This window comes from Mesorhizobium sp. M1B.F.Ca.ET.045.04.1.1 (assembly GCF_003952465.1).
Taxonomy (GTDB): Bacteria; Pseudomonadota; Alphaproteobacteria; order Rhizobiales; family Rhizobiaceae; genus Mesorhizobium; species Mesorhizobium shonense.
Genome location: NZ_CP034448.1, coordinates 6,975,995 through 7,033,665, shown reverse-complemented (window position 1 = coordinate 7,033,665; position 57,671 = coordinate 6,975,995). Strand labels below are relative to the sequence as shown.

Genomic DNA, 57,671 nt, shown 5'->3' with positions numbered 1-57,671 from the left:
CCTGCCGCATTTCGAGCCTTGGAACATGCAGAACTGGCAAGAGCTCATGCGGGCGATCGCCGCCGCCGGCAATGTCCGGCACATTTTTCACGGCCATGTGCACGTTGATGTTGGCGGCACCTGGAGCGGCATTCCCTTCAGCGCCATCCGCGGCGTTGCGCATCAAATCATTCCGCACTTCGCGCGCAGGGACGCAGACTTTGTCGAGGATGCGCCGGCTTTTGACGTCGCGCTGATCGACGACGATGGCGTGCTCGTGCACCGTTTCGAGGTCAGCGACAGGAATGTGGTTGAAATCTCGCCCGCAGGTCCTTTCCCGGGGGTGACCAATGAAGCAGCAGAAATCTCATGAACTGGTCATTTTCGATTGTGACGGCGTCGTCGCATCGACGCCGAGGAACTGACCCGTATTGGCTCGTTGACCTTGGCTCCCGAACTGCCTGGAGTTGGCAGAGATAGCTGCGGAAACAGCTAAACCGATTTGATTGGTTCTGACGATGAATGTCGGCGCGTCATCTTCTCGCAATCGCGAATTTACTCTTCGCACCTGCACAAAAATGTGCCAAACGCGGCACCCATAGTTGGTAACGTTGGGGAAGGAGCCCTTGTTGAGTGCGGTTGCTAACACCAAGGCGATCACACCGCCGGATATTCGTTCCCGGAAGGGTGGCACTCCGCTCGTCTGCCTGACGGCCTATACCACGCGATCGCAAAGCTCGTTGATCAGCATTGTGACATTGTTCTCGTCGGCGACAGCGTCGGCATGGTGCTGCACGGCTTCCCGTCGACGCTGGGCGTGACGCTTGAGATGATGATCATGCACGGCCAGGCCGTGCGCCGCGGCCTCGAGCAGGCGCTGATGCTCGTCGACATGCCGTTCGGCTCCTACGAGGAAGGCCCCGAGCAAGCCTTCCGCAATGCTGCACGTGTCATGACGGAAACCGGCTGCGCGGCGGTCAAGCTCGAAGGTGGCGAGGCAATGGCCGAGACGATCCGCTTCCTGGCTGCACGCGGCGTGCCAGTCATGGGCCATGTCGGCTTGACGCCTCAGGCGGTCAATACCTTCGGCGGCTACCGCGTGCAGGGCAGAGGCGGTGATGCCGAGCGCGTCGCGGCCGACGCGCTTGCCGTGAGCGAAGCGGGGGCATTCGCGCTGGTGCTGGAGAAGGTCCCGGAGGTGCTCGCCGGCCGGATCACCGCAGAGGTAGCGATCCCGACGATCGGTATCGGCGCCTCGGCGGCCTGTGACGGGCAGATTCTCGTCGTCGACGACATGTTGGGCATCTTCGGCGACTTCCGGCCCAAATTCGTCAAGCGCTATGCCGAACTCAGTGAGATCGCCGGGGAGGCGATTGCGGTCTATGCGCAGGAAGTGCGCGACCGCCGCTTTCCAGCCGCCGAGCATCTGTTCGGCGATGCGCCAAGGACGGTCAATGGTGGAGAAGGCGCATGAGCATTCCGATCGCACGAACCGTCGCCGAGTTGCGCATGGCTGTGGCCGCATGGCGGCAGAATGGCCTCAAGGTCGCTGTCGTGCCGACCATGGGTGCCTTGCATGAAGGCCATCTGAGCCTGGTGCGTGCCGCGCTCGCCAAGGCGGACCGGGTTATCGTGACGCTCTTCGTCAACCCGAAACAGTTTAACAGCGCGGCCGATCTCGTGGCCTACCCGCGCACTGAGCATGACGATGCCGCCAAGCTTGCGCCGCTCGGCGCTCATCTGCTCTACGCGCCAAATGCAGCGGACATGTATCCGGAAGATTTCGCCACCACGATCTCAGTCAGTGGGGTGAGCGATGGCCTGTGCGGCGCGTTCCGTCCGGGCCATTTCGACGGCGTGGCAACCGTCGTCGCCAAGCTCTTTCTACAGACGCGTGCTGATCTCGCCTTCTTCGGCGAGAAGGATTTCCAGCAACTGCACGTCGTTCGCCGGCTCGTCCGCGATCTCGACATTCCAATCGAGATTGTAGCATGTCCAACGGTCCGTGAAGCCGACGGCCTGGCAATGTCGTCGCGCAATGTCAGGCTTTCGGCCGAACAGCGCTTAGCAGCGCCAAGGCTCGCCGAAGTCCTGTCGGCTTCGGCCGGGCGATTGTCGGCAGGATTGCCAGCCGAGCTTGTGCTTGCCGAGGCCAGGCAAGCGATCCTCGCTGCCGGTTACGACGAGGTCGAGTATCTCGAGCTACGGGCAGACCATGACCTGTCACCGCTTTCCGCCGCGGATCGACCGGCCCACCTAATCGTCGCCGCCTGGCTTGGCGGGACGCGGCTTATCGATAACGTTGGAGTTCTGCCCGGGCAGCGCCAAGGCGAGCTGCTCGCGGCAGCCAATGCCGCATGATTGAGAATGCCGCAAGGCTTGTACAAAGGTGCGTCGTCAAAATGACCCAGACAAATGGCCGGAGCAGGGAGTGGATATGGTGTTTCGATTGAAGGAGCGCCTCGGCAGGAAGTTCGAAGAAGAAGTGCAATTCTTCAAGGGCTGGCAGAAGGACAAGAAACGAGTGGGCGCGCTGATGCCAACGTCCGTTCATGCCGCGCGTCGTATGGCAAGCGTCATCGATCCGGCATCCGGATTGCCGGTTCTTGAACTTGGCGCCGGAACCGGCGTCATTACCAAGGCAATCCTGGAAAGAGGCATCAAGCCGCAACAACTGGTTTCGGTCGAGTATTCCAAGGATTTCTATGAGCGCCTGACGCGAGCCTTTCCGGGCGTGGATTTTCGATTGGGCGATGCGTTCGCGTTGGAGGAAGTGCTTGCCGAGCGGCGCGGGGAGCAATTCGACTGTGTGATAAGTGCGGTGCCGCTGTTGAGCTTTCCAATGGAACAGCGTGTCGGCCTGCTTGAGGATTTGCTGGCCCGCATTCCTGCTGGAAGACCTGTGATTCAGATCACTTACGGACCGTTGTCGCCGGTGATCAAAATGCCCGACCGCTATGTCGTGTCCCACTATGATTTCGTCGTCCGCAACATCCCGCCCGCACAGCTGTGGACTTACCGACGAGCAGTCTGACGGAGCGGGACGCGCGAGGACGGCGGGCCGTTCGCAAAATCGTCAGGACAGGCGGTGGTCGTGACGAAATTCGCATCGAGTGCGCTTTTTATAGCCGCCGCCGTTTTGCGGAGGCCGCTATGCCCTTTCGCTGGCAGGCGCACACTCATCTGCTACACCCATCGCCCTGCGGTCGACAGACGGCGAAGCCACCACGGCCGCGAAAATCTCGAGACGGCGTCTCGGTACCGGGACCGGCCTGCCATTTTTGGGAGGCGATCCGTGCAGGTGCCTGGCCCGGATCGTGCCATCTATCTCCTGAGCGAGTCATAGCCGTCGTCCATTCACCCGGCCGAACCTCCCGATTGCCGGACCCCTGATGAAGATTCCCCTGGAAAGTGACGTCTTCTTTAGAGCGTGACGGTCTGCGCCGTCTTGTGGTGCCTCAGCTTGTACGATGGCCGGCTGCCCTTCCCGTGCCACGAATGCGATGAAGTCCAGTCACTCTACCGTGCAATGGCATTCAGAAATACGACAGGAAGACCATAATAGTCGGGTTTGGCTGAAAGACTTTTCCGCAGATGCCGAAAAAAGGGGACAGCTCTTCCGGTCCTTGCAAAGCTCCTGAACTCGTTTTCGTTGGACAAGCGTGGTCGCCAGTCCAGCTCTTGCGAGTGATCGGCGCAAAAGCGATCACTCACATGGCTGCATTCTTCTGCAGTTTCCCGAAAACAAACAGCTTGCCTTCGCGCACGCCGTCTTCGAGTGGGCTCGCATTCGCCATATGCGCCGCAATCGCACTGGCCAGCATGCATCCCGTCCCGCGCATCGACGTAGCCAGACGCGGTGTGTCGAAGCGGATTGGTTCTTGATCGTGGCGCAACAGAATATCGGTTGATCGAGGTCCCGATGCATGGCCGCCCTTGATCAGCAGGGCCTGCGCTCCGGCCGCCAGCAATTCGTGGCCTTGCAACAGTGCGCCGTCGTCATCCACTGCCAGTTCCGAGCCAACCAGGAGCGCCAGCTCGATGAGGTTGGGTGTGACCAGGCGGCAAAGCGGCATCAGATTCCGCTTCATGACGGCGGTGGCGCCGGCTTCCAGAAGCGTCCGGCCTGATGTCGAGGCCAGCACCGGGTCCAGTATCGCCGGCACCTGCGGATTCTCGCGCAGCACTGCGGCAACGGCAACGATGATCTCGGCCGTCGCCAGCATGCCGATCTTGACGGCAGCCACCTCGTTGGCTTGCAGCGCGGCGCGCATCTGATCGGCCACCAGGCGGGGTTGCGAAGGATGGATTTCCATGACGGCTTCGTGCGTCTGCACCGTCAGCGCGGTGACCGCAAGGCATGTCCGCACGCCAATCGAAGAGATCGTTTCGATGTCGCGCGCAATTCCGGCTCCGCCGCTGGAGTCGGATCCGCCGACGACAAGCACATGCGGTTCTCGCCTCAGCGCCATCGATCTGTCTTTTCGATCCATTCTCGCGTGCGCGCTTGGGGATCGGCATTCAATGTGATGTCGGTGACCACCGCCGCGCTGTCCGCACCGGCCGCAAAGACACCGTCGAGTCGGTCAGGGTTGAGGCCACCAATGGCGACCAAAGGAACCGGTGCGACCCGGCGCTTCCATCCGCTGATCCGTTCGACCCCTTGCGGCGCCCATTTCATCTTCTTCAGAATGGTTGGATAGATGGGGCCGAGCGCGATATAGTCGGGCCTGGCGGCCATAGCCGTTTCCAGTTCGATATCATCATGGGTGCTCAGTCCGAGCCTTACACCGGCCGCCCTTATCCGCGAGAGGTCGGCGGTCTGCAAATCCTCTTGGCCGAGATGAACGAAGTCGCAGCCTTCCTCGATCGCCAGCCGCCAATGATCATTGATGATGAGCTGGCTTTTGTGTTGGACACACAAGGCCTTCGACCTGCGGATCTCCGCGCGCAGCCCGGTTTCATCCATCGTTTTGATGCGAAGCTGAACCAGCTTGACGCCGAGCGGCGCCAACCTTTCGATCCAGGTGGCGCTGTCGACGATTAGGTAGAAGGGATCGAGATTCATGAAAGAACGGCCCTGCCGATCGTCGGCGTCGATGGCACGGCGACGTCGCGCGGCTCGAGAAGACCCGATGCGTGGGCTTCACGACCGGCTTCGACCGCCTTACCGAAAGCACGCGCCATGCCGACCGGATATGCCGCCTTGGCGACTGCTGTGTTCAGGAGCACGGCGTCAAAGCCGAGTTCCATGACGGTGGCCGCGTGCGACGGCCGTCCGAGCCCCGCATCCACAATCAGCGGGACGCCAGGGAAATATCCGCGCATCGAGCGCAGCGCCATGATGTTGATCGGCCCGAGGGCGGAACCGATCGGTGCGCACCAGGGCATCAAGACCTTGCAGCCCGCCGCAAGCAGCCGCTCTGCGACAATAAGGTCGTCGGTGGTGTAAGGGAATACCGCAAAACCGTCTTCGCACAGGATGCGGGCGGCTTCAACCAGACCGAACACATCCGGCTGTAGCGTGTCGTGATTGCCAATCACTTCGAGCTTGATCCAGTTGGTGCCGAAGACCTCGCGCGCCATTTTCGCGGTGGTGACGGCTTCCTTGACGGAAAGGCAGCCGGCGGTATTGGGCAGGATTCTGGCGCCCAGCGAGCGGATCAACGACCAGAATTGTTCGCCGGCCCTACCGCCCGCCATCTCACGCCGCAACGAGACGGTCACCACCGACGTGCCCGATGCCTTGACTGCATCGGCAAGGATGGCCGGCGAAGGATACTGAGCCGTGCCGAGAAGCAGGCGCGACGAAAGCTCGGTTCCATAAAGCTCCAACATGCTAGCCGCCCTGCATGGGCGAGAGGATTTCGATCCGGTCGCCGTCGCTCAACTGGAACTCCGCGCGGTTGGCTTTGTGCACGAGGTCGCTGTTGACGGCGGTGGCGAGCCAATCGCCCTCATAGTCGAGCGCGGCAAGCAACTCGGCCAGCGTGGTGGCGGCAATCTCACGCGCCTCGCCGTTGACCATCAGTTTCATGAGCATGCTCCTTGGTTCTGTCTTGACTGAAAACCAGGTCGGCAGCCTGGCGCGCCATGGCGGGGGCGAGGAGAAAACCGTGACGATAAAGACCGTTGATCGCGATGATCTCACCGTCTGTTTCGACGCGTGGCAAATTGTCGGGAAATGCCGGACGGACACCCACACCGGTTTCAACGATCTCGGCCTCACCAAAGGCCGGATGGAGGGCATGGGCGGCGCCCAGCAGCTCCATCATGGAACGCGCCGTCACCGGTCCGGCGCTCTGGCTTTCAATCATCGTCGCTCCGATCATGAAACGGTGATCGGTGCGCGGCACGGCATAAAGCGGAAAGCGTGGATGAAGCAAACGGACCGGCCGCGAAAGCGAGACATCAGGCGTGCGAAGGATCAGCATTTCGCCGCGAACACCGCGCAGCCTGTCATCGGCCGCTGCCATTCCCATGCAGTCTATCTGACGGGCGAAACCCGAAACAGGCCGGGCGTCGCAGCCGAAGTGGAATTTGACACCCATGGTCGCAAGCTTGTCATGAAGTGCCGCCATCGCCGGGCGTGGGTCGAGGTGAGCCTCGTCGGGGAAGAGCAATCCACGCCGGAAGCGGCCGGCGAGGTCGGGTTCCAGGAGCGCAATTTCGTTTTCATCGACGCGCCGATGCCCTGACGTGCGACTGGCGAACCGGTCAAGCTCACCGGCATCACGCGGCGCGGCCACGACCAATGTCCCGGCCCGTGTCACCTGACCCGACAGCACCGCATCCCACCAGTCGGCAGCGTCGCGTCCGAGATCCAGCACCGGCTGCTCCGCGCTTTCGCGCTCGCACCAGGGCGCCAGCATGCCGCCGGCAAACCACGACGCGTTGCCGCCAAGGCCATGCCGCATCTCGGCGACTGTGACCGTCGCGCCGCGGGCGGCGAGTTCGAAAGCGACGGTGAGGCCGGCAACGCCGGCCCCTTTGACGAGCACCCTCATGATGGTTTGGGAGCCTCTGGCACGACCGGTACGCCAGTCTCGTCCGCCGGCATGTAGAGATCGCCGCCCTCCCGGTATTTTGCCGCCATTGCCGCCATGCCTTCCTTCTGGGCCTCGGCACGGATGTCGTGGGAAATGCGCATGGAGCAGAATTTCGGCCCGCACATCGAACAGAAATGTGCCAGCTTGTGCGCCTCCTTGGGCAAGGTCTGGTCGTGGAAGGACCGTGCGGTTTCGGGGTCGAGCGACAGGTTGAACTGGTCCTCCCAGCGGAACTCGAAGCGCGCGCGCGAAAGGGCATCATCCCTGGTTTTCGCTGCCGGATGGCCCTTCGCCAGATCGGCTGCATGGGCGGCTATCTTGTAGGTGATCACCCCAATCTTGACGTCGTTGCGGTCGGGAAGGCCGAGATGCTCTTTCGGCGTGACGTAGCAAAGCATTGCGGTGCCGAACCAGCCTATCATGGCGGCACCTATCCCTGAGGTGATGTGGTCATAGCCCGGCGCGATGTCGGTCGTCAGCGGCCCCAACGTGTAGAACGGCGCCTCACCGCACACTGCGAGCTGCTTGTCCATGTTCTGCTTGATCTTGTGCATGGGGACATGGCCCGGGCCTTCGATCATCACCTGGCAGTCCTTTGCCCAGGCAATCTTGGTGAGTTCTCCAAGTGTTTCCAGTTCGGCGAATTGCGCCGCGTCGTTCGCATCGGCGATTGAACCGGGACGAAGGCCGTCGCCGAGCGAGAAGGAGACGTCATAGGCTCTGGCGATGTCGCAGATCTCCTCGAAATGCTCGTAGAGGAAGCTCTCCCGGTGATGGTGCAGGCACCATTTGGCCATGATCGAGCCGCCGCGCGAGACGATGCCCGTGACCCGGTCGACGGTCAGCGGGATGTAGTGCAGCCGCACGCCGGCGTGGATGGTGAAATAGTCGACGCCTTGCTCGGCCTGCTCGATCAGCGTGTCGCGGTAGACCTCCCAGTTCAGATCCTCGGCGATGCCGTTGACCTTTTCCAGCGCCTGATAGAGCGGCACCGTACCGATCGGCACCGGCGCATTGCGCACGATCCAGTCGCGGATGTTGTGGATGTTGCGGCCGGTCGACAGGTCCATCACCGTGTCCGCGCCCCAGCGGATCGCCCAGACCATTTTTTCGACCTCTTCGGCCATCGATGATGTGACAGCCGAGTTACCGATGTTGGCGTTGATCTTCACCAGGAAATTTCGCCCGATGATCATCGGTTCGCTCTCTGGATGGTTGATGTTGGCGGGAATGATTGCGCGTCCGCGCGCCACTTCGTCGCGCACGAATTCGGGTGTGACGAAATCTGGGATCGCCGCGCCGAAGGCTTCGCCGTCGCGTTGCAGCTTGCCGCGCATCACCTCGCGGCCGAGATTCTCGCGGATGGCTACGAACTCCATTTCTGGCGTGATGATGCCGGCGCGCGCATAGGCAAGCTGGGTCACCGCCTTGCCGGCCTTGGCCCTGAGCGGCCGGTTGCGAACGGGAAATTCCGGTGTCAGGCGCTCGCCCGCCGCGAATCCGTTGTCTTCCGGCCGGACATGACGGCCGTCATAGGCTTCGACATCGCCGCGTGCCGTAATCCATTCATGGCGAAGCCGGGCAAGGCCTTTTTCGATGCTGGTTTCGACAGTCGGGTCCGTATAGGGGCCGGACGGATCATAGACGGTGACGGGCGGTTCACCCGCCGTCGGATGGACGGAGATTTCTCGCATCGGCACTTTGATGTGCGGATAAAGGACGCCGGACTTGTGGATTTTCCGTGAGGCGGGCAGCGGTCCCGTCGATACGGCGGGGGTGAGGGCATTCATCGTGAGGCTCCTTTGCTCATGCATTGGAGACCCAGTTCTGTGCCGGAAGGATGAAAAGACGCTTCTGTCGACCTGCCGAAACAGGATATCGGGCGTAAACTCCCGCAAAAGCGCTTGCACCGTCCCTACGCCAGTATGAACTGGATCAGGTTCAACGGGTCACTGCGCCGCGAAAGCCAGCAGTATCTCAGCCCCTTGCCGGGACTCCCCTGGTGAATGCGCCGAATTGAACGGGCCGGCGCTATTTTGTCAAGCGCATTTGGCCCGCGGCGCTGATCGGCGGCCAATCAGACCGGGCAGAAAAGCTCGCGCATGCGTCGGGGACAAGTCACCCCTAGAGGAGCGGCGAAGCGCCCACGATAGGCGAACCATCATGCGGATTCGAAACCTTTTCCAGCACGGCATTTCGGGCTTGCCGAACCGACGTTGCTATCGCCCAATTGGGTGAGATTGCTTTAGATGTCTGTCTTGCTCGTCATCGGCAATCCTTCCGCGTGGCTAGACGCCCCGTTTGTTCCCCCAGAGCAGAACATGAAGCTGCGGCAGTACACGCGCCTCGAACCACCTGTCACGGATCACCTTTTCGACCAGCCATTCCATTCGCTTCATCACGCCGGCCATGTCGATGAACGCGTCTTCGTTACCGGGAAGCGGCGGCGTGTGGTTGCCGGGCTGCAGATAGACGGGTAATTGCGGGTAGCGCGCCGCCGCGTCTTTGGCATAGGCATAGTCATCATCGTCGAAGACGACGAGCTTGAGCGCCATCCGCGGCTTATCCTGCGCAGCCTCGACGCAGGTGTCGAACACGGCCCAATCTGTCGTCATTTCGCTTGAGGGCGGCTTGGGGCTGAGCACCAGCACGTCGAGATCCGCGAACCATTGCTTAGGCACCGAGCCTTGGGTTTCCAACGCAAAGCGGTAGCCCTCACCATGCCCGCGCTCGATCAACCGGCCAAGCGGCTGGATGGCCGGATTGCCGCCCGACAGCGACACCATCACGGGCTGACCGCCGGAAAACGAAATGACCTTTTGCCAGACCATCATCGGTTGACATCATCTCCCAATCATAGCGGAAGCGACTGTCCACCGCATGCAGGCTGTCGCACCAGGAACAGCGATAATCGCACCCGCCCGTTCTTACGAACACCGTCGGCAGGCCGATCAGCATTCCTTCGCCCTGAATGGTCGGCCCAAAAATCTCGCTCACGCGGATTCCGGGCTGCAACGCGCAGGTCATGGCCGGTATTCCGCCCAGGTTTTCGGCGTCTCGCTCACCCGCACGGCGGAGGTTTGTGGTAACCGCACCTTGCACCAGTCGTAGAAGTGCCTGGCCAGACATTCCGCTGTGACACGGTCATGCCCCAGGACGTCGTTAAGATGCCGATGGTCGAACGTCCCATCGATGTAGTGCTTGAGCGCCGCCAGGTCTTGGTAGTCGCGCACAAAGCCATGTTCGTCCAGTTCTCCACCTGAAAGTTCCACTACGACGATGTAGTTGTGGCCGTGTAGACGCGCGCACTGATGATCGGATGGCAAGGAGGTGAGCTGATGCGAGGCCGAGAAGTGGAACTCTTTGGTAATGCGAAACATCACGCGCTCCTTGTCTGGACAGCGTGGAGCCAGAAGTCCGCGTCCTCATAGTCTGTCGGATCGGCAATGCCGGCTAGATCGAATGCTTCGCGCCGTTCGATGCATGTCCCGCAGCGACCGCAATGACGTGCGCCGCCCTTGTAGCAGGACCACGTCGCCTCGAACGGTGTGGCGTACTTTGCCCCCTCGCTAACGATGTCGGCCTTCGACATATTCACATAGGGGGCGTAAAGGCGGATATCGGCGTAACCTGCGAGCGCGTGGTTCTGCATCGTCTGAAAGGCGTCGATAAAAGCGGGCCGGCAATCGAGATAGATGAAATGATCTCCGCCGTGCACGGCAGTGGCCACCGCATCGGCTTGCTGCGCGGCGGCAACCCCGAAGGCGATAGCCAGCATGATGGCGTTCCTGTTCGGCACCACCGTGATCCTCATAGGGTCTTCGGCATAGTGCCCGTCGGGCACATCCACACTATCAGTCAGCGCCGAGCCGCTCAGGTTCCGGCCGACATCGCGGATATCGACGATTTGGTGCGGAACACCCAGCCGTTTGGCGCAGATAGAGGCAAAGCCGAGTTCCTTTTTGTGCCTCTGGCCGTAATCGAACGAAAGCAGGCCAATGAGTTTCTGCTCGGTCGCCACCTTGTGAGCGAGCGAAACGGAATCCAATCCGCCGGAGCAGATGACGAGGGCATTCATGGTTTGAGTCCTTGTTTTGACCGGGTAAGGCTGCGACCGGAGATTTCTCTGCGTTCCCCGTACTCCACGGAGCCGGTTTTGTGAATGGGTGGACGCGATTGAGGCGCACGTACCTTGGTGTCAGCGTCCCCAACACGACTTGCACGCGACTTGTCGCGCATCGTCGACCGCCAAGCGGCTGGGGTCGCCGCGACCTTCGTGCATTGGTAGGAGCCCCCCAAACCGGTGCGCAGCGCGATTGTCGAGACGGCGACAAGCGGTGCATTCCCCGACTGGTCGCGCACCATCTCATTGCATGAACAAATCGCGCGGCTTGTCCGCTACAGCGAGGAGAACCGCGACTAATGCCCACCGGAACTAGAGGCCAAGAGGCGCCGAAAATCGTGAGGACGACGTCACTGCGATGCGGTCGGGCAGACAAAGCCGTCCGACCAGATGGAAGAAGACCGGCGCGAGGTGTCTCAGTGGACGAGGTACTGACTTTCGGTCTCGGGTTGCCTTAAAGAATCAGGCGGCCTTGCGTTCCTTCAAAGCCTTCTCAAAGGCATCCTTGATCGGCTTGGATACGTTCCTCGCTAGCTCTCAACATCAATGCCTGGATGGCCTTGGCCTGCTCAGCGGACTTCTCGATCTGTTTGCGCAGGAATGCGCTTTGCAGTTCGAAGAACTCGGACGGCGACTTCACGGCAACCAAAGCTTCGAGGTGCGTGAAGCCGGCTTCGGCATTGGCTTGCAGAGCCGCAATCGTCTTCAGGAGCATCTCGTTGCTGGTGGTCTTGGCCATTTCACGAAATCGCAGCAACGGATTTATGAAGCTGACATGAATTTGCGCGAGTGGGCTGCACCTCGTGCTGCACGAATACCTCAAGAACTTTCTCGAACGCGGGCCGTGGCTGCGACACGTCTTCGCCGACCGCGGCTGTGTCGGACCGAAGCTTAAGGGCGCGATTCAAAAGATCGGCGCGTTCACCCAGGAGATCGGACTGATTTCGGGCGAAGACTTTCCGCTACTTGCGGGCGTTGCCGAAGACGCAGACCGGTGCATTCTTGACTGCCAAAGCGGCTCTTTACATATTTTCACGCCGCTTCGGTCAGCGTCGGACGACGCGGGCGCGACGTCTTAAACGCTCGTTCAGCTGATAGAGGAACTCATGAACGATATGATTTTTGACCCGTCAATCGCCGCGTAGGATATTTGCTTCGCGCGCGGCCGTGACGAAGGCCCTGCGGGCGGTGGGTGGATAGGCCTCACCTCGTAGTACCTTCAGACAGGCATCCATAGCTGTCCTGCGCTTCTCCGTCTGGAGACCAAAATCCCGCAGGAGGATGGTGGCCGCATCATTGACATCGAACACGAAACGTTCTTTGCGATGGCGACCAATCTGAATCACGACTGGCCTCTCAAATTTTGTTAAGCCGGTCATTTCGCCTCGCCCTCCAAGCCGTACCAACCCAGAGCCTGCGATCACAGCCGGAAGAAAAATCGCGTCGATTGATCCCGCTTGCGGGTTGCCCCGGTCGGTCGCTCAATTGAAAGCTTGGTACGAGGCGCAATTCCCATGTTCAATTCGAACAGATGTTGATCCAACTCCTTGTCCGCGGTCGTCAGGCGATGGTTCAGGCGCAGATAGTCCATCCAGGTCGGCGCGCGAAAGGTTTCTGTCCAAAGCGAAGGATCCTGAAGATCGCGCTGGAGATTCCAGTGCCGCGCACCGACGCGGCTTTGCACGCGCCGTCGTTCCTGCATCCGGTCCAGGAAAGCTTCGACGTTTGCCTCCGGTATTGAGTACTCGATCTTAACGACGATCGGCCCGCTTCTCGGCTTCAGGTCGAGAGCGAGCTGCGGCGTTTCGAAGCCAAAAGGATCCTGATCAGAGTCCTGCCATTGACGGATAGGCATCAGCAACCCGGTGGCCGCGACCATTACGAGCGCGACAGCGGAAACCTCGAGGGCTAAGGTAAGCGAATAGTTCTCGGCCACCGTGCCCCACAGCCAACTGCCGGCCGCGATACCGCCAGACGAAAGGGCATAGTGGATCGAGAGCGTGCGACCGACGACCCACCTTGGGCTTGCCAATTGGACACTCACGTCGAGCCCCGTCCAGGTGACGACCCAGCCCGCGCCGCCGAGCGCCAGCGCAATAGCCGCCACCACCACTGAGGAAGTGAGAGCAAGAGACAGACAACACGCCGCACAGGCAATGCATGCCAGTGTTGTCAGCCGCTCCTGGGACAGAGACCGCCTCAAGACATTGTTGCAAATGCCGACGCACAAGGCGCCTGTTCCGAAGCCGGCCATCAGGACACCATAAACGATTGGTCCTCCCCCTAGTTGATTGCGGGCAACGAGAGGCAGGAGCGCGAGTATGGAGATGCTGGTCAGGCCAAAAAGCGCACCACGCGCGATTGCCGCCTTGATCTCCGCCGACAGGGCCGTGAAGCGCGCTCCGTCATGAATAGCAGTGGTCAATGGCTCGCGCGGGAGAGGTGAGGCGCGAACATCCCATTTGCGGCGCCCTATGGTCCACAGCAGCGCTACATAGGTCAGCGTCGCCACAGCGAAAGCTGTCAGAGGTCCAAAGGAGGCAACGACGATGCCACCGAGCGCCGGGCCGACGCTTCGAACGGCGTTGTATCCAACCGAGATCAGCGTGACCGCGGCTGGGACTTCGCGTTTTCGCAAGATATCGCCCACCGACGCGTGCCAGGCAGGATCGGTGAACGCGGCTCCCGCTCCGGCCAAACAGCTGAATGCGAGAACCATCCATGGATTGAAAATCCCCACGGCCGCAAGAACAGTCAGCATCGCCGAGGACAATGCTATCGCGCAACCAGCCGGCGAACATGAGATTGCGGCGGCTGTAGTTGTCAGCCAGGACCCCGGCGATAATCGACAGGACGAATACGGGCAGTGTGGTCGAAGCCTGCACCAAGGCGACCATGACGTCCGACGTCGAAATGGTCGCCATCAGCCAACTGATGGCGACGGTTTGAATGAGCCAGCCAAGGCTGGCGACCTGTGTGGCAAGCCAGATCGAACGAAAGGTCGCATTCTCGAGCGGCGCAAATGTCGCCGACGAAGCCGGACTCGCATCTTCGCGCGCCACCCTGCTCATTGGGTTGAGCCCTCCCTTGGTCTATCGGTCGTGTTAGAGGTGCCCTCCCGGCCCACGTGCCCATGGAGGAATGGCACCATGAGCGCATTTTGTCGGGGCAGCGCAAGATATTTCTTTACCGCTGGCACTCTGGCGCAAGCGATTGCTTTATCTGGAATTGCCACCAACGCGCTTTCATGATTGCTGGGTCCATGTCACGTCCTCGCCTGCTGCCTGAAAAGAATTTTCCGGGCTACGCATACCTGCCTGGCAAACATCCACATCCGGTTCGCGACCCGTTGGGTCACAGTTATCAAAGCGACCCGGTCACCCTTGTTACAGTCGAGGAATCACTCAGTTCAAACGTGTTCCGATGGGGAATCGACCTTTTCAACCACGGGTATTACTGGGAAGCTCATGAGGCTTGGGAGCCTCTTTGGCATGCTGCGAAACAAAGCGCCCAGCATCGCCTGTTCTTCAAGGCATTGATCCTGTTGGCGGCGGCCGGGGTGAAGATCCGCGAGGGAAAGCGGGCCGCTGCCTTGCGGCATGCGGCAAGAGCTGCAGGGCTTTTTCGTCGGGTGGCGCTTCTGCCGAGCCGGCCCTTTGAGGCCGCACTCGGAATCACACCTGCCGCGCTCGCGGCAGAGGCCGAAGCGGCCACAACGTTCCCGACTGCTTTGCGAGAGCCGATGCCTGGCCAGCTGCCTGAGCCCGTTTTCGATTTCATTCTCGCACCGAACTCCGAGAGGAGCTGATGGATGGCCAGTACGGACGTCTTCGTTACTTGGACGCACTGCTGCGTCTGTCGTGAACAGTTTGACAAGGGCTTCAATCCTGGCGCAGTCGACCTACCGCTGAGCCCGGCTCTGGCGGAGGACCCATGGCAGGCGCCGCTTCCATCGTTGACCTCGCGGCAAAGAAACATCTTTCTGCCACCGCTTTAACTTGCGGGTTCGTCTGCGCCCAGTCTGTTCGTGCGATGCTTCCGCCATCGGCGCTTCCTCAACCGTCGGCGGCTTGGGAAGCGATCCGTCGGGTACGATCTCGTCCTTGGCATCGGATGCAGCTTCGCCGGTGGTAGGCATGGGCTGTGGACGACCATCCTCGGCAAAAATCGGCTGCGGCGTCGCTTCAGCGATCGCACCTTCCTTCTTCGCTTCGGAGAGTTCGTTCGCGATGGCAGCCAGGTCGATGCCGCCCCAGATCGACTGTGGCCGCTTCACGAGCTCACGCTTCTGTTTGATCTCGACGACAAAGGGGCGCTGCGGCTGCCTCATGGTGATCTCGTGGATTTAGGGGAGTTGCGAGTGTCCTCTAGGCGGAGCGCACGCCTTCGTCCACCCGCAGCCACGCATTCTCCAAAGGTTTTCGGAGACGTTGCCGCCGTCCAAGCCATGACGAGAGCTGCTCACCTCCGACGCCTGGGCCTACGCTCCCGATCTCTTGTCCTGTCAGCATGATCGTCATGACGATCATATCGCCCACGCAGTCGCCTTTGCTGGGCCCATCGCGAAGCCGCAAAAGATTCAGAATGCAATGAAGATGGTGGCCGCTCCTATCCATACCTCCATGTTCCCGAGTGCATCAGACGCGTCCAACGCATTTTCGGAATCGATCACGAGCGATCGATTCATGCTGTTGATGGAAGCATGCCGGGTGGCACGAGTGGCCGGGCACAGATTGCCGCTCGACAACCGCTCGGCAATCCCAAAGCCGCACTTGGGGCACATCGCCTCGGCTTCCCTTCACCGGGTTGAGAAGTCGCAAGAGGTGGCGCTGACCAGGCTTGTTCCACAGCCCTCATTGTCGTTGATCCAGACGCGCGGGGTGGTGCGTGGGCACCCTGCTCGATTGCCTGGATCACCGGTCGTCAGTGTAGAGCGGCAGCGTAGCCCCTGCGCTGGACCTCGAGCTCCGCCGGCGACATCGTCGACCGCAAGCGTAGCTCGACATAGACGGCCTCCGCTGGGTCCGCCTCACGCCCGTAGCCTGAGGCAAACATACTGCAAAGCCTACAATCAGGCGTTCCCATTTACGGCGCGCCCGGCGCGCCCATTCTGCATCGAGACGTACGCGGTCGGGATAGCGGTTTTCTCCCGATCGACGAACTCGAAGACGGCGAGATCGAAACCATCGACGAATTTCGATCCCTTCGAGTATAAGCCGGCTCATTGAGCCAGCTTAGCCTGGCATGCGTCGAAACAGAAAGCCCGATTCGCCAACCGCCACAATTACGAAAACATGGATCAGGTTAGGTCGGCTATGTCCTAAGGGAGCATCGCGATTTTCGCTATCTTTGAATTTTGGGAGCTCTTGGCTTCGCAACTTGGGTATCCAAATTTCGCGGTTGAAATTTACTTTTTCCGAATTGCTCTGTGCTAGGGACCCACACGAAGCACCTACTCTAGCGCGGGGGAGTGAAAGAGTGATGCAGCGTCGGTCTGCCGCAAGGTTCGGTGACCTTCTGGCGGGAGATTTGCGGGCTTTTGGCGGGCCCTCGACGATCGAACCACTTGCCGGCCGAATCAGGGCGGAGCAGGTCAGTATCGTGCTTCGCAACACGCCTCTTGGCATGGTTGCGAACATACTCAATGCGGCCACTCTTGTTATGGCGCTTTGGGGCTCGCCCGACCAAACGAAAGCCATCCTCTGGGCGAGTGTCATCATCGCCGCCGCTGGGTTCGTAGGCCTAAGAGCGAGATCATCGTTTCAGTCAGTCAAACCCGGTCGGTGTCTCGCCGAGCAACACAAAACCTGGTGCGGAACGCCTTCCTGTTCGGCACTTGGTGGGGAGCACTTCCCGTTCTGTTCTTCAGCGGGGCAACAAGTGCCGCCCAGGTTGTCATTACCTGCCTGAGCGCCGGGATGATCGCGGGCGGTGCCGCTTCTTTTTACACGATTCCCATTGCGGCCGTCGCGTATACGCTGCCGATCTTCGTCGGTTCGATGCTTGCGATTGCGTGGGTGGAAGGCGCCATCAATCTGCTCGTCGCAATCCTGATAGTGAGCTACGCCATCACGCTGTTTCGCGCAGTGCTCGCTCACGCGGTCGAATTTACCCGACGCTTCATTCTGCAAGCGGAAAGCGAAAATGCCATTCGCAGGGATGTTCTAACGAGTTTGCCAAACCGGTTCAGCTTCAACGAGCGGCTGGAGAACGCGTTGGTGGACGCAAAGCAGTTTGACCAGCACTTTGCGTTGCTTTTGTTCGATCTTAACAATTTTGCCGAGGTGAATGATCGCTTTGGCCGAGCCATGGCGGATGCCCTTTTGGTTGAAGTGGCTGCGAGACTTCGGAGATCGACGCGGGAGAGCGATGGCATTGCGAGATTGGAGGGCGGCGAATTTGCAATAATCGCTACGCGCGATATCAGGCCAGATCAAATCAGGTCCTTGGCCAAACAGATCATAGAGGCCATGCGCGCCCCGTTCTTGATCGAAGGGCGCGAAATATATTGCAGGGCCTCTATAGGTATCGCTTTGGCGCCCACTGACGGTTTGGATGCCAACCAACTCCTGCGGTGCGTCGATACCGCGCTACACAGGGCTAAGACGCTGGGGGCGGGGTCCATCCAGTTTTTCAGCCCAAGCGACGATGAAGCTGCTGCCAGGCGCCATGCCCTTGAACGCGATCTGGCATCTGCGCTTGCCAACGACCAGCTTTGGCTCGCATTTCAACCCTTTCTCGACCTCGGGAGCGATCGCATCCGAGGTTTTGAAGCGCTTCTGCGATGGCAGCATCCGACCCTTGGCCAGATCCCTCCGACAGAGTTCATACCCATCGCTGAAGAAACGGATTTGATTCACTCCATCGGACACTGGGTCGTCAAAACGGCTTGTTTGGCAGCGGCGCGCTGGCCGCGCGACTTGCGGGTCTCCGTCAACTTGTCGGTAGTGCAGCTTAGGAATAAAGCCTTGCTGGATGGAATTGTAGTGGCCTTGGCTGAAGCCGGTTTGGACCCCCGAAGACTCGAGGTCGAGATCACAGAAACTGTGCTGATTTCGAATTTTGAAGAAACGATTTCATTATTACAATCGTTAATTTCCCTATCCGTCACAGTTGCTCTTGACGATTTTGGCACCGGCTATTCATCACTGACCTATCTTCGTAAATTGCCGCTTTCGCGGCTCAAGATCGACCGATCTTTTGTCCAGGATATGCTCACCGATGCGGACTGTGCCGCGATTGTAAGATCATTGGTTGAGTTGGCACATGAGCTTCGAATTGAGGTAACAGCCGAAGGCGTAGAAACTCCCGAACAGCTCGACTATCTGCGATGCGTCAGATGTGATGAAGCTCAAGGCTATTTAATCGGGAAACCTGTCCGGATAAGCGAAATTCCTGGCATTGCCGCGGAGCCGGTTGGTCAGGAGCTAGATACTTAAATAGCAGGACCGACACTTTGGCGGCGATGGTCTGGTTGTCTCGTATCTCGACGGTGACGACCGCCTTGCTCAGGTAGGCTGAAGGCCGCAAGTCCATGCGAGCACTGGAAGTAGCCCTGTGACGAAGCATCAGATCGAGGTGATCACGTCGGTCGAGCGGCGCCGGCGCTGGTTTCGGGAGGAGAAGGAGCGGCTGGTCGCAGCGACGTTTGAGGCTGAGGCCAGTTTTGGAGATCGCGCGATCTCTCGGCATTCATATGAGCCACCTTTTCCCGAGAGGCGGTGCCGGATCCTGGTGGCGGGTCAACGCCGGAGGATGTATCAAGCGTTTCGTACGCCGCTGCTTTCCTCTTAAACCGTCATTGCTCTGACAACACATTCTGCAATGGTCGGCGAGTTGTCGATGAGGCACCTGTTCACGCAAACCAGCTGACAGCAGGTCGGGAGGAACGAATGAACCCAGAGGCTTTCAGCAGCCCAGTTTTTGTGAAGCGTGCAACCTACATCGTGCAGGAGATTGCCAGCCTTGCGGACGCCGTCGACTTCCTCAATGAATGGCCAGAAGATCGCAGAGACCTGATCCACGAAGCCGCCCTCAGGACCTGCTATGACGCATACGATGGGCGAAAACCTGTAAGCGCAGCGCGCAATGCCTTTTTCGGCTTTGCGAAACGGGCCGCCATATTGGAAGATGCAATTTCCGCCATGCAATGGCTCTCTGCCTGCAAGTCCGGCCGTGGAAAAGTGCAGGTATAGGAGTCTGGCACGGGGCACGCTGAGGGGGGCATTGTGTCGGGATTTCAGGGATAGCCGAAAGCAGGAACAGGTCTCGACATTAACGGCAAAACGGCAGTCTCACGCAATCTCGCCGTGAATCAGACAACCGCACATCGGTCGCGAGTGGCTAAGTTCAGCGACGAAGATGCAGCGAGCCGATTCGGCTCGGCAAAGAAGTGCGACCGAGGCCTATTCGCCTCACAGGAGCGGAGAAATGACCGGCTTGAGCAGATTTGAGAGGCCAGTCGTTGTTCAGGTTAGCCACCACAGCTCAGAGCGGATCGTGTTCGAGGTCAATGACGCGGCCGCTATCTTGCTACGGGATCTTCAACGTCAGACCGTGAAACGGAAGGCCGCGATGGACGCCTGTCTGCAGGTGTTGCGTGGGGAGACTTATCCAGCAGCGGCTCGAAGAGCTTTCGTGGCAGCCGCGCTTGAAGCAAAGATACTTCGCGGCGATTAGAAAGCCGGGATGCTCAGGAACTGCTGACTGACCATCAGGGACAGCTGTTTGGGTTGCAACCATGATGGCTCTTCAGTTCGAATTCGGTTCTCGGGTGGCGAGCGGAAGCTTGAGAGCAAAGATCTGACGGCTGACATGCGGATGCTTCAGATGCCGCCCATGCAGAGGTATTTCATTTCGAGGTAATCCTCGAGCCCGTGGCGCGAACCCTCCCGTCCGATGGCGGACTGCTTCATCCCGCCGAAGGGTGCGGCTTCCGATGACATGCGTCCCGTGTTGATGCCCACCATGCCATACTCCAATGCCTCGGCCACACGCCAGACACGCAGCAGGTTCGAGGCATAGAAGTAAGCGGCGAGGCCGTAGATCGTGTCATTGGCCTCGTGCACAACCTGATCCGCATCGTCGAAGCGAATGGTTGGGGCCAGCGGCCCGAATGTCTCCTCTTGCGCAATGGTCATCTCGCTGGAGACTTCAGTGAGGACCGTCGGTTGGAAAAACGTGCCATCCTTGCCAATGCGTTCGCCCCCGCGGCGAATTGTACCGCCTTTTGCGACGGCATCGGCGATGTGCGATTCGATCTTGGTGAGCGCATGCCTGTCGATCAGCGGGCCAATGGCGACACCTGGATCGAAACCGTCACCAACCTGGAGCTGGCGAACCCGCTCCACGAATTTGTCGACAAATTCATCGTGAACGCCCGATTGGACGTAAAGGCGGTTTGCGGAAACGCAGGTTTGACCCGCGTTGCGGAACTTGGCCTGGATAGCACCGTCGACTGCCGCATCGACGACTGCATCGTCAAAGACGATGAAAGGCGCATTGCCGCCGAGCTCGAGACTGACCTTCTTGATCTGGTCCGAGCATTGGCGCATGAGCAGTCGGCCGACCTCGGTCGAGCCGGTGAAGCTGATCTTGCGGACCTTGGGGTTTGTGCAGAGTTCACGGCCGACGGCATCGCCTTCAGACGCATAGATCAGGTTGACCACGCCTTCGGGAAAGCCAGCCTCATGCGCAAGGGCAAACATTGCACCCGCCACGAGCGGCGTCTGTTCAGCGGGTTTCAGCACGATCGTGCAGCCCGCGGCCAAGGCCGGCGAGATCTTGCGCGCCACCATGGAGGCCGGGAAATTCCACGGCGTAATCGTGCCGACGACGCCGATCGGCTGCTTGATCACCAGCAGGCGACGGTCCGTCGATGGCGCGGAGATCGTCTCGCCATAGATGCGGTTGGCCTCTTCGGCGTACCATTGCAGGTACGCCGCCGCATGCGACACTTCCGAGTTAGCCTCGGCAAGGGGCTTGCCCATTTCCGCGGTCAATACTCGCGGCAAGGTCATCGGCGTGGTCGATAATCAGCTGATGCCAGCGCCACAGAACGTCGCTGCGTTCACGGGCCGTCAATGCCGCCCATCCAGGCTGCGCTCTATATGCTCTATCGATCGCAGTGCGTGTCTCCTCGACGCCCATGTCGGGAAGCTCTGCCAGCACTTCGCCTGTCGATGGGTGAGGACCACAAATGTGCGCTCACTGACTGGTTTGCCAAGCGCCGGCAGGCGGTCAAGGCTGCCAAACAGGTCAGGAGATTTGAGGTGGCGGATCAAAGGCGGGAGCAGCGGCAATGTCGATTCCTTAAAGCTCTTGGCCTGTCCGGCCGGGGGACATCTACTGCCCACGTGTGGCTTTTGCATAGGACCACCTCTCACGAAAATCGTGCATCCTTGGGCCGGGTGGACCTGCCGCGGGAAAGGCCGACGGCCCGCTTCCGTCTGAACCGGCGAGGCCGAACCGTTCTATACCGGCTTCGTCCTGGGCCCCCATTTGCCCCAAGCGATCAACTTCTCGTCGCCCCGGCTCGTAGCGCTTGCAGCGCCGTCCCTCTCAGGTATCGCATCGGGGCCGCAAGGCGTGTCGTGACGTGAGCCCCAACGGGGGTGCTGGACGATACATGAGAGGTTGCAGCCGCCGGTCAAAACCGGCCTTGCAACTTTCTCGTTTTTACTGCCCTGACGCAGAAGTTTCGGTTATGAATCGGGACTGGCCTGACGGCCTGCCGACGTTGCATTTGTTACAAAGGAAAACGCATATGGCGACTGGAACGGTGAAGTGGTTAAACAGCACAAAGGGATTTGGGTTTATCCAGCCCGACAATGGCGGTCAGGATGTTTTTGTCCACATTTCCGCCGTTGAACGAGCAGGCCTCTCGACCCTCGCTGATGGCCAGAAGATCAACTATGAAATCGAACAGGACCGCCGCACCGGAAAGTCCTCAGCTGGCAGCCTCAGCAAAGCTGGCTGAAATTTTTTCCCCTGGCTCCTGTCAACAGCGGATGGACGCGGTCCGCCCGGATGTACTGACGGTCGCGCGAAATGCAGGCTGCTGCAAGGCTGCGCGGAGTCCCGGGGAAGCCAAGCGGCTTGAAAGGGAAGGCGGGATAGACCCCGCCTTTTCATATTCCGGACAGAGCCAATGGCAACTGCGTACCCCAGAACAAAGCTCGATTGCTGAAATCAAGCTGCGACCTTCTTGCGGGTCCGCTTCGCCGGTGCCGGCTGTTCCGGCTCTACTGGTTTGCGTCCGAGACCCATCGTCTTGGCCAATGCCGAGCGCGTGGCGGCGTAATTCGGCGCGACCATGGGATAATCAGCCGGCAGACCCCATTTGGCGCGATATGCGTCCGGCGTCAGCCCATAATGGGTCGACAGATGGCGCTTGAGCGATTTGAACTTCTTGCCGTCCTCAAGGCAGATGATGTGGTCCGGCGTCACCGACTTCCTGATCGATATGGCAGGCTTGAGAACCTCCGGTTCTTCTGCGGAAATACTGGCGCCGGCCGTGCCTTTGAGTGCCGCGTGCACCTGGCCGATCAGGGCAGGGAGTTCACCCACCGGGACCGGATTGCTGGAGACATAGGCTGAGACGACATCGGCGGTGAGCTCGATGAGGACGGCGACGGTGTTGTCGGCTTCTTCTGTCATGAAACTCTCCGGGTGGCTTGAAAGACAGTCGGCGAAGTGTCGCTACATAGTGGCGGTTACCGCTGAAAGCAATAAAGCCCCGTCAAGACTATTGCGATGCTCGTCCTGCACTGTGGTCAATAGGGACTCATCCCGTCTTGCGCGTTCTGATCCGACCGCAGTTGGGCACATCCATGCTCGATGTAGCATGAGCGAGCGATCCTGACCTGAAACGCAGCCAAGCCTGTCCTTGATCTCTTCTATCCCGAAGATTGGAATCGATCATTCGGAGAAGTCCGGTCCGGCACGCTCACCGATGGCTGCGAACAGACTAGCCGCATGTAAAGCAGCAGAATCGAACTGGCAGGTGGGGCAGGCGTTCTCCTGTTCTTCTGCAACGATCTCGTCGAGACCGAAACGATTGCCCGAGCACCCCCGCGGCGCCAAAGCGCGTGCTTAGGGGGACGGCCCGGTGCCCAGCATCAGAGAGCCGGGGACTTCGGTTGGCGCGTTCAGCTTCCTCCTCGACCAGCGCTTCGCCGCGAAAAGTAGCATCGTGACATTGGTGGAAAGGGGGAGGGAAGAAAGACGCCCACGGCGCTTGTGCTGAGGCAGCATCCGCACCGACCGCACCAGTGTTCCCAACCGAAAAACCCGCCACTCTTGCGGGCGAGAGCGGCGGGCTTTTTTGCAGAGTTACTCGAACTGAATACGCGTTCCCACTCACATTAGATGCGGATAATTAAGGCTGTATTAAAATGCAAAATTTGGGCATCTAAATCGATCCGAGCGCAAGATACCGCGCGCCCGGACGTTCGGGGCCTAAATTGTCGCCGTGGTCAAATCGACAAACCATCAGCCATCAGAAAATCTCTGCTTGACGTAACGTAAGGTCCCGTGTTTTTCGCCGTGCATGGAGCGACTTCCAGTCTCGGTCCAGGGCGACGAAAATGAGGGGCAGCGATGGTGGCTGGCGAACCAAACGACGTGCGCGTCAAGCGTTGCGGTGGGGATGGGTCGTTCATATTGTGGAGGACGGCAAACTGACAGTTCATCGGTTCAAGATACAGTGTCCCGCCGAGAATTTCGCCGATGGCTAACGCGCCAGGCTCGGCCTTGCTAGCAGGCCACCAATTGACGAACACTGATGTCTGGGGGAGACGTTGGATGGCTGGCGCGCCTTTTGCGCTGGCGGAAAAACACATCGGCGAAAGGCCACTTACAATGCTGCTTGCGGCTAATGACACGGCGGCCAAGATCACGAAAACCCAGGTCGTCAAGGACCTGGCCGCGGCGCTCGAAAAACAGCATGAATTTGCAAGCCGCCACCGCAAGTGACTTCAGACAGGGAGTCGAGCCGCGTGGCTGTTGGCTCAACCGTGGAGATGCCGACATTGCGTGCGATCTCACGAAAGCCCGCTGTGGCTAAAGACGCGGCGGGCCTCTCCTCGAAGCTTCATTGATCCTGAAGCTTAGGTCCACTCTTCAGCGCTGTACGAGTTACGAGGGGCGGAGAGTCTCGGCGGGTGTCACGCCCCGGAGACCAGGGCAGGAATGGACAGAACCTCGTTCGCCTCGTCAAGAATCGAGAAGGTGTAGCGGCCATCTGCGTCAAGGTCGACGGAGTAGCTCAGGCGGTCGAGTATATGGTTATCCTGGTCGAACGTAACGATCCGCGGCTTCAGCGAGGCGATATGCGCTTCGTCCAGGTAGATCGAGTTGCAGACAATGATCTGGTCGTCGGGCTGGCAGGTGCGGGCCGCCGCGCCGTTGAGGATGCAGCAGCGTGAGCCGCGTTCGCCGAGGATGACATAGGTCGAAATCCGCGCACCGGAATTCTTGTTCCATATGTCCACGAATTCCATGGGCAGGATGCCTGCTTCTTCGCAGTGGTCAGGGTCGAGCGTTATCGACCCGTGGCAGTTGAGGTTCGCTTCGGTGACGTAGATGCCGTGCAGCTTGCCGGCTACTATTTTTCGCATTGGTCTGTTGTCCTATCCATCATGAATGACTGGTGGTCCTGCCGCTCTCGGAGCAGCCAGTTATGCGGCTAAACTACGACGACGAGTGCGCCGCCGCTGAGACCAGCACCCGCTGCCGCCAGAAGGATTTTCTCGCCCGGTCGAAACGGCTCAGTCCGATGGGCCAGTGACAGGGAGAGCGGGATCGTCGCGGCGGAAGAATTGCCGTATTCGGCAATCGTCTTGACGATTGCTTGATCGGCAATGCCAAGGTTCCTCCCGACCGCATCGAAAATGCGGGCATTGGCCTGATGCGGTACGAACCTGTCGACATCCTGTGGGCGTACTCCGGCAGCGGCGAGCGCGCTTGTCGAGCAATCGGTCATCATCTCGACAGCCTTGGCGAAGACTTCCCGGCCGTCGGTCATCGTCATTCGGGTTTGCCCGAGATCCAGGCCACTTTGGAATGGGATGTTGCTTCCGCCCGCCGGGATCTGGATCAGCCGGTAGCGCGAGCCGTCCGAATCCACCGACGCACCGAGAATGCCCCGATCCGGACCCTCGCACGGACCAATCACCAGGGCGCCGGCGGCATCGGCAAACAGTACGGCGCTGGCGCGCTCGGCCGGATTGATGCGGCGGCTGAGGATGTTGGCGGCGATGACCAGGGCCGCTTTGCCGTGCAGGCGGGTGAAGCCATCCGCGAACATCAGCGCATAGATGAAGCCGGCGCAGGCGCCGGTCAGATCGACCGCGCCGGCTTGGCCGAGCCCGAGCCGGTGTGCGACCAGCGGCGCACTGGGCGGTAGGAGATGGTCGGGCGTCGAGGTGGCGAGCAACAGCAGACCAATGTCGCTGCGGTCAATGCCGGCATTCGCCAGCGCCATGTCGCCGGCACGGGCGGCCAGGCCAGACAACGTGTCTTCGTCCGTTGCCCAGAATCGCGAGCGAATTCCGGTGCGCCGCTCGATCCAGCCAAGTTCGAGCCCGAGACGGTTTTCGATTTCCGGGTTCTCGACCCTGCGCGCCGGCACATGATGACCAAACCCGAGAAGGCGCGACGATCGGCTCATGGCCTCGAACCGAAGCGTTCGCCGGCTTCTTCGATCGCGTCATAGAGTCCGTCCAACTCGTCGCCGGTGATGCAATAGGGCGGGAGAAGGTAGAGGACATTGCCGAGCGGACGAACAAGCAGGCCGCGCTCGAGGAAAAAGGCGCGCAGCTTCGGCCCGATCTCGGCCAGATAGCCCGCAGAGCCGGCGCGCAAATCGAGCGCCGCGATCGTGCCGGTCGTCCGGCTGTCGGTGAAGAACGGATTGTCGCGAAAGCGCCGAAGTCCGGCGGCCTGCATCGCGCTCAAGGCCGCGACCCGCTCGGCCACGGGCTCGTCACGCCAGATCTCGACATTGGCGAGTGCTGCCGCGCAAGCAATCGGATTGGCAGTGTAGGAACTCGAATGAAAGAAGGTCTTCTTCCGGTCTTCGGAATAGTGGGCCTGGAAGATGGCATCGGTGGCGAGCGTAGCCGCCAGCGGGATCACGCCGCCGGTCAGGCCCTTCGACGTGCACAGGATGTCCGGCGAGACGGATGCCTGCTCGCAGGCGAACATGGTTCCGGTTCGCCCCCAGCCGGTCATGACTTCGTCGGCGATCACGAGCGTGCCGGAGGCTTCGGCAATCTTCTTCAATTCGGTCAGAACCCAGGCCGCATACATCAGCATGCCGCCGGCGCCAAGAACGAGCGGCTCGACGATCAGGGCGGCGGCGCGTCGGTCGCGGCTGACGGCCTCGAACCGATCCAGCGTCTCCTGCTCGCGGCCCGCGGCCGGAAAGGGAATGGTATCGACCTCGAACAGCAGCGGCTCGTAGGCAGCGTTGAACACGCCGCGGGCGCCGACGCTCATCGTGCCGATCGTGTCGCCATGATAGCTGTGCTCCATGGCGACGATCCGCGAGCGCGGCCCGCCTATGTTGCCGAAATAGCCGAGCGCTATCTTCAACGCGACTTCGACGGAGGTCGAGCCGCTGTCGGAATAGAACACCCGGTCGAGGCCGGAAGGAGCGAGACCGACCAGCGCCTCGGCCAGGCGCTCGGCCGGCTTGTGCGTGAAGCCGGCGAAGATGATCTGGTCGAGGCTCGCCGCGGTCGCCTCGATGGCCTTCATGATGCGGGGATGGCGGTGACCATGCGTGACGACCCACCAGGAGGAAATCGCGTCCAGGATGCGCGTGCCGCCAGCCTTGTGGAGATAGGCGCCCTCCGTCAGGACGATTTCAGGGATCACCGGCTCTAGCGCGTGCTGGGTGAAGGGATGCCACACACGGGACTGCGACATCAGTGATCTCCCGTGCACGAGGCGAAGGCGAAGCCGGCAATCATTGCGTCTCGCAGCGTTTTGTCCGTCAGCGGGTCGAGATACGGCAGCCTGCCGAGCTGCGGTACACCGCCCATTTCCACGATTGTCCGTTGCGTGTCGGCCATCTCATCGCCGATGAAAGCGATGCCGGCCAGCGGGATGGAGCGCGCCCGAAGGGCCTCGATCGACAGCAGCGTGTGGTTGATTGTGCCGAGCGTGGTGCGGGCACACAAAATGACCGGCAGCCGCCACTCAGCGAAGATGTCGATGAACCTTGTGCGCCGGTTGAGCGGCACCATCAGGCCGCCCGCACCCTCGATCACGAGCGGCGCCGGCAGGACCGGAAATGAAAGATCGGCAGCCTCGATCGAGACGCCGTCGATCTCAGCTGAACGATGCGGCGACAGGGGCTTGCTCAAGCGGTAGACCTCCGGCAGCACGCGCCCTGGCGGCAGGCCGGCAAGCCGCGCAACCACCTCGCTGTCAGTCTCGTTGTCGAGACCTGATTGCACCGGTTTCCAGTAGAAGCCGTCGAGCAGGCCGGCGAGCCCAGCCGAAAACACGGTCTTGCCGATTCCGGTGTCTGTTCCGGTGATGACGATGCGTTGGGTCATGTCGCCTCCGGTCATGTTTGGGCCAACACCTCAACGAGCGCCTCGACCATGGCGGAAATGTCAGCTTCGGCTACGTTGAGCGTCAGCGAAATGCGCAGGCGCGACGTGCCCTCCGGCACGGTCGGCGGACGAATGCCGCGTATGTCGTAGCCGCGTGCCTGCAGTGCCGCCGCCACCGCCATGGTGCGCCTGACGTCGCCGATGACAAAGGGCTGGATCTGCGAGCCGCTCGGCATCACGCCGCAGCGCTCGGCCAGTTGGCGGCCCGCGAAGGCGACGCGTTCACGCAGCTGAACGCGGCGCAGCGGCTCGTCGGACAGCATGGCGAGCGCTTCGCACGCCGCGACTGCCATCAGCGGCGATGGCGCGGTGGCGTAGATGAGTGGCCGGCAACGGTTGACGAGATAATCGCACAGCGTCCTCGGCCCGGCGACGAGTGCGCCGGATGCGCCGAGCGCCTTGCCGCAAGTATGGAGCGCAATGATGTTGTCGCGGCCCTCGAAGGCGGCGGCCAGTCCCCGGCCGTCCGGTCCCCAGACGCCGGTGGCATGCGCTTCGTCGACGACGAGGAATGCCTCGTGCCGATCGGCAAGCGCGACGAGGCTCTCCATCGGCGCGCGGTCGCCATCCATGCTGTAGAGGCTTTCGACCCCGATCCAGACGCGTCCCATGCCGCCCTCGGCGCGCCAGCGCGTGATTGCCTCATCGACGGCATCGACGTCGTTGTGCTTAGCCACTACAAACTGGGCGCGTCCGGCCTGTGCGCCCTCATGCATGCTGGCATGGGCGAGTTCGTCGAGAACCAGCAGGTCGCCCTTCTGCGGCAGCGCGGTCAGGAGAGCGAAGTTGGCGATGTAGCCGCTGCCAAAGAACAGTGCGCGTTCGGCGCCGAAGAATGCCGCGGCGTCCGCCTCCAGTGCCTCGTGTTCCGGTGCATTGCCGCGCAACAGCCGCGACCCGGTGGCGCCAACCGGCGTGCCCCGCGCAATCGCAGCCGCAACCGCATCGCCAAGTCTTTTGGAGGCGGCAAGTCCGAGATAGTCGTTCGACGAGAAGTCGAGCCCGGCGCGCGGCGCAAGCGTCCGCAGGCGATCCTTGCGCGCCAGTCCACGCAAGGATGCGTCATACCGGGCAAGAAGTGCCTCGTTCATTGCGTGCCGATTTCCATCGGTTCGATGCCGAGACGCTGGAATAGCAGAGTATCCTTGTCCTCGCCGGGATTGTCCGCCGTCAGCAGCGTGTCGCCGACGAAGATCGAGTTAGCGCCGGCAAAGAAGCACAGCGCCTGCATCTCGTCGGTCATGGCGGTGCGACCGGCGGAAAGACGAACATGCGATTTCGGCATCATGATGCGCGCCAGGGCGATCACGCGCACAAATTCGATCGGCTCGATGGGCTTGGCTTCCGCCAGCGGGGTGCCGGCGATCGGGATAAGCATGTTGATCGGGACGCTTTCCGGATGTTCCGGCAGATTGGCCAGCGTGACCAGCATGTCAATCCGGTCCACCGGCTCTTCGCCCATGCCGACAATGCCGCCGCAGCAGACCTTGATGCCGCTGCCGCGGACATTGGCGAGCGTATCCAGCCGGTCGGCAAAGGTGCGCGTGCTGATGATCTCGCTGTAGTAGCGGTCCGACGTATCGATGTTGTGGTTGTAGTAGTCGAGGCCCGCCTGCTTCAGACGAGCGGTCTGCTCAAGATCGAGCATGCCGAGCGTCATGCAGGTCTCCATGCCCAGCGCCTTGACGCCCTCGACCATCGCCACCACCGCATCCATGTCGCGCGCCTTGGGGTTTCGCCAGGCGGCGCCCATGCAATAGCGCGTGGCGCCGGCATCGCGCGCCTTGGTCGCCTCGGCGATGACGCGCCGGACCTCCATCAGCTTCGACGCCTTCAACCCGCTTTCGTGATGCGCCGACTGGCTGCAATAGCCGCAATCCTCCGGGCATCCACCTGTTTTGATGCTAAGAAGCCGGCTCAGCTGGACCTTGTTGGGATCGAAATTCTGGCGGTGAACGGTTTGCGCCAGGAACAGAAGATTGTTGAAGGTGCGTCGTGCAGCGCCTGCGCCTTTTCTAGGGTCCACATCCCACAATCATTGGATTGCGCCTGTGGCATTGTCTTCGTCGAGTTCGATGCGTGCATCTCTTCCTGTTCCTTGGGGGTTCCGGCCTTTACGGCTTCTTTCCTGGCCGATTGACAGGGATCGGAAACTCTATCAGCCCGCTGCCGTCCGTTCGTCGTGCGATCATGAGCTCCGATAGTCGAGGCCAATATCCAGGATCGGCGCGCTGTGGGTCAGCCAGCCAATTGAGATCAGATCGACACCGGTCGCGGCGATGGCGGGCGCGGTCACGGCGGTGATGCTGCCCGACGCTTCAGTGATCGCCCGGCCCGCAACCATACCCACCGCCTGGCGCAATTCGTCGACCGACATGTTGTCGAGCAGGACGGCGTCGGGAGCGAACCCTAGGACCTCCTCCAACTGGGCTAGGGTATCGACCTCGACTTCGATCTTGACCAGATGGCCGGCGCTGTTTCGTGCCCGCTCGAGCGCCGGGCGTATTCCGCCGGCGATGGCGATGTGGTTGTCCTTGATCAGGATGGCGTCGTCGAGGCCGAAGCGGTGATTGGACCCCCCACCTGCGCGCACGGCGTATTTTTCCAGCGCCCGCAATCCGGGCGTCGTCTTGCGCGTGCAGACGATCTTCGCATCGTGCCCGCGGACCGCATCTACGATCGATGCTGTCGCCGTGGCGATGCCGCTCAGATGGCACAGAAAATTGAGTGCCGTCCGTTCCGCGGTGAGAATGGTCCGGGCGGGACCGCTCACCGTTGCAATGATCTCTCCTTGCGAGACTTCGCTGCCGTCTGCTCGCTTAACGGTCAATTCGACGTTCTGGTCGATGAGCCGGAAGGCGAGCATCGCCAGATCGAGCCCAGCGACAGTTCCGGCCTGGCGCACCGAAAGCACGGTCGTCGCGTGATGGTTCTTCGGCACGATGGCGTCGGTCGTCAGATCACCCGCCCGGCCGAGATCTTCCAGAAGTGCTGCCCGCACCAGGGGCTCAAGCATGATTGCGGGAAGCGGCGAGAGGTTCATTGCTCGACGTCTTCAAGCGTTGGAGAACATGGGAATTCCTCGGCTTTCGTCAAGGCTTCTTCCAGCGTGAGCCTGGAGCGGCGCGCGATGTCAGCACGATAAGGAAAGTCCGTGCGGTGGTGAGCGCCGCGGCTTTCTTCGCGCAGGAAGGCCGCAACCGCGATCAGCAGTCCCACTACCGCGGGATCGGACGCCGCATCGTGGCGTTTGGCCAGCGGAAGCAATGTGCTCACGGCCTCGCGCAACATCTCGCCATTGCGCTTCACGCCAAGGCTGCGTGAGAGGAGAGGGCGCAAGGAGAGTGGATCGGGCGCCGGATTTCCCGTGCCGTCAATCTTGTTCTGACGCCGAGGGGAGATCCCGCCACGCTTTCAGCGACCCAGTGCGCGCATACAATCGCCTCGGTCAGCGAGTTGCTGGCAAGCCTGTTGGCGCCGTGCAGTCCGGTCGAGGCGACTTCGCCGCAAGCCCACAGTCCGGCAACGGAGGTACGTCCGTCCCGGTCCACCGCGACGCCGCCCATGTGATAGTGCTGGGCCGGCCGTATCGGAATGAGGTCTTGCGCCGGGTCGATGCCTGCGCCCCGGCAGGCCGAGGCGATCGTCGGAAACTGCCGCGCGAATGTCGGGCCGGGCTTTTCTCGTCCATCCAGAAAGACGCGGTGGCCGTTCGAAAGATGCGTCCAGATGGCGCGCGCCACGACGTCGCGCGGCGCGAGTTCCGCGTCCTGCAAATATTCGAGGAAGCGCTGGCCGGTTTCGTCGACAATCGTTGCGCCTTCACCGCGAACCGCTTCGCTGATCAGCGGCATCGGGCGAGCCGGCCCATCAAGCGCGGTCGGGTGGAACTGGATGAACTCGAGGTCGGCAAGGACAGCACCGGCGCGCGCCGCAAGTGCCAGCCCCTGTCCGGAGCTGCCTAGCGGGTTTGTCGAGTCGTGAAACAGCCCGCCAATCCCGCCGGTCGCGAGGACGACCCGTCCCGTACCCAGGAACACAGGACTAGTCGAACAGCTTGCCCAAACGCCCGTGACCTTGTTGTCCTCCACCGCCAGCCGCCGCGCCTCCACACCCTCGACCATCACAATCGACGGAGCAGAACGCACGGCTTCGACCAGCGCGCGCATGATCTCCTGTCCACTGCCGTCGCCGTCAGCATGAACGATGCGCCGGCGACCGTGCGCGGCCTCCAATCCAAGGCGCAGTGCTCCTTCAGGCGTCCGATCGAAGCGGACCCCAAGGGTCGACAGGTTCTCAATCGCGCTAGGGGCCGCATGAAGGATGCGGGTTGCGATTTCTGCGTCGCAGAGCCCGGCGCCAGCGGCGAGCGTATCGGCCAGATGCAGCATTGGGTTGTCGTCATCGCCGAGGCTGGCAGCCAGGCCGCCCTGTGCCCACGCACTCGATGCTTCTGATCCGAGCGGCGTCCTGGACAAAACAAGCACGGGTTCTGGCGCCAGATGAAGCGCGGTCAATAATCCGGCAATGCCGCCGCCAATTATGATGGGCCGGCCAAAGAAGCTGCGGACATCCGCGCTCATACGGCGAGCATCCGCTCGACGGCCAGCCGCGCGCGGCCGGCGATCTCGGGTGAGATGGTCACGACATGGCGGTTCTGCTCGAGCGCGGCGCGGATATTGGCGAGCGTTATCCGCTTCATATGGGGGCACAAATTGCAGGGCCGGATGAACTCGAGTTCCGGATGCTGGAGCGCGACATTGTCGCTCATCGAGCATTCCGTCAGCAGCACGACGCGCGGCGGCTTTTGCCTTTCGACATAGTCGGACATGGCAGCGGTCGACCCGGAAAAATCGGCTACGGCCACCACGTCAGGCGGGCATTCGGGATGCGCGAGCACCGTTACGCCCGGATGAGTTTCACGCAACTCGCGGATGTCGGCAGGCGTGAAGCGCTCATGCACTTCGCAATGCCCTTTCCAGGCGATGATCTGCACGTCGGTCTGGGCGGCGATGTTCTGGGCCAGATACTCGTCCGGCAGCATGATCACCCGGGGAACGCCCAGCGACTCCACAACGGCCTTCGCATTGCCCGAGGTACAGCAGATATCGGACTCGGCCTTCACTGCGGCCGACGTGTTGACGTAGGTAACGACCGGCACGCCGGGATAGCGTTGCCGCAGCAGCCGGATGTCCTCGGCGGCAATCGAGTCCGCCAGCGAGCAGCCGGCCGCAAGATCGGGAATCAGCACCGTCTTTTGCGGATTGAGCAGCTTTGCCGTCTCGGCCATGAAATGCACGCCGGCCAGCACAATGACATCCGCTTCAACCGTCATTGCCTTGCGGGCGAGCGCCAGGCTGTCGCCGACGATGTCGGCGACACAGTGGAAGATCTCCGGTGTCTGATAATTGTGCGCCAGGACGACCGCATTGCGCTCGCGCTTCAGCGCGAGGATGGCGTCTATGTCGTCGCTGAACGCCGGCCATTCGATCGGGGGGATTACGCGCCGAACGCGGTCGTACAGGGACGCGCCCGAAGGTAGCATCGCGCTCATCGAGCTCTCCGGTTATACCTACCTGAATATAAGGCGCATATATTCGTAGTGAGTATAAGCGGTCAACCCCGCGCGAGCGGCAATTTTGCCCCGGCGAGCTCCCCCTCTTCGAGCACGGCGTGGCGGAAGCGATAAAGCTTCGCCGGCCGGCCCCCTGTCTCCGCGCTAGTTTCGCCAGTTTCTTCGACCAGTTCGTGCTGCTCGATGAGGCGACGAAAGTTCGGCTTGTGGACGAGCCTGCCGGCAAGCGCCTCCACGGTGCGCTGCAGCTGATGAAGCGTAAAAGCCGGCGGCATCAGTTCGAAGACGACCGGCCGGTACTTGATCTTGGAGCGCAGCCGCGCAATGCCCGTTGCGAGGATGCGACGATGATCGGAAACCATGGGCTTGCCGCGAACCGGCAGGGGGAGGACCGAACCGCGCACCGCCTCTTCCACAAGGGCTGCTTCATAAAGCAGCTCGTAGCGCTTGAGTGCGAGATCCTCGTTCCACGGGCGTTCGTCGAAGCCGAAGGCGATTGCCGCGCCTTCCGCGCTCGAGGCGCGTCGCGTTGTCGTCCGCGCTCTCCGCCCACTCGCTCAGGCGAGGCCGCAGGACGTCCGACACCATCGGTGGAGTTCCGGCACGGTGATCCTCCCATGGAAAATAGTCGTACCAGCTTCGCCAGCCGGACCTGGACGGAGCGGTCGCATGTTCCTTACGGGTGAGTGCGAGATAGCTGATGGAGATGACTCGCCGCTCAAGCTCGGTGCCGGCTCGGTCCCGATCGGCAAAGGTGTAGAGCTGCTCGATATATCCCAGTGGGTGGCCGGTCTGTTCCTCGACCCACGTTCTCAAACCGGACTGCAGCGATCGGTGCTCGAGCGCAAGCGGGCCGGAGGGCAAAGTGTCAGTCTGTCCGATGGTGAGGACACACGGTTCATTCTCGTTCACCGCGACGACGACCGCGGTCAGGTCGACCTTAGCCGTGTCGGCCTTGGCTCTGCGCCCGCCTTTTGTAGTCCCTTTTGCGCGATCGCTCATGATCTCTGATGTGCTTGGGTAAGCCAAGAAGTAGCTGAACCGATTGAATTTTGTTCTCACCAATAACCGTCAGCGCGTCAACTCACGTGCGTGGCAAATTAGTTCTTCGCACCTGCACAAAAATATGCCACACGCGACACCGCACGATTGTTGACGCAAGGGAAGGAGCCCTCTTTGAGTGTGGTTGCTGATACAAGGGCGGTAACGCCGCCGGATATTCGTGCGCGAAAGGGTGGGACGCCGATCGTCTGCCTTACCGCCTACACGACCCCGGTTGCCCGACTGGTCGATCCCCGTTGTTGCGATGTGGTGCTGGGCGCGGCTGTATTCGCTCCCGCGCAGCCGAACTGAAGTGGATCGCTGCTTCTCGGCTCTCGCCGTTCCATCCTCGAAAACTCTTGGCTCGTTGCCACTGGGCTGGTGAGGGAAGAAGTCGTTGCTGTGGGCCAGCGTAGTCCAGTTATGCTCCTCCTGCCAGCGCTAACACGGCGAGGGGTCGCGGACCCGCACTGTTCTAAAGGGGTCAATGATGGGGAACATAAGACGTCGAGTGCTCGGCTTTGCGAGCGGGGCCCGTCGGTCGCTCGATCAAAAGCGTCAATTGAGGTGGAAGCTCTCCCTCGTGCAGGAGGAGGACCCTTTCGTCTAGGTGCCTATCCTCTGTCGTGAGGCGATGGTTGAGGCGAAGGTAGTCGGTCCAGGTCGGCGTGCGGAATGTCTCTGTCCACTGCATAGGCTTCTGAAGGTTGCGCTGGAGAGTCCAGTGTCGAGCACCGACGCGGCTGTGTACATGCCGCCGCTCGCGCATGAGGTCCAGGAAAGCATCGACGTTTTCGGCGGGTATCAGATATTCGACTTTGACGACGATGGGACCGCTTCTTGGCTTGAGATTGAGGGCGACTGCCGGGGTGTCGAATTGCTCTAGAGGATCGGGCTCGGAGTCGTGGCGCTCGCGAAGAGGAAACAGGACGCCGGCCGCAGCGACGAGCAACAGAGCACCAGCAGAACCCTCCAGCGCCCAGGCCAGGGAATGGTTCTGGGCCACCGTGCCCCACACCCAACTGCCAGCCGCGATGCCGCCGTCTATCAACGCATAATAGATCGAGATGGTGCGCCCCACGACCCAGCGCGGGCTTGCCAGCTGCACGCTCACGCCAACCCCGGACCAGGCCGTGACCCAACCCGCGCCGCCCAAAGCGAGCGCGATTGCCGCCACTGCAATCGAGGAGGTCAATGCAAGGGAGAGGGAGCACGCCGCGCAGGCGATGCAGGCGAGCGTCATCAGCCGTTCTTGAGACAAACGCCTTCTGAATACGCCGTTGGAGACGCCGGCGAAGACAGCGCCTGTCCCGAAGCCGGCCATGAGGGCGCCATAGGCCAGCGGTCCTCCTCCCAGCTGATCCCGGACGACCAGGGGCAGCAGCGCGAGTATGCCGATGCCCGCCAAGCCAAAGAGGGTTCCGCGAGCGATCGCCGTCTTGATTTCCGAAGACATCGCCGTGAAGCGCAGCCCGTCATAGATCGCCGTGCTCATCGGCTCACGCGGCAGAGGCGAAGAACGAACCTTCCATTTGCAGCGCCATATGGTCCCCAGAGGTACCAGATATGTGAGTGTGGTCACGGCGAGAGCCGTCACAAGCCCGAACGAGGCAACCAGGATGCCGCCGAGCGCCGGGCCCACGGTCCGGACAGTGTTGAAGCCGACGGAGAGGAGGGTGACGGCAGCGGGAACATCGCGTCGGTCTACCATATCGCCAACCGAGGCTTGCCATGCGGGATCGTTGATGGCACCGCCACATGCGATCAAGAAGCTGAAGCCGAGGATCATCCAAGGGTCTACAAAGCCCAGCGCTACAGAGGTGGCCAGCATCGCAGATGCTATGACCATAATGCACCGGCCGGCGAACATGACCTTGCGGCGGTTGAAATTGTCGGCGATGGCCCCGACGAAGACAGAAAGAATGAAGGCGGGCAGCGTCGATGACGCCGGTACCAGCGCGACCATAAGATCGGAAGTCGAGATCGTCGCCATCAGCCAGCTGATGGCAACAGTCTGCATCAACCAGCCCAGGCTGGAAACCTGCGTGGCGAGCCAGATCGAACGAAATGTCGGATTCCTGAGCGGCGCAAAAGCCGTTCGCGAACCTGGGTCCTCGTCTGCGCCCTCCGCCCCGTTCATTCGGCAGCGTTCGCCTCCGTCTAATGGTTCGCACAGGCTCGCTTGCGCGGAGGTCGAAGCATGCATCCTCGCGCAAGTGCAGACGGTTTCATGCAGTTAAGTGTACTTGCCGGACCAGAGTTCGAAACGCCGCAGGTACGCAGCTTGCTGCAGGCTAGCAACTTCATTCAATCAAGGATCAATCATGTAGCAGCTTGCGTCAAATGCAGTTTCCATATTGTCGCCATCTAGCACCGAGATGACTGCAGGCTTCCTGCCGTAAGGCGGCCGCGCGCGGACCTGCACGGTGTCCATCCCTTCTTGCGCCAGGAGTAGAAGGTTACGTCGTGACTCCCCACCTGCGGCACAGATTCGGTGCCGACGGTATGCAAGGAGGCGGACCCAACAAGCAGGAGAGACCCTGACAGTTGCCTGACATCGCTTGCATGCTGTCCTAGCCGCCGCGCGATCTCATTCACTCCGACGGCCTTTCACTCGCGCCAACGACCATCAGCAGATTTAAGGCGCGTTGCACTTTGTTAACCCACGGGCTCGGTCACGGCCGCTCGGGGGATATTTGACAGACTTCATGGATGACTCCTCCGCTCCACTTGACAAGTGTTCACACCCCTGTCAGCTTCTAAACGTAATTGCAACACCATTGCATTATTTGCAACACGGACGAGGTTTAGATGTCCCGAGGTGAACCGCTGCGGCTAGAGCGACTTTGTAAGCAATACGGCACCGTCCGAGCCGTTAGTGATATTTCGGTCCAGATCGAGGCTGGCGAGTTTGTCTCGTTTCTTGGCCCAAGCGGATCCGGGAAAACGACAACGTTGATGATGGTTGCGGGTTTTGAAACGCCAAGCGCCGGCCAAATTTTTGTCGGTGCTCGACCAATAACGAGGCTACCAGTCCACAGGCGCAACATCGGAGTTGTATTCCAGAACTACGCGCTATTTCCTCATCTCTCCGTTTTCGAGAACGTGGCGTTTGCGTTGAAGATGCGCGGAATATCCGGCTACGACATTCGAGCCGGTGTCGCCGCGGCACTCGATCTTGTTCAGCTCGGTGAATATGGGGGCCGCATGCCTCACGAGCTGTCCGGCGGTCAACAGCAGCGGGTTGCACTGGCGCGTGCGCTTGTGTTCCGCCCAGGTGTAATTCTAATGGATGAACCGCTTGGTGCGCTTGATAAGCAACTTCGAGAGCACATGCAGCTCGAACTGAAGCGCCTACAAAAATCTCTTGGAACAACAATGGTGTTCGTCACCCACGACCAGAGTGAAGCGCTCACCATGTCCGACCGAATCGTGGTGATGAATGAGGGCAAGGTCGAACAGATTGGTACGCCGGAAGAGATATATGAGACGCCGGAAACCCGCTTTGTTGCGAGCTTCATTGGCGAATCGAACTTCCTCGACGCTCGTCTTGTTGGAAAGACAGATCACGGTCCCCTCCTCGATGTCGCTGGCCTGCAGGTTCGAGCGACATGGCAGGGAGCCGAGGACCAGGTGATGGGACCCGTGAGCCTCATGGTCCGACCCGAGAAGATCGTCCCTCTCGCAGCAGGCGCGTGCGCTGACAACGAATTCGAGGGTGTGATCCAAGAGTCTATTTACCGCGGAAACATCGTCAAGTGCCAAGTACGCCTACGTGCGGCCCTTTCCGTAGTTCTCACTGTAGCCGTAGCTTATCGCGCCTCCTCTCCACGGTTCAAAGTCGGTGAGAAAGTGCGAATTGGCTGGGACGCGCGGGATGGACGCCTTCTTTCTGTGAAGGCGAACGGCCCGAGACAAGGTGTACCCGACCATCTCGAAGCTGAGGCGGCTTCGTTGCACGTGACCTCGGCCGCAGATCGCATTCCGATATGGTCTTCATAAGGGAGAGAGCTCATGAGGCGCTACATTAACTCCAGTCGGCCGACGCGACGTCAGGCCCTAATAGGACTCAGCGGAGCGGCGCTGGTGCTTGGCGCCCCAAGCATTTTGCGAGCGCAAGAGTCGACCCTGGTGGTCGTTTCCGGTGGCGGATCGTATGAGGAGGCGTTCCGCAAAGCCGTAGTTGATCCCTTCCAGAGTGAGACAGGCATCAAGGTGACTTATGTGTCTCCGGCTGACGCGGCGAAGCTTAAGGCGCAAGTCGATAGCAGCAATGTGCAATGGGATGTGGTGGAGATATCCGGCCCTGCGTTTAGATCAGATGCAGACAAGTATGTCGAAGAAATCGATTATGGGGCATTCGATAAGGAAACGTTGGATAACCTTGTTCCTGAGGCAAAGACAAAATATGCCGTGGGCTCGTACGTGTTCAGCACCGTGATGGCATTCTCCACGGCCGATTACCCGGCCGACAAGCCGCGCCCCCGCTCATGGACTGAGTTCTGGGACGTCAGCGCGTTTCCGGGGCCTCGCTCCCTCAGAGAACGGACGGTCGAATTTGCGTTGCTGGCAGCCGGAGTTCCGAAGGACAAGCTGTACCCAATCGACTTCGACCAGGCATTCGCGTCTCTCGATCGCATCAAACCGCACATAACGAAATTCTGGAGCGTGGGCGCCGAACCAGGTCAGCTCCTATCGGATCGTCAGGTTGCGATGTCCTCGGCATGGAATGGCCGAATGCAAATCCTTAAGGAGCAGGGCGCTGGCGTTGATTACCTGTGGAACGAAGGGATGCTTAGCCCGCTGCATTGGGTCGTTCCGAAGGGCACGAAAAACCGGGCTGCGGCCATGCGGTTTGTCGCCTACCAGGCTTCCGCGCAGGCGCAAGCTCGTCTCAACAATCTCATCTTTTATGGTCCGCTCAATCGGCAGCTGCCTCGCTGCATTGGGTCGTTCCGAAGGCCACGGGAGGAAAAAAACCGGGTGCTGCGGCCAGTATATGGCGGGGTGGGTTGTTGTGCCGTCGCTCACGTCAGGCCTGTCCGCGCGAGGGCGCATAGTTTTGCTCCGTCGTCAATTGACGATATCTCCGGATCTTGGGGATGGGCTGCCGTTCGAATGTCGGTGCTGCCTTTAATTACATTGAGCCAGTGTGGGTCCGGCAGAGACGCCTTTGACCGCGCCCGAGAACATTGACAAGCAATTCTTCTACGATCCGGCCTACTGGGAAGCCAATCCTCCTCGGGCAAAACTAATACCGAAGTGCTCGTGGAGCGCTGGACCCAATGGGTGGCCAGCTAATGGCCACTTTATACCAGACCGTCAGAGCGGCCATCGCGTGGCCCCTACACAATCGCGAAGCCACGCTCTTGCTTGCTCCAATGGCACTTCTGCTCGGGATCTTCTTTTTCGTCCCGCTCGCTGGTCTCCTCTCTCTCAGTCTGTTCGATCCTGGACCGACGCTCGCACACTTCCAAGAGTTCTTGGGTGATCGAACGAACTGGATCATCCTCAGTCACACCTTCGAGCTGGCAATAACAGTTACGCTGCTTTGCCTTCTAATGGGGTATCCACTCGCCTTCTGGATCGTTGCGGCCCGCACCTGGGTCGCCAGAGCGCTATTGCTTGCAGTAGTGTTGCCGTTCTTTACGAGCTACCTCGTGCGTACCTATGCATGGATGGTGATCCTTGGGCGCTTTGGCGTTATTAACCAACTTCTAATGGACTTCGGCATCACCGAACGACCTATCGACCTGATCTACAATAAGTTCAGTGTGCTCATAGCGATGGTCTATATCCTCATGCCGTTTACGGTTTTGGTGCTCATCAGCGTAATGAGAGGGATTCCATCCAGTCTGACTCGCGCTGCCGCCTCCCTCGGAGCCTCTGCGCCCCAGAATTTTTGGCGCGTGTTCTTTCCTTTGAGCTTACCGGGCGTGATCGCGGCCGGGCTGCTGGTCTTTGTGTTCGCTCTGGGGTTCTACATCACTCCCGCGCTGCTCGGCGGCCCGAACACAATCCTATTGCCGATGCAAATCGACATTTATGCAAACGTGACGCTGAATTGGCCACTCGCAGCCGCTGCCGCTACCGTGCTGCTCTCGATCACGCTGGTGGTCTATACAATTTCCAATCATTTCGTCGGTATCGATAGCTTGCTCGGATCTCAGCACGGGGCTGCCCAATCGGCTGGCACACCCGTTCGTCGTTCAACCACCGCTTACGTCCAACTTGTTGACCTCGCTACGGCCCTGGTGCGGGCGGTCGCTCACAGCCTTCGGGTTCCGGCCGGATTCGCCATAGGTTGTGAGCGTGCGGCTCTTGGTGGCAAGCTGCTACGCGGCTTCAGTCTGCTCGTTGCTGTGTTTCTGGTCAGTCCCATCCTGATCATTGTTCCGATCTCATTCAGTTCCTCGCGCTTCCTCGATTTCCCGCCCCCCGGCCTGTCGCTGCAATGGTATGAGGCATATTTACAAGCCGCGCGTGGGTCTCCGCCACGCTGCAAGTTTGGGCATTGCAACAGCTACCGCATTTGCAAGCCTTGCCATCGGGTCAGCGGCTGCGATGGCGCTCGTGCGCGGCAGTCCGCGGATGCGCCGTGTCGGATACCAGCTCTTGCTTGCACCGATGATCGTGCCGGTAATCGTCAGTGCGGTTGCCCTCTACTTCCTCTTTGCACGGTTGCAGCTCGTCAACACGAATCTCGCTCTGGTGATCGCACATACGATCGGCGCCGTTCCCTTAGTCGTGCTGATTGTCGCCGCAAGCCTACAGGCCCTGAACGTCCGCCTAGAGCACGCCGCCGCGAGTTTGGGGGCCTCGCGGATCGTCACGATTTGGAAAATCGTACTCCCGCTCATGCGTCCTGCGTTAATCGTCGCCGGATTCTTTGCCTTCCTGCATTCCTTCGATGAGTTGGTGCTGTCACTCTTCGTGAGCGGGCCGGACACTACCACCTTACCGATAAAGATGTGGTCGGGAATTCGGGAAGAGATCACGCCTACAATCGCTGCCGTTTCAAGTCTGCTGATCGCGTTGACAGTCGTTATGTATGCCGGCGTAGAGGTGGTCCGCCAGACGGGTGAACGGCGAAACAAATACAATGAGCTAGTCAACGATGAAGGAGCTTAAGACGGTGAGTGAGCCTGCGAATAACGGCATGGATTTCCCGGCGGAGGAGTATCGGGAGCGCCTACGGCGTACGCAAGAAGAGATGGCTAAGTATGATCTTCCCGTCTTACTGCTGCACCAACCAGAAAACATCAATTATCTAAGTGGCCTCGATCAAATTGGCTATTTCTCCTATCACGCTTTAGCAGTACCCAGCCGCGGCGACCCGGTGCTGATCGTGCGCGACATGGAAGTCCCCACGGCGCACAGCACCTCATGGGTCAAAAACCATGTGGTCTATGCAGATGCCGCTGATCCGCTCCCCGTTTGGCTCGACACGGCGCGAAGAGCCCTTGAAGGTCTTGGGTTGGCAGGCGGGCGCATCGGTCTGGATGAGCACTCATGGTTCTTGACGGTGGAGCGCTGGAAGATGCTGCAGGCGCTGCTGCCGAAGGCAACTCTGGTTGGAGAGCCCCGTATTGTCGACCACCTGCGCCTGATCAAATCGCCGCGGGAACTAGAACATCTGCGCGGCGCTGCGCGGCTAGTTGAAGTGGGTCTGCGGGCCGGCATCGAGGCTATCGCGCCTGGAGTCGCGGAGCGAGAACTCGCCGAGGCTGTGTCTAGCGCATTGGTGAAGGCGGGGGCAGCGTCGCTCGGCGGTATCATCACCTCCGGCGATCGAACAAGTCTCATACATGGAGGACTTTCGGACCGGCGCCTGGAACGTGGCGATCCTGTCTACTTTGAGCAAAACGGGGTCCACAAGAATTACTGGGCACGCTTGATGCGCACCGCTGTTGTCGGTCCGGCGAGCGCTGCGCAACAGCGTATCGCCGACACGATCATCCGCATCCAAGACGAGGCGATCGCATTGATGCGGCCGGGCACACCGGCCAGCGTGGTCGACCGAGCTTGCCGCGAGCCGCTTCTGGCATCTGGACTGCGCGAAACCTATACGAATCGTGCCGGCTATTCGCTTGGTCTTAATCATCGCCCGTCGGCCGGCGAATTTATCCGCGAATTCGTGCCTGGCGTCGAATGGGTCTTAGAGCCGGGAATGGTGTTTCATATGCTGATGATGGCAGCGGGGATGGGCTTCAGCGAGACGGTGCTGGTGACGGAAAAAGGCCCGGAACGCCTGACCACCATGGAGCGCAAGCTCTTCTCGCGTATATAAGCACTCCATTCAAGATGGCAAAGCACATGCGACCAGTCATAGGGATCGTCAGCAATTTCGACGTGGAAAAGGATGGTTACTTCTGTCTCGTCCACTATGTAAGCGCAATCGAAAAAGCCGGTGCGCTTCCAATCATCTTGCCGTATGTCAAAGAAGATGACGTGAGCGCGTTATTAGACCTCGTTTCTGGGCTCGTTCTTACTGGAGGTGGCGATTTTCCAACCGAACTTTACGGCGCGCCTCCGCACCCCGCTGTTCAACGGATGATCCCCGAGCGCGACGACTTCGAATTCGCGCTCGCCCGTTCAGCGTTCGATCGGCCCATGCCCGTTCTCGGCATCTGCCGAGGGATGCAGATTTTGAATGTTGTAGGCGGGGGTACGATCTATCCTCATACCTTAGATGAACTACAAAACGTAATCGATCATCGCGATGGCACCCCGTTGGATAAGACGGTTCACGAGGTTCAGTTGGAACGCGACACGCAGCTGTGGCGGCTCTGTGGAGCGCAATCATCGTCTTTCCGAGTAAACAGCTATCACCACCAGGCCATTAAACAGTTGGCTCCTGAATTCGTCGTTTCGGCGCGAGCTGACGATGGTGTCGTCGAGGCGATCGAGGCACCCGGCCGGCCATTCATGGTCGGCGTACAGTGGCACCCTGAGTGGATGTACGACAGTGAGCCCGCCTGTCGCAATTTGATCGATAACTTCGCAAGAGCCTGCAGTTCGATTGCAAGAGAACCTGCATGACGTGCGCCACCAGCACGCGCGTGCTGCCTCAGACGCAAAAAATTCCTTGAGGCGTTAACCGGCTGCGGCGCTAATAGCCGTCCCCCTGCACAACGTCAGCCTCCATTTTGGCAGGCATTTTATCGCCAAAGAAGCGGATATATTGGAGTATACCTCAGTGCGAGCCATATCTGAACTCGCCGAATTCGTTAGCAGCTATCCAGCAAGTGCACTGCCTGCGGCGACACGGCGTACAATTTCGTTGCTCATTTTAGATCTTATCGGTGCCACGGCTGCGGGCCTGCGATCGCCGTTAGCTGATGCTGCCAGAAAATCAGCACTGGAAGCCTATGGCGAGGGCCTGATCAGCATTTGGTTGACCGAGGATCGTTCTAGTGTGGTCGGCGCCGCGATGGCGAACAGCGCTGCGGCAAGCGCGCTGGATATCGACGACGGTCATCGTGGCGCAGCAGGTCACGCGGGTGCCGGCGTTATTCCCGCCGCCTTGGCAGTGGCTCAGGCTGTTGACGCGTCGGTCTCCGAGACCATGGTTGCAATTGCGCTCGGATATGAAATCGCCCTCCGAATCGCGAGCTCTCGGCCGGTTGCGGCAATCGATACGTATGCAACTGGACGCTGGGTCGGCTACGGGGCTGCGGCTGCAGCTAGCCGTCTCTTGGGTTTGAGTGCCACGGAAACCGCTCATGCGTTAGGTATTGCCGGATCCGAAGGACCAATCGTCTTCCTGACCACAACCTCGAAATTCGAGGGTAGCACGATCAAGGAAGGGATTCCGCCCGCCGTGGTTGCAGGTATCACCGCCGCCTATCGCGCGCGGGCAGCCGCAACTGGACCTCTCAATCTTCTCGATGACGACGATCGTTTCACCCGCCATCTCCTGACCCAAAATCTTGGGTCTTCATGGGAAATTCAAAAATGCTATCTTAAGCCGTATGCATGCTGTCGCTATATCCACGCAGCTATCGATGCGATACTAGCCATGCGTCGCGATGGGCAAGAGATCCGCAAGCTGCGCATAGAAACTTTCCCACAAGCGCTGCGCCTAGCAAACGAGCGCGCCCCCAGCACCTTGGAGGGGGCTCAATACAGCTTCTATTTTAGTTGCGCACTGGCCGCTTTGTACGGGCGGGAAGCCCTACGGCCTGTTCAACCTGAACGTCTCACTGACGTACGCATCATTGAGTTGGCCGGGCGTATTGAGCTTGAAGCGTCCTCCGATTTCGCTTCGGCGTTTCCAGCCGAAACGCCAGCCCGCGTTGTCATGGATCAAGGGAAAGGGCCGGAAGAAATGATTGTACGACACCCACTTGGGGATGTCCTGCGCCCTTTATCGACCGATCAGATTTGGGAGAAATTCAAGGGCCTCAGCAGAGAGAACGTTCACCCGCGGTGGCAGGACGAGATCCTCTCGGCAATAGGCAACCTCGAAGCAGCAGGGCTTGGGCCTCTTCTGGCTGCTCTCTCTCGACGTGGCAGGCGATATGCCGAAGAAGACGCCGCGCGTGAACTGGCCCGATCTTCCGAAGCGTTGCAGTGATTCGTCGAGACGGACGGGCAGGCACATCTCGGGTAACGCTATGCTATTGGTATCCAAACGGCCAAGGCCGCTATGGTCTCGGAAGATTTTCCTGGGGCGGGTTGGGGAGTGTCATGTAGCCCTGCTCTCGTCGACGATATGTCGAAGATTGTCGATGCCGTCTGGATGAAGACGAGGACAGCTTCGCTTTATTCGGCTGCCAGATTGCCGCGTAGGCGCTCAGACCATCCTCTTGCGAGAACATCTCGGCTCGAGGAATTGCGTAAAAAGTTTTCGTCTCGCCCACGAGAAGCTCGATGTTGTGGAGACCTTTCCTAGTCTACACTTGACCGCCCCCAAAAGCGTCCTGCCGTGATAATTTTCGCTTTGGCCGCGCTGTTTGCGGTGGGTTGCGGGACCCACGCCAAAGTGGGCCTGAAAGGCCCGTGAGAAATGACTGCGGTTGGAAAAGCCGGTGGCCAGCGCGACTTCGACGAGCGGCAGGTTTGACTGTTGGAGAATCTCGTCGGCCTTCTCCAACCGTAAAGACCGATAGAACTGCATCACGCTCTGTCCTAACTGTTCCGTTGCCAACCGCTCTAATTGCCGCATCCCAATACCACTCAAGTGTACCAGATCGCCCAGCTTCAGCGGGTCCGCAATGTGGCTTGTCATCAATTCCACCATGGCGACCAGAGCGGGATGGCGCAGATCGTACCTGCGTATTGGGTCCAATTGCTGAGGGGCCTCGGCCTGCCGGACGCCGGTATGGATGAACCAATCGCTGACCGCACGGGCCAATTCCACACCGTGATCTGAAGCGATCAGCGCATGGGTCATGTCTAGGGGGGCCATGCCGCCCGCGCAGGTGAAGCGGTCACGATCGATGACGAACAGCCGCCGTTCGATGAGTGCGTCGGGATACGTCTCCCGCATTGCATCAATGTGCTGCCAGTGAATTGTAAACCGGCGTGACGACATCACACCCGCTGCCGCCAGGATTGCCGCTCCGCCTGAGATTCCGCCCAAAGGCACTCCCGACCGGGCGAGACGGCGCAGCCAAGCGAGGATCCTGTCGTCTCGATAGGTGAGGGGGTTGCCGCCGGCGACGACGAAGAGAATATCGAAATCAGTGCCTGCTTGTGAAACAGGTTCGGTCTCGAACGCACCCGAGACGGAACTGCGCATCCACCCGCCCTTGGCCGACATGAAGTTCAGATCGTAAAGAACCCGCCCGCTAAGCAGGTTGGCGGCGCGCAGCGGCTCGACCGCGGAGGCTGCGGACATCAGGGCATAGCCTTCGATCAGCAGGAAACCGTATCGCCGCGGGCTGCCGTGATTCCCGTCAATCATCCCGTTGAAAATCCTATCATCCACATCGTTCGCACATGTCCGGCAAAAGCACACATGAGTCAATTTTGAAAACACCTCGCTGCCCTTGCCGTGACATAGTCTCGGCAGTCCAAGGAGTCCTTGATATGAAGTTTTCCGGCTTCCGCGTCTTTGCTGAAGCGCTCAAGGGTCACACCGGGTGGCGGCCGCTCTGGCGCAATCCCGATCCAAAGCCTTCCTACGACTATTTGATTGTCGGCGGAGGCGGCCACGGCTTGGCCACAGCGTATTATCTGGCCAAGACCTTCGGACGATCGCGTATCGCCGTGCTGGAGAAAGGTTGGCTCGGATCCGGGAATGTCGGGCGGAACACGACGATCATCCGCTCGAACTACCTGCTTGCCGGCAATGAGCCCTTCTATGAGTTCTCGATGAAGCTCTGGGAAGGACTGGAGCAGGAGCTCAACTTCAACGCAATGGTTTCCCAGCGCGGCATCATCAACCTTTTTCATACGGATGCGCAGCGCGATGCCTTTCGCCGCCGCGGCAATGCCATGATGCTGGCGGGGGCGGGCGCACGGCTGCTGGGTCGGGAGGAACTGCGCGCCATGGTTCCGTTCCTGAATTACGACAACGCGCGCTTCCCGATCAAAGGCGGCCTGATGCAGGCGCGTGCCGGCACCGCGCGGCACGACGGCGTGGCCTGGGGCTATGCCCGCGGCGGCGACAGCCATGGCGTGGACCTGATCCAGAATTGCGAGGTGACCGGTTTCCGGCTCGATCGCGGCAAGGTGCGTGGCGTGGAGACATCGCGTGGCTATATCGCCGCCGACAAGGTCGGGGTGGCGGTGGCGGGCTCATCGAGCCGGGTCATGGCAATGGCTGGAATGCGGCTTCCGATCGAAAGCCATGTCTTGCAGGCTTTCGTCACGGAGGGGCTCAAACCCACCATTCCCGGTGTGATCACGTTCGGGGCAGGCCATTTCTACATCAGCCAGTCCGACAAGGGCGGGCTTGTCTTCGGCGGCGATATCGACGGCTACAATTCCTATGCCCAACGCGGCAACCTGCCGGTGGTGGAGGACGTCGCAGAAGGCGGCATGGCGCTGATGCCCATGATCGGGCGGGCGCGGCTCCTGCGCATGTGGGGGGGCGTGGTGGACATGTCGATGGACGGTTCGCCGATCATCGACCGCACGCATATTGATGGCCTCTATCTGAACGGCGGCTGGTGCTATGGCGGCTTCAAGGCGACGCCAGCCAGCGGCTATGCCTTCGCCCATCTTCTTGCCACCGGCGCACCCCACGAGACAGCGCGTGCGTACCGCATCGACCGTTTCGCACGCGGCCATGTGGTCGACGAGCGCGGCGCCGGTGCCCAGCCCAATCTCCACTAAGGCGGTCCAATGCTGATCCCACATCCACTTCTGGGCCTGCGGGATGCGCAGGAATTCACCTATCTGGGCGACGCGCGGCTCATCGACCGTCCAGATCCCTCCGCGCCCGATGCCGAGGCCGCCTTTTGCGATTACGTCTTCCTGCGCGACAACCCGGCCGGCGTGCATCGCGAATTTTGGTTCCACGAGCAGGGCGACCGGTCATGGCTGGTGGTGACGCGCGACACGGTCACGCATGAAGTCCTCGGTGCGGAACTGGCCCGCGATGCCGCCCTTTCGCGGACGAGGTGCAGCAAATGACACGACTGTCCGGAGGGCTGATCGACCGCTCGCAGACCTTGAACTTCAGTTTCGACGGCAAGCGCTACCAGGGCAATCCCGGCGACACGCTCGCCTCGGCGCTGCTGGCCAATGGCGTTCGTCTGATGGGACGCAGCTTCAAGTACCACCGCCCGCGCGGGCTGCTGTCTGTCGGCTCGGAGGAACCGAACGCCTTGGTAGAACTGCGCTCGGGCGCGCGGCGGGAGCCCAACACGCGCGCGACGACGGTGGAACTGTTCGACGGACTGGAGGCTCGAAGCCAGAACCGCTGGCCCTCACTCGGCTTCGACGCGTTGGCGGTGAACGACCTGCTGTCGCCTTTCTTCACAGCCGGCTTCTACTACAAGACCTTCATGTGGCCGAAAGCCTTCTGGGAAAAGCTCTACGAACCGGCGATCCGCAGGGCGGCGGGCCTCGGGCGCCTTTCAATGCAGGCCGATCCCGATGTCTATGACAAGGGCTTCCTGCATTGCGATCTCTTGGTCATCGGCGGGGGGGTGGCCGGGCTTGCCGCGGCGCTGACGGCGGCGCGCTCCGGCGCACGTGTGATTTTGGCCGACGAGGATTTCCGCCTGGGCGGGCGGCTTCTGTCCGAGACGAGAACGTTGGACGGAGCGCAAGCCAGCGACTGGATCTCAGCGTTGGAGGCTGAATTCGAGAGCCTGCCGAACATTCGCGTGATGCGTCGCACCACGGTTTTCGGGGTCTATGACCACGGCATCTATGGCGCGGTGGAAGGCGTGTCCGATCATCTCCCAGAGGCGAACGGGCGTGTGCGCCAGACACTCTGGCGTATCACGGCGAAACGCGCGGTCCTGGCGGCGGGCGCGACAGAGCGCCCGATCGCTTTTGCCGACAATGACCGTCCGGGAATCATGCTGGCCGGCGCGATGCGGGCTTACGCCAATCGCTGGGCGGCATGTCCGTCCGAGACCATCGCTGTCTTCACCAATAACGATGACGGTCATCGCACCGCGCGCGATCTGGCCGCCAAGGATGTCAAGATCGCCGCCGTCATCGACGTGCGCCCCGACGCGAAGGCTCGCGGTGACTACCGGCTGATCACGGGGGGCATGGTGGCTGGCTCACGCGGCCGGCTTGGCCTGAAATCGATCGAGGTTCAGGCAAACGGCAGGTCCGAATGGATCGAGTGCGGCGCGCTCGGGGTCTCTGGCGGCTGGAACCCGAATGTGCATCTCTTTTCGCATCATCGCGGTCGGCCTGTTTGGAATGAACCGCTGCAGGCATTCCTGCCCGGGGAGAATGGGCCTCTTGGATTAATTCCGGCAGGTGCGGCGGCGGGCCATTTTTCCACCGGCGACGCCTTGCGTTCCGGCGCGCGAGCCGCACAGCGTGCGATGGGCGAACTTGGAATCGCGGCATCGTTGCCCGATTTGCCGCGCGCTGAGGAGGCAGACTACACGGTTGCGCCCGTCTTCCACGTACCTGGCAAGAAGCGCGCCTGGGTCGATTTCCAGAATGACGTGACGGTGAAGGATATCAAGCTTGCCCATGCCGAGAACATGCGGCCGGTAGAGCATTTGAAACGCTACACGACCCTCGGCATGGCGACGGACCAGGGCAAAACCTCAAATGTGACCGGTCTTGCCGTGATGGCGGAGCTGACCGGGAGGTCGATCCCGGAAACTGGAACAACGATTTTCCGCCCACCTTACACTCCAGTGACGCTCTCGGTCCTGGGCGGCGGCGATACAGGGCGGCATTTCCGACCGCGCCGCCTCACACCCACCCATCACTGGGCCGAGGCGCAGGGTGCGGTGTTCGTCGAGGTCGGCCAGTGGATGCGCGCGCAATATTTCCCGCGTGCGGGCGAAACGCACTGGCGCCAGAGCGTGGACCGCGAGGCCAGGGCCGTGCGCGGCGCAGTGGGCCTGTGCGATGTGACGACGCTCGGCAAGATCGATGTCCAGGGCGCGGACGCGGGCGAGTTTCTCAACCGTCTCTACTGCAACATGATGGCCACGCTGAAAGTCGGCCGGGTCCGCTACGGGCTTATGCTGCGCGAAGACGGATTTGCCTATGACGACGGCACCTGCGCGCGGCTGGCCGAGGATCATTGTGTGGTCACCACGACGACCGCAAACGCCGGTCTGGTCTATCGCAACATGGAATTCGCGCGGCAATGCCTGTGGCCGGAACTCGACGTCCAGCTCATCTCCACGACCAATGCCTGGGCGCAGATTGCCGTCGCCGGGCCGAAGTCGCGCGCTCTGCTCGCCCGCATCGTTGACGGGTTCGACCTGTCGAACGAGGCTTTCCCCTTTATGGCCTGCGCGGAGCTCACCGTCTGCGATGGCCTGCGCGCGCGGCTCTTCCGCATCTCCTTCTCGGGCGAACTTGCCTACGAAATTGCGGTTCCCGCACGCTACGGCCACGCATTGATCGAGCGGCTGATGGAACTGGGAGCCGATCTCGGAGCGACGCCCTACGGCACCGAGGCATTGGGGGTCCTGCGGATCGAGAAGGGACACGCCGCCGGCCCTGAGTTGAACGGACAGGCGACGGCCCTCATGGTCGGGCTTGGCAGTATGGTATCGCAGAAGAAGGATTCCGTCGGCGCCGTGATGTCGCGGCGTGAGGGCCTTGCCGGCGACAGGCGACGCCTGGTCGGGCTGCGGCCCGTCGATCCTGCCGGGAAGGTGGTCAGCGGCTCACATCTTTTTGCGGAAGGTGCACCGTGGAAATTCGATACCGATCAGGGTTGGATCACCTCGGCTTGCTACAGTCCACATGTCGGCTCAATGATCGGGCTCGGTTTCCTCGAGAATGGCGATGAACGGCTGGGCGAGGTGATCGTGGCCGCGAACCCGCTCGAAGGCGAAAGCGCGCGCCTGCGCGTCGTGCCGGCGCATTTTGTCGATCCTGAAGGAGCACGTCTTCGTGAGTGACCTGAGACCCATCACCGCGCTCGGTGCCGCACTACCACGCCTCGCATCGTTCGGGGCGTTGGAGATCCGTGAGAACGGGGGTCTGGCGCTTGCCTCCATGGCGCTGCGCCGCGGAACCGTTGAGCCCACGCCGTTCGGCCTCGCTCTTCCCGGACCAGGCCGCTGGATTGCAGGGCAGGGGGTTGCCGCGCTGTGGACCGGGCTGGATCAGTGGATGATCGAGGCGGAAGGCCGCGCCGAGCTGGATTTTGCCGCCGAGCTCAAGCAACTCGCCCCTGGCTGCTCGGTGACCGAGCAGACCGATGGCTGGGTCGCGTTCGAGATCGTTTCGCGAGCCGGCACAGGGCCTATCGATGCACTGCTGTCGAAGCTCGTTAACGTCGATCTCGCGGATTTTGGCCCGGGCCGCGCGACGCGCACCGGGCTTGAGCATATGAGCTGTTTCGTCATCCGCCGCAGCGAGGCTCATATCGCCGTGCTGGGCGCGCGCTCGTCGGCCGGATCGCTCTGGCACGCACTGGAAACGGCGGCGAAGCGGCTAGAGGAAAGGTAACATGACCGCTCAGATCATCGACGGCAAAGAGTCCGCCGCGCAGCTACGGTCGAGCGTTGCTGGGCATGTGGCCTGGCTCAAGGAGGAACACGGCATTACGCCGGGCCTGGCAGTGGTTCTGGTAGGCGGCGATCCGGCGTCGGAAGTCTATGTGCGCAACAAAGGACGGCAGACTATCGAAGCTGGCATGAGCAGCCTTGAACACAAGCTGCCCACTGAAACATCTCAGGCCGATCTGCTTGCTCTAATCGAGCAGCTGAATTCCGATCCGGATATTCATGGTGTCCTTGTCCAGCTCCCTCTACCCAGTCATCTGAACGCCGATCTGGTGATCAATGCGATCGATCCAGCAAAAGATGTCGACGGGTTTCACATTTCGAATGTCGGGCTTCTGGGCACGGGACAAAATGCGATGGTGCCATGTACCCCATTGGGTTGCCTGATGTTGCTGCGAAGCCATCTCGGCGATCTCTCTGGGCTTGAAGCCGTGGTCGTGGGGCGCTCGAACATCGTCGGAAAACCGATGGCGCAACTCCTGCTCAATGACAGCTGCACCGTAACCATTGCTCATTCGCGTACACGCGATCTGGCATCATTCTGCCGTCGAGCCGACATTCTTGTCGCTGCCGTCGGCCGCCCCGAGATGATCCCCGGCGACTGGATCAAGCCGGGCGCTACAGTGATCGATGTGAGCATCAATCGGATCGCGCGGGATGGCAAGCAACAACTGGTGGGCGACGTGGATTTTGGAAGCGCGGCGGAGGTAGCGGGAGCGATAACGCCGGTGCCGGGGGGTGTCGGTCCCATGACCATCGCCTGTCTTCTCGCCAACACGGTTACCGCCTGCTGCCGTGCTCATAGGCTGTCCGAGCCTGAGGGGCTCACCTTATGAGCCCCTTGCAATCCGGCACTCTACCTGACACGCCCGAATGGATCTCTTCCGCACACACGAGCAAGCTCGCCATGGACAAATACTACCTGACCGTCACCTGCAAGTCCAAGCGCGGGATCGTCGCGGCCATCGCAGGATACCTCGCCGATAGCGGCTGCAACATCACCGACAGCTCGCAGTTCGACGATACGCAGACCGGCAACTTCTTCATGCGCGTGAGCTTTATCTCTGAAGATGGCGCTGGCCTCGACGCGCTGCGCAACGGCTTTGCTGACACCGCCGAGACGTTCGGAATGGACTTCGCCTTCCATGACGAGAGCCAGAAGATGAGGGTGATCATCATGGTCTCGCGCTTCGGCCATTGTCTCAATGACCTTCTGTATCGCTGGCGCATCGGAGCGCTGCCAGTCGACATAGTGGCGGTGATCTCGAACCATCTGGACTACCAAAAGCTGGTCGTGAACCATGACATTCCGTTCCACTACGTCAAAGTTACGAAGCAGAATAAGAGGGAAGCCGAAGCGCAGCAGATGCGCATCGTCGAGGAGACCGGCGCGGAGCTGGTGGTGCTCGCCCGGTACATGCAGGTGCTGTCGAATGAGATGTCCGAGAAGATGTCCGGCCGCATCATCAACATCCATCACTCCTTCCTGCCGTCATTCAAAGGAGCGAACCCCTACAAGCAGGCTTTTGAGCGTGGGGTAAAACTGATCGGCGCGACCTCGCATTATGTCACCGCCGATCTCGACGAAGGGCCGATCATCGAGCAGGACACGGTGCGCGTCACCCACGCCCAGAGCCCATCCGACTATATATCGCTCGGGCGCGACGTCGAAAGCCAGGTTCTCGCACGCGCGATCCATGCTCATCTCCACCGCCGCGTCTTCCTCAACGGGAACAAGACCGTGGTCTTCCCCGCTTCGCCAGGCTCCCATGCTTCGGAACGTCTGGGATGAGTGTACGAATGCAACGAGGTGACCCGCATTGCTTTTTCTCGACCCGCGACGGTGTCACGAGATCGGATCGCAAATCGCCCACCTGCAACTTCGGTGACGTTGGCGCCCTATTCTCGACCCTAGGAAGAAAACGCCATGACTTCTCACTCCACCAGTATGCGGCAATTCCTCGTCTGGAAACCCGAGGAACAGACGCCTCTGACCGCGCTGTCGCCTCAGGCCCCGCTCGACCGGCCAGTCGAGCGCTTGACCTGTCGTCGGTTCTCGAAGTATCGCTAACAGCCTTCGGACCACAGGAAGGCGGCGAACTCCGGCCCGATGCATTTTAGATTGATCAGCATCGCCGGTGCCGGGGAGACGACATGCGCGGCAGCGAGCACAGCATCGCGAGCAGCCTCAACCGCCTTGATCTGTTCCAGCAGCAATTCGAGCGGATCAAGTTCCCGGCTGATCTGCATCTTCAGATATGCAGGCATCGCTCAGCCGTCGCCGGTCTTAAGCGCCTCCAGTCGCTTGCGCCGGTCGCGATGCATTGGTTCTTGGGCGGATACGCCGTGGGCGAACAGCCGGCCATTGATGCGGTTGACGTGGCGCACGCGCTCGTCCGTCAACGCCTTGCGCTCACGCGTGATGCGGCAACGGTCCTCCTTTTGGGGCGTCGCTACCCGAAGCATCGCACACACCCGTGGCTCGACTAGCTTGTAGGCCAGCAACGCCCGGATCAGCGCCTCACCGTCGATCTTGTCGGTCTTTGCGCGACGGCGCCGGCGCGAAATCGCAATCGACGCCGCATCGACGACGTGACTTTCGATGGATCCAGAAACCATCGAGCCCGGCCTCATGGATCACGATCGGAGAACACTGCCCGGTCGCGCCTCTGCCTTCTTTTTAAGCTCGACAAAGCGCGCCAGCAGTCCGGCGATGTTGCCGGCCGCCACCGAATGCTTCGACATCTTCTCGCCGCCAACTGGCGACAGCGAGGTGATCACCATGTCGAGCGGCTGGCGCTTGAAACCCGGAACAAGCGCGGCAATCACCCACTTCGCCTTGCTCATCTCGATGACGGCGACGATCGTGTTATCCTGTTCGAGAGCGGTAAGGGACCGGCTTGAGTCAAAAGACTACGACATGGGGCGGCTCCTTCTGATGGTGGATTCAACAGCGCCGAAGGATGCCACACCTCGCCGCTCGCCCTATAGCATCTAAGCAGGACCACCCATTGTTGGCGGGATGAACAGTCGTGGCCATGCCGCTTGCATTTGACATAAGAGTTCGAAATGGGACGAAGATTGCGCCAAGATCGATACGGATAGCCGTCGGCCCTTCGGATTGGTGAGCTGCAACGGGCATGCTTGCCTCCAGGGTAAGGTGTTGGTTCCGCGACCTCACTTTGCCACAGCGCAGGTCGCTGTCCACCCTCCTCATAGGATCTGATGCTCACCCTGCGCGATGCGGTGCCCAGCTAGCCACACTGCGGCTCACGCTCCTCAAGCTCGACGGCCGCGTGGTCGAGATGAAAACCCAAATTCGCCTGCATTGCCGACATCCTGCCCGGACCAGCGTATCCTGCGCACCGTCCTCAGTCGCATCCCGCAACTCGCGACATAAACAATGGGGCGCAGACGTCCCGAAACAAACCCGCTGACCCAAACCACTCGCCTTCCATCACGACGGATCACCGCCGGCGCCTATTACGCTTGGGAAGACGCACGGTAAAGGCAACCAGATCGCCGCTTCAGGCCGCCGAAAGCTCATCTCCGTGCATCAAGCAGGTTAGGACTTCACCCCATAGGGGCATCTCGCCGCTAGATGGCAAAAATATAAAAATTGCATTTGACGCAAACCACCCGGCAGTTGACCATCTAAGCACAACGACGGGAGCGGAGGAGAGGTAATGGCGAACACTCAGTCGAGCTTGGCGCCCGGGCTTCCTTTTAGCGAGGCGGAGTATAACCGTCGCTGGCAAGCTGTTCTTGACCGATTCCAGGAGTTTGGAGTCGACGCAGTCATATCGACTTTCTCGCGCAACCACCAGTACCTGACTGGACATGCTGCCTCCGGCTCGTACGCGAGGCCCTATTACCTGATCATCGCGCCACACGTGCCGCGAACGAATATCGTCCGCTTGTTCGACGAATGGAATGTCCGGGCCGAGAGCATTCCTCTCAAGATCCACACGTATCACCAGCTTACCGAAGCGGGCAAGGTCTGCGCTGAAGTGATGCGATCGCTTGGGCTGGATCGGGGGCGCGTCGGAATGGAGCTCGACCTTTTTGGAATGACGGCCCGCGACGCCATGGAGCTACAAGAGCTACTTCCGAACATCGAGGTTGTGGACGTCTCCCGTCTGATTCTCACTGTGGCGGACATCAAGTCGGCAGAGGAGATCGCCGTCATGCGAAAGGCGATGAAGGGGACGGAGGCCGGCGTTGCCGCCTTTGTTGACGTCCTCAGGGAGGGCGTGTCCGAGCTCGAGGCCGCCGCTATCGTCCAGGCGGCCGTAGAGTCCACGGGGGTAGACGCGACTTTGTTCGGGATTTTATTCGGAGATCACACAGCCGTAGGGCACGCGAAGTCCGGCAACAACCGCCTCAAACAGGGCGACGTCGCCTACATCGAGGTCGGTGGCAGGCTTCATGATTACGCCGCCGGGCTAGTGCGCTCCGCAATCTACGGCAGACATGCCGAGGCCACGGCTCTGTATGAACTCTCGAACGCAGCGTTGGAGGCGGCGATCGCAGCTGCGATGCCCGGGGCATTGACCGGAGACGTCGATGCTGCCGCACGAGGGGTCGTAGAGCGGGCTGGCCGTCCGCAGACATTCCGCCAGCGCGTTGGCTATTCATGCGGTCTCGGTTGGTCGACGCGGGGCTACACCAGCTTAGAGCCGGGCGGCCAGAATGTGCTGCGGCCCAACATGGCGCTGCACATGCCGCTGTTCCTGACCGACGAGGAGGGCCGTTTCGCGATCGGTTGCAGCGAGACGATCCTGGTGACCGATGGAGGGGCGGAGGTCCTGAGCAACGGCGATCGCGACCTTCGATTCCTCTGATCTAGCTATTTCAACACAATTCCAGATAAGACGATGTCATGGTGGTCGGCTTGTAAGGAAATCGTACGAGACGGATTTTGAAACCTGTTTTTGACCTAACTGAAAGTAAAAATTTTCGAGGAATAATCTGCATACATTTCAATACTGGGAGCACTGGCTGCAGTGCCTGATGGGGTCATTGGCGGAGAAATAATTGTCGCCTTCGTCAATCCGCCGGCCAAGCTGCACACTGTGGCAACGATTAATCCACCACGTTTTATAGATAATGGAACCTTGTCAATGAGCCAAAAACCGCACCTTACGTTTGACCTCGACGAGCCTGGCGTGAACAAGGGTTATCTTGTAGTCCCAACGGGCACGGACAGGGAAGCTCTTCCGCTTCCAGTTCTAAGCCTTAATAAAGGGGAGGGGCCGCGCCTCCTTATTACCGCCGGTATCCATGGCGATGAATTCGAAGGACCAATTGTCGCGCTTCGGCTCATTGACTGGCTAATTGAAGCGCAAACGTGCGGGAGAGTTCTCATTGCGCCGATGCTCAATCCGACAGCTTTGGAAGCGTGGAGTCGCAGGTCGCCAGTAGATAGGTTGGACCTGAATCGTGTGTTTCCCGGCCGGCCGAACGGGTCAATATCCGAACGCACTGCGAGTGCAGTGTCGGAGTTGCTGTTACCAACGGTTGACATGGTTTTTGATCTGCACAGCTTCGGACCCAAGTTTGATTGTCCCCCCGCAGCCACAACGCACCCTATTGGCGACGCCGATCTCATGCGAAAGACGCTTAACATGGCAGCGGCCTTCAAGTTTCCAGTGACACTGGCCTGGGATGGACCAACGCAAGGAATGTTCGATACCTTGGTTCAAAGCCAAGGCAAGGTATTCGTTTGTGCTGAGCTCGGCAGTGGAACCGTGAGCGCCGACGCTCTTGCGGTCGCCGAAGCTGGGGTACGCAACGCAATTATCGAGCTTGGGCTCGTAGAAGGAAAGACAGAGTATCCGACGCCCCGTCAAATGAAGACTAACCTGACACTCGAGTCGCTCACGTCGGACCAACTGACATCGCCGGCACGAGGCATCTTCGAACCTCGTTGTTCGGTGTTGGACGAGCTGAGTGAAGGAGATCTTGTAGGACTCCTGCATCCGTTGGATCCGTGGTCATCAAAGGCCATTGAAATTCGAGCGCCTACCACATCGATCGTCTGTTCATTAAGGACCGGAATGCAGGTCGACGTCAACGATGGCTTAGTGTACCTCGCGCGGCCGCTCAATCTCTGAATCTAAGGGGCATCGATATTTCGCCTCAACAACG

General features: G+C 60.5%; 43 protein-coding genes, 11 pseudogenes and 1 riboswitch (1 of these 55 cut by a window edge). Of the genes and pseudogenes, 26 read left to right on the top strand and 28 right to left on the bottom strand.

Annotated elements, in window-relative coordinates; all coding sequences use genetic code 11:
• The 4 genes and pseudogenes from EJ071_RS34780 to pmtA all read left to right on the top strand — a co-directional run.
• Positions 1 to 352: the 3' end of a phosphodiesterase gene (locus EJ071_RS34780; RefSeq protein WP_126101885.1), read on the top strand. The gene continues 428 nt to the left of window position 1, outside the view; 352 of the gene's 780 nt are visible here — the last part of the coding sequence; the start codon falls outside the window, past its left edge; it ends in the stop codon at positions 350 to 352.
• A 256-nt stretch (positions 353 to 608) separates the two neighbouring features.
• Positions 609 to 1,453: pseudogene (gene panB, locus EJ071_RS34775) on the top strand (3-methyl-2-oxobutanoate hydroxymethyltransferase).
• Positions 1,450 to 2,340 carry a pantoate--beta-alanine ligase gene (gene panC, locus EJ071_RS34770; protein ID WP_126101884.1) on the top strand — a complete coding sequence of 297 codons (891 nt, stop codon included), beginning with the start codon at positions 1,450 to 1,452 and terminating at the stop codon, positions 2,338 to 2,340. Before panB ends, panC begins: the two are co-directional and overlap by 4 nt.
• A gap of 76 nt (positions 2,341 to 2,416) precedes the next feature.
• A complete protein-coding gene (gene pmtA, locus EJ071_RS34765; protein WP_126102846.1) occupies positions 2,417 to 3,013 on the top strand; it encodes a phospholipid N-methyltransferase PmtA in 597 nt (198 codons plus the stop codon).
• 676 nt (positions 3,014 to 3,689) lie between these two features.
• Here pmtA and EJ071_RS34760 read toward each other — a convergent pair.
• The 10 genes and pseudogenes from EJ071_RS34760 to EJ071_RS34715 all read right to left on the bottom strand — a co-directional run.
• Positions 3,690 to 4,451, bottom strand: a complete 762-nt coding sequence (locus EJ071_RS34760; protein WP_126101883.1) for a hydroxymethylpyrimidine/phosphomethylpyrimidine kinase — start codon at positions 4,449 to 4,451, stop codon at positions 3,690 to 3,692.
• Positions 4,442 to 5,047, bottom strand: a complete 606-nt coding sequence (locus tag EJ071_RS34755; protein ID WP_126101882.1) for a thiamine phosphate synthase — start codon at positions 5,045 to 5,047, stop codon at positions 4,442 to 4,444. The genes EJ071_RS34760 and EJ071_RS34755 overlap by 10 nt, the downstream gene beginning before the upstream one ends.
• Positions 5,044 to 5,817 carry a thiazole synthase gene (locus EJ071_RS34750; RefSeq protein WP_126101881.1) on the bottom strand — a complete coding sequence of 258 codons (774 nt, stop codon included), beginning with the start codon at positions 5,815 to 5,817 and terminating at the stop codon, positions 5,044 to 5,046. The genes EJ071_RS34755 and EJ071_RS34750 overlap by 4 nt, the downstream gene beginning before the upstream one ends.
• Position 5,818: 1 nt before the next feature.
• A complete protein-coding gene (gene thiS / locus EJ071_RS34745; RefSeq protein ID WP_024504260.1) occupies positions 5,819 to 6,016 on the bottom strand; it encodes a sulfur carrier protein ThiS in 198 nt (65 codons plus the stop codon).
• Complete coding sequence (gene thiO / locus EJ071_RS34740; RefSeq protein WP_063169415.1) at positions 5,985 to 6,986, bottom strand: glycine oxidase ThiO; 1,002 nt, start codon at positions 6,984 to 6,986, stop codon at positions 5,985 to 5,987. Before thiO ends, thiS begins: the two co-directional genes overlap by 32 nt.
• The gene (gene thiC, locus EJ071_RS34735) at positions 6,983 to 8,818 is read right to left on the bottom strand and encodes a phosphomethylpyrimidine synthase ThiC (RefSeq protein ID WP_126101880.1); all 1,836 of its coding nucleotides are present in this window, start codon (positions 8,816 to 8,818) and stop codon (positions 6,983 to 6,985) included. Before thiC ends, thiO begins: the two co-directional genes overlap by 4 nt.
• 104 nt (positions 8,819 to 8,922) lie before the next feature.
• Positions 8,923 to 9,039: riboswitch (TPP riboswitch) on the bottom strand.
• A 277-nt stretch (positions 9,040 to 9,316) separates the two neighbouring features.
• A pseudogene (gene queE, locus EJ071_RS34730) lies at positions 9,317 to 10,055 on the bottom strand (7-carboxy-7-deazaguanine synthase QueE).
• Positions 10,052 to 10,408: a 6-carboxytetrahydropterin synthase QueD gene (gene queD, locus EJ071_RS34725; RefSeq protein ID WP_126101879.1), complete on the bottom strand. Its 357-nt coding sequence runs from the start codon at positions 10,406 to 10,408 to the stop codon at positions 10,052 to 10,054. The pseudogene queE and the gene queD overlap by 4 nt, the downstream one beginning before the upstream one ends.
• Positions 10,408 to 11,106, bottom strand: a complete 699-nt coding sequence (gene queC, locus EJ071_RS34720; RefSeq protein WP_126101878.1) for a 7-cyano-7-deazaguanine synthase QueC — start codon at positions 11,104 to 11,106, stop codon at positions 10,408 to 10,410. The genes queD and queC overlap by 1 nt, the downstream gene beginning before the upstream one ends.
• Positions 11,107 to 11,613: 507 nt before the next feature.
• Positions 11,614 to 11,893 (bottom strand): annotated as a pseudogene (locus EJ071_RS34715) (phasin family protein); the annotation flags it as partial.
• A gap of 76 nt (positions 11,894 to 11,969) precedes the next feature.
• Here EJ071_RS34715 and EJ071_RS39840 point away from each other — a divergent pair.
• Positions 11,970 to 12,086 (top strand): annotated as a pseudogene (locus EJ071_RS39840) (IS5/IS1182 family transposase); the annotation flags it as partial.
• A gap of 195 nt (positions 12,087 to 12,281) precedes the next feature.
• On the opposite strand, the gene EJ071_RS34705 reads toward EJ071_RS39840, so the two are convergent.
• Entirely contained in the window at positions 12,282 to 12,530 is a 249-nt protein-coding gene (locus tag EJ071_RS34705; protein ID WP_126101876.1) for a DUF982 domain-containing protein, read from the bottom strand.
• 41 nt (positions 12,531 to 12,571) lie between these two features.
• Positions 12,572 to 14,222: pseudogene (locus EJ071_RS34700) on the bottom strand (MFS transporter).
• A gap of 62 nt (positions 14,223 to 14,284) precedes the next feature.
• Between EJ071_RS34700 and EJ071_RS34695 the strand changes: the two are divergent.
• Positions 14,285 to 14,959 carry a DUF309 domain-containing protein gene (locus EJ071_RS34695; protein ID WP_245460088.1) on the top strand — a complete coding sequence of 225 codons (675 nt, stop codon included), beginning with the start codon at positions 14,285 to 14,287 and terminating at the stop codon, positions 14,957 to 14,959.
• A 93-nt stretch (positions 14,960 to 15,052) separates the two neighbouring features.
• Here the strand turns inward: EJ071_RS34695 and EJ071_RS34690 are convergent, their stop codons facing one another.
• On the bottom strand, positions 15,053 to 15,481 hold the full coding sequence (locus EJ071_RS34690; protein ID WP_126101875.1) for a hypothetical protein: 429 nt from the start codon (positions 15,479 to 15,481) through the stop codon (positions 15,053 to 15,055).
• A 1,480-nt stretch (positions 15,482 to 16,961) separates the two neighbouring features.
• Here EJ071_RS34690 and EJ071_RS34685 point away from each other — a divergent pair.
• The 3 genes from EJ071_RS34685 (at position 16,962) to EJ071_RS34675 (ending at position 19,830) form a co-directional block, all read left to right on the top strand.
• Positions 16,962 to 18,590, top strand: a complete 1,629-nt coding sequence (locus tag EJ071_RS34685) for an EAL domain-containing protein (RefSeq protein WP_245460087.1) — start codon at positions 16,962 to 16,964, stop codon at positions 18,588 to 18,590.
• Positions 18,591 to 19,043: 453 nt separating this feature from the next.
• Positions 19,044 to 19,346, top strand: coding sequence for a DUF982 domain-containing protein (locus tag EJ071_RS34680; protein WP_126101874.1), 303 nt, complete (start codon positions 19,044 to 19,046; stop codon positions 19,344 to 19,346).
• Positions 19,347 to 19,581: 235 nt separating this feature from the next.
• Positions 19,582 to 19,830 carry a DUF982 domain-containing protein gene (locus tag EJ071_RS34675; protein WP_126101873.1) on the top strand — a complete coding sequence of 83 codons (249 nt, stop codon included), beginning with the start codon at positions 19,582 to 19,584 and terminating at the stop codon, positions 19,828 to 19,830.
• Between the two features lie 146 nt (positions 19,831 to 19,976).
• Here EJ071_RS34675 and EJ071_RS34670 read toward each other — a convergent pair.
• Positions 19,977 to 21,407 (bottom strand): annotated as a pseudogene (locus tag EJ071_RS34670) (NAD-dependent succinate-semialdehyde dehydrogenase).
• Between the two features lie 509 nt (positions 21,408 to 21,916).
• Between EJ071_RS34670 and EJ071_RS34665 the strand changes: the two are divergent.
• Positions 21,917 to 22,129 carry a cold-shock protein gene (locus tag EJ071_RS34665; RefSeq protein WP_126101872.1) on the top strand — a complete coding sequence of 71 codons (213 nt, stop codon included), beginning with the start codon at positions 21,917 to 21,919 and terminating at the stop codon, positions 22,127 to 22,129.
• Between the two features lie 212 nt (positions 22,130 to 22,341).
• On the opposite strand, the gene EJ071_RS34660 is transcribed toward EJ071_RS34665, so the two are convergent.
• Positions 22,342 to 22,809, bottom strand: coding sequence for a MucR family transcriptional regulator (locus EJ071_RS34660; RefSeq protein ID WP_126101871.1), 468 nt, complete (start codon positions 22,807 to 22,809; stop codon positions 22,342 to 22,344).
• A gap of 1,146 nt (positions 22,810 to 23,955) precedes the next feature.
• Here EJ071_RS34660 and EJ071_RS38875 point away from each other — a divergent pair.
• Positions 23,956 to 24,126, top strand: a complete 171-nt coding sequence (locus tag EJ071_RS38875) for a hypothetical protein (RefSeq protein ID WP_167498768.1) — start codon at positions 23,956 to 23,958, stop codon at positions 24,124 to 24,126.
• Between the two features lie 191 nt (positions 24,127 to 24,317).
• Here EJ071_RS38875 and panD read toward each other — a convergent pair whose 3' ends face one another.
• The 10 genes and pseudogenes from panD to EJ071_RS34610 all read right to left on the bottom strand — a co-directional run bounded on the left by panD (position 24,318) and on the right by EJ071_RS34610 (position 34,356).
• Positions 24,318 to 24,770 (bottom strand): aspartate 1-decarboxylase, encoded by a 453-nt coding sequence (gene panD, locus EJ071_RS34655; protein WP_126101870.1) that lies wholly within the window; start codon positions 24,768 to 24,770, stop codon positions 24,318 to 24,320.
• 68 nt (positions 24,771 to 24,838) lie between these two features.
• Positions 24,839 to 25,822, bottom strand: coding sequence for a beta-ketoacyl-ACP synthase III (locus EJ071_RS34650; RefSeq protein WP_126101869.1), 984 nt, complete (start codon positions 25,820 to 25,822; stop codon positions 24,839 to 24,841).
• Positions 25,819 to 27,084, bottom strand: coding sequence for an adenosylmethionine--8-amino-7-oxononanoate transaminase (locus tag EJ071_RS34645; protein ID WP_126101868.1), 1,266 nt, complete (start codon positions 27,082 to 27,084; stop codon positions 25,819 to 25,821). Before EJ071_RS34645 ends, EJ071_RS34650 begins: the two co-directional genes overlap by 4 nt.
• Complete coding sequence (gene bioD, locus EJ071_RS34640) at positions 27,084 to 27,719, bottom strand: dethiobiotin synthase (protein WP_126101867.1); 636 nt, start codon at positions 27,717 to 27,719, stop codon at positions 27,084 to 27,086. The genes EJ071_RS34645 and bioD overlap by 1 nt, the downstream gene beginning before the upstream one ends.
• 11 nt (positions 27,720 to 27,730) lie before the next feature.
• Complete coding sequence (locus tag EJ071_RS34635) at positions 27,731 to 28,870, bottom strand: 8-amino-7-oxononanoate synthase (RefSeq protein WP_126101866.1); 1,140 nt, start codon at positions 28,868 to 28,870, stop codon at positions 27,731 to 27,733.
• Positions 28,867 to 29,807 (bottom strand): annotated as a pseudogene (gene bioB / locus EJ071_RS34630) (biotin synthase BioB). The gene EJ071_RS34635 and the pseudogene bioB overlap by 4 nt, the downstream one beginning before the upstream one ends.
• 160 nt (positions 29,808 to 29,967) lie before the next feature.
• Complete coding sequence (gene nadC / locus EJ071_RS34625; protein ID WP_126101865.1) at positions 29,968 to 30,822, bottom strand: carboxylating nicotinate-nucleotide diphosphorylase; 855 nt, start codon at positions 30,820 to 30,822, stop codon at positions 29,968 to 29,970.
• Positions 30,819 to 32,362 (bottom strand): annotated as a pseudogene (locus EJ071_RS34620) (L-aspartate oxidase). The gene nadC and the pseudogene EJ071_RS34620 overlap by 4 nt, the downstream one beginning before the upstream one ends.
• Positions 32,359 to 33,333, bottom strand: coding sequence for a quinolinate synthase NadA (gene nadA / locus EJ071_RS34615; RefSeq protein WP_126101864.1), 975 nt, complete (start codon positions 33,331 to 33,333; stop codon positions 32,359 to 32,361). The pseudogene EJ071_RS34620 and the gene nadA overlap by 4 nt, the downstream one beginning before the upstream one ends.
• A gap of 62 nt (positions 33,334 to 33,395) precedes the next feature.
• Positions 33,396 to 34,356: pseudogene (locus tag EJ071_RS34610) on the bottom strand (hypothetical protein).
• 174 nt (positions 34,357 to 34,530) lie between these two features.
• Here EJ071_RS34610 and EJ071_RS39835 point away from each other — a divergent pair.
• A pseudogene (locus EJ071_RS39835) lies at positions 34,531 to 34,683 on the top strand (3-methyl-2-oxobutanoate hydroxymethyltransferase); the annotation flags it as partial.
• A 196-nt stretch (positions 34,684 to 34,879) separates the two neighbouring features.
• Here the strand turns inward: EJ071_RS39835 and EJ071_RS34600 are convergent.
• Entirely contained in the window at positions 34,880 to 36,535 is a 1,656-nt protein-coding gene (locus EJ071_RS34600; protein ID WP_126101863.1) for an MFS transporter, read from the bottom strand.
• Positions 36,536 to 37,206: 671 nt separating this feature from the next.
• On the opposite strand from EJ071_RS34600, the gene EJ071_RS34595 reads away from it, so the two are divergent.
• From EJ071_RS34595 to EJ071_RS34565, 6 genes are all read left to right on the top strand, one after another.
• Positions 37,207 to 38,397: an ABC transporter ATP-binding protein gene (locus EJ071_RS34595; RefSeq protein WP_126101862.1), complete on the top strand. Its 1,191-nt coding sequence runs from the start codon at positions 37,207 to 37,209 to the stop codon at positions 38,395 to 38,397.
• A gap of 12 nt (positions 38,398 to 38,409) precedes the next feature.
• Entirely contained in the window at positions 38,410 to 39,591 is a 1,182-nt protein-coding gene (locus tag EJ071_RS34590; RefSeq protein WP_126101861.1) for an ABC transporter substrate-binding protein, read from the top strand.
• Between the two features lie 185 nt (positions 39,592 to 39,776).
• Entirely contained in the window at positions 39,777 to 41,309 is a 1,533-nt protein-coding gene (locus tag EJ071_RS34585) for an ABC transporter permease (protein WP_245460086.1), read from the top strand.
• Between the two features lie 203 nt (positions 41,310 to 41,512).
• Positions 41,513 to 42,685 carry a Xaa-Pro peptidase family protein gene (locus EJ071_RS34575; protein WP_126097340.1) on the top strand — a complete coding sequence of 391 codons (1,173 nt, stop codon included), beginning with the start codon at positions 41,513 to 41,515 and terminating at the stop codon, positions 42,683 to 42,685.
• A gap of 26 nt (positions 42,686 to 42,711) precedes the next feature.
• Entirely contained in the window at positions 42,712 to 43,437 is a 726-nt protein-coding gene (locus tag EJ071_RS34570; protein ID WP_167498780.1) for a gamma-glutamyl-gamma-aminobutyrate hydrolase family protein, read from the top strand.
• Between the two features lie 157 nt (positions 43,438 to 43,594).
• Entirely contained in the window at positions 43,595 to 44,974 is a 1,380-nt protein-coding gene (locus EJ071_RS34565) for an MmgE/PrpD family protein (protein ID WP_126101857.1), read from the top strand.
• 219 nt (positions 44,975 to 45,193) lie between these two features.
• On the opposite strand, the gene EJ071_RS34560 is transcribed toward EJ071_RS34565, so the two are convergent.
• The gene (locus EJ071_RS34560; RefSeq protein ID WP_210211892.1) at positions 45,194 to 46,306 is read right to left on the bottom strand and encodes a GlxA family transcriptional regulator; all 1,113 of its coding nucleotides are present in this window, start codon (positions 46,304 to 46,306) and stop codon (positions 45,194 to 45,196) included.
• Between the two features lie 125 nt (positions 46,307 to 46,431).
• On the opposite strand from EJ071_RS34560, the gene EJ071_RS34555 reads away from it, so the two are divergent.
• The 6 genes from EJ071_RS34555 (at position 46,432) to purU (ending at position 53,313) form a co-directional block, all read left to right on the top strand.
• Positions 46,432 to 47,682, top strand: a complete 1,251-nt coding sequence (locus tag EJ071_RS34555) for a sarcosine oxidase subunit beta family protein (RefSeq protein ID WP_126101856.1) — start codon at positions 46,432 to 46,434, stop codon at positions 47,680 to 47,682.
• Between the two features lie 9 nt (positions 47,683 to 47,691).
• Positions 47,692 to 47,982: a sarcosine oxidase subunit delta gene (locus EJ071_RS34550; RefSeq protein WP_126101855.1), complete on the top strand. Its 291-nt coding sequence runs from the start codon at positions 47,692 to 47,694 to the stop codon at positions 47,980 to 47,982.
• Positions 47,979 to 50,912 carry a sarcosine oxidase subunit alpha family protein gene (locus EJ071_RS34545; protein WP_126101854.1) on the top strand — a complete coding sequence of 978 codons (2,934 nt, stop codon included), beginning with the start codon at positions 47,979 to 47,981 and terminating at the stop codon, positions 50,910 to 50,912. The genes EJ071_RS34550 and EJ071_RS34545 overlap by 4 nt, the downstream gene beginning before the upstream one ends.
• A complete protein-coding gene (locus EJ071_RS34540; RefSeq protein ID WP_245460085.1) occupies positions 50,878 to 51,465 on the top strand; it encodes a sarcosine oxidase subunit gamma in 588 nt (195 codons plus the stop codon). The genes EJ071_RS34545 and EJ071_RS34540 overlap by 35 nt, the downstream gene beginning before the upstream one ends.
• Position 51,466: 1 nt before the next feature.
• On the top strand, positions 51,467 to 52,357 hold the full coding sequence (folD, locus tag EJ071_RS34535; protein WP_126101853.1) for a bifunctional methylenetetrahydrofolate dehydrogenase/methenyltetrahydrofolate cyclohydrolase FolD: 891 nt from the start codon (positions 51,467 to 51,469) through the stop codon (positions 52,355 to 52,357).
• Between the two features lie 71 nt (positions 52,358 to 52,428).
• Entirely contained in the window at positions 52,429 to 53,313 is an 885-nt protein-coding gene (purU, locus tag EJ071_RS34530) for a formyltetrahydrofolate deformylase (RefSeq protein WP_126101852.1), read from the top strand.
• 278 nt (positions 53,314 to 53,591) lie between these two features.
• On the opposite strand, the pseudogene EJ071_RS34525 reads toward purU, so the two are convergent.
• Positions 53,592 to 54,368, bottom strand: a pseudogene (locus EJ071_RS34525) (IS110 family transposase); the annotation flags it as partial.
• 839 nt (positions 54,369 to 55,207) lie between these two features.
• Here EJ071_RS34525 and EJ071_RS34515 point away from each other — a divergent pair.
• Complete coding sequence (locus EJ071_RS34515; protein ID WP_126101851.1) at positions 55,208 to 56,365, top strand: Xaa-Pro peptidase family protein; 1,158 nt, start codon at positions 55,208 to 55,210, stop codon at positions 56,363 to 56,365.
• A gap of 162 nt (positions 56,366 to 56,527) precedes the next feature.
• A complete protein-coding gene (locus tag EJ071_RS34510; RefSeq protein WP_245460084.1) occupies positions 56,528 to 57,637 on the top strand; it encodes a succinylglutamate desuccinylase/aspartoacylase family protein in 1,110 nt (369 codons plus the stop codon).
• Positions 57,638 to 57,671: the final 34 nt, after the last annotated feature.

Bases quoted from the DNA above. Each gene is read 5' to 3' on its own strand.
- EJ071_RS34755 (WP_126101882.1), bottom strand. From the start codon at position 5,047: ATGAATCTCGATCCCTTCTACCTAATCGTCGACAGCGCCACCTGGATC.
- panD (WP_126101870.1), bottom strand. From the start codon at position 24,770: ATGCGAAAAATAGTAGCCGGCAAGCTGCACGGCATCTACGTCACCGAA.
- queD (WP_126101879.1), bottom strand. From the start codon at position 10,408: ATGTTTCGCATTACCAAAGAGTTCCACTTCTCGGCCTCGCATCAGCTC.
- EJ071_RS34705 (WP_126101876.1), bottom strand. From the start codon at position 12,530: ATGACCGGCTTAACAAAATTTGAGAGGCCAGTCGTGATTCAGATTGGT.
- EJ071_RS34695 (WP_245460088.1), top strand. From the start codon at position 14,285: ATGGAGGAATGGCACCATGAGCGCATTTTGTCGGGGCAGCGCAAGATA.
- EJ071_RS34660 (WP_126101871.1), bottom strand. From the start codon at position 22,809: ATGACAGAAGAAGCCGACAACACCGTCGCCGTCCTCATCGAGCTCACC.
- EJ071_RS34600 (WP_126101863.1), bottom strand. From the start codon at position 36,535: ATGAACGGGGCGGAGGGCGCAGACGAGGACCCAGGTTCGCGAACGGCT.
- thiS (WP_024504260.1), bottom strand. From the start codon at position 6,016: ATGAAACTGATGGTCAACGGCGAGGCGCGTGAGATTGCCGCCACCACG.
- EJ071_RS34645 (WP_126101868.1), bottom strand. From the start codon at position 27,084: ATGTCGCAGTCCCGTGTGTGGCATCCCTTCACCCAGCACGCGCTAGAG.
- EJ071_RS34750 (WP_126101881.1), bottom strand. From the start codon at position 5,817: ATGTTGGAGCTTTATGGAACCGAGCTTTCGTCGCGCCTGCTTCTCGGC.
- EJ071_RS34690 (WP_126101875.1), bottom strand. From the start codon at position 15,481: ATGAGGCAGCCGCAGCGCCCCTTTGTCGTCGAGATCAAACAGAAGCGT.
- EJ071_RS34650 (WP_126101869.1), bottom strand. From the start codon at position 25,822: ATGAGCCGATCGTCGCGCCTTCTCGGGTTTGGTCATCATGTGCCGGCG.
- EJ071_RS34595 (WP_126101862.1), top strand. From the start codon at position 37,207: ATGTCCCGAGGTGAACCGCTGCGGCTAGAGCGACTTTGTAAGCAATAC.
- folD (WP_126101853.1), top strand. From the start codon at position 51,467: ATGACCGCTCAGATCATCGACGGCAAAGAGTCCGCCGCGCAGCTACGG.
- EJ071_RS34590 (WP_126101861.1), top strand. From the start codon at position 38,410: ATGAGGCGCTACATTAACTCCAGTCGGCCGACGCGACGTCAGGCCCTA.
- EJ071_RS34575 (WP_126097340.1), top strand. From the start codon at position 41,513: ATGAAGGAGCTTAAGACGGTGAGTGAGCCTGCGAATAACGGCATGGAT.
- EJ071_RS34570 (WP_167498780.1), top strand. From the start codon at position 42,712: ATGCGACCAGTCATAGGGATCGTCAGCAATTTCGACGTGGAAAAGGAT.
- EJ071_RS34585 (WP_245460086.1), top strand. From the start codon at position 39,777: ATGGCACTTCTGCTCGGGATCTTCTTTTTCGTCCCGCTCGCTGGTCTC.
- nadC (WP_126101865.1), bottom strand. From the start codon at position 30,822: ATGAACCTCTCGCCGCTTCCCGCAATCATGCTTGAGCCCCTGGTGCGG.
- nadA (WP_126101864.1), bottom strand. From the start codon at position 33,333: ATGAGCGCGATGCTACCTTCGGGCGCGTCCCTGTACGACCGCGTTCGG.
- bioD (WP_126101867.1), bottom strand. From the start codon at position 27,719: ATGACCCAACGCATCGTCATCACCGGAACAGACACCGGAATCGGCAAG.
- thiO (WP_063169415.1), bottom strand. From the start codon at position 6,986: ATGAGGGTGCTCGTCAAAGGGGCCGGCGTTGCCGGCCTCACCGTCGCT.
- EJ071_RS34515 (WP_126101851.1), top strand. From the start codon at position 55,208: ATGGCGAACACTCAGTCGAGCTTGGCGCCCGGGCTTCCTTTTAGCGAG.
- EJ071_RS34555 (WP_126101856.1), top strand. From the start codon at position 46,432: ATGAAGTTTTCCGGCTTCCGCGTCTTTGCTGAAGCGCTCAAGGGTCAC.
- EJ071_RS34635 (WP_126101866.1), bottom strand. From the start codon at position 28,870: ATGAACGAGGCACTTCTTGCCCGGTATGACGCATCCTTGCGTGGACTG.
- EJ071_RS34675 (WP_126101873.1), top strand. From the start codon at position 19,582: ATGACCGGCTTGAGCAGATTTGAGAGGCCAGTCGTTGTTCAGGTTAGC.
- EJ071_RS34680 (WP_126101874.1), top strand. From the start codon at position 19,044: ATGAACCCAGAGGCTTTCAGCAGCCCAGTTTTTGTGAAGCGTGCAACC.
- pmtA (WP_126102846.1), top strand. From the start codon at position 2,417: ATGGTGTTTCGATTGAAGGAGCGCCTCGGCAGGAAGTTCGAAGAAGAA.
- EJ071_RS34550 (WP_126101855.1), top strand. From the start codon at position 47,692: ATGCTGATCCCACATCCACTTCTGGGCCTGCGGGATGCGCAGGAATTC.
- EJ071_RS38875 (WP_167498768.1), top strand. From the start codon at position 23,956: ATGGCTGGCGCGCCTTTTGCGCTGGCGGAAAAACACATCGGCGAAAGG.
- thiC (WP_126101880.1), bottom strand. From the start codon at position 8,818: ATGAATGCCCTCACCCCCGCCGTATCGACGGGACCGCTGCCCGCCTCA.
- EJ071_RS34665 (WP_126101872.1), top strand. From the start codon at position 21,917: ATGGCGACTGGAACGGTGAAGTGGTTAAACAGCACAAAGGGATTTGGG.
- purU (WP_126101852.1), top strand. From the start codon at position 52,429: ATGGACAAATACTACCTGACCGTCACCTGCAAGTCCAAGCGCGGGATC.
- EJ071_RS34545 (WP_126101854.1), top strand. From the start codon at position 47,979: ATGACACGACTGTCCGGAGGGCTGATCGACCGCTCGCAGACCTTGAAC.
- panC (WP_126101884.1), top strand. From the start codon at position 1,450: ATGAGCATTCCGATCGCACGAACCGTCGCCGAGTTGCGCATGGCTGTG.
- EJ071_RS34560 (WP_210211892.1), bottom strand. From the start codon at position 46,306: ATGATTGACGGGAATCACGGCAGCCCGCGGCGATACGGTTTCCTGCTG.
- queC (WP_126101878.1), bottom strand. From the start codon at position 11,106: ATGAATGCCCTCGTCATCTGCTCCGGCGGATTGGATTCCGTTTCGCTC.
- EJ071_RS34760 (WP_126101883.1), bottom strand. From the start codon at position 4,451: ATGGCGCTGAGGCGAGAACCGCATGTGCTTGTCGTCGGCGGATCCGAC.